Source organism: Mesorhizobium sp. B2-6-1, from assembly GCF_006440475.1.
Taxonomy (GTDB): domain Bacteria; phylum Pseudomonadota; class Alphaproteobacteria; order Rhizobiales; family Rhizobiaceae; genus Mesorhizobium.
Window position 1 is genome coordinate 142,501 of sequence record NZ_VFUH01000007.1, and the last position, 54,292, is coordinate 196,792.

Below are 54,292 nucleotides of genomic sequence, written 5' to 3' on the forward strand. Positions count from 1 at the left end.
CTAAGACGAGGCGGAAACGCGTAGTCGATGGGAACCACGTTAATATTCGTGGGCCTGGAGGTAGTGACGGATCACACAAGTTGTCCAATCTTATCGGATTGAACGGGCAGCGGAGTGGTTCCAGGAAATAGCTCCTCCTTATAGACCGTACCCGAAACCGACACTGGTGGTCTGGTAGAGTATACCAAGGCGCTTGAGAGAACTATGCTGAAGGAACTCGGCAAATTGCACGCGTAACTTCGGAAGAAGCGTGACCCTTTTCTGCGCAAGCAGAGGAGGGTGGCACAGACCAGGGGGTAGCGACTGTTTATCAAAAACACAGGGCTCTGCGAAGCCGCAAGGCGACGTATAGGGTCTGACGCCTGCCCGGTGCTGGAAGGTTAAGAGGAGGGGTGCAAGCTCTGAATCGAAGCCCCAGTAAACGGCGGCCGTAACTATAACGGTCCTAAGGTAGCGAAATTCCTTGTCGGGTAAGTTCCGACCTGCACGAATGGCGTAACGACTTCCCCGCTGTCTCCAGCATAGACTCAGTGAAATTGAATTCCCCGTGAAGATGCGGGGTTCCTGCGGTTAGACGGAAAGACCCCGTGCACCTTTACTATAGCTTTACATTGGCATTCGTAGTGGCATGTGTAGGATAGGTGGTAGGCTTTGAAACCTGGGCGCCAGCTCAGGTGGAGCCACCCTTGAAATACCACCCTTATCACTATGGATGTCTAACCGCGGCCCGTTATCCGGGTCCGGGACAATGTATGGTGGGTAGTTTGACTGGGGCGGTCGCCTCCTAAAGAGTAACGGAGGCGCGCGATGGTGGGCTCAGAACGGTCGGAAATCGTTCGCTGAGTGCAATGGCATAAGCCTGCCTGACTGCGAGACTGACAAGTCGAGCAGAGACGAAAGTCGGTCATAGTGATCCGGTGGTCCCGCGTGGAAGGGCCATCGCTCAACGGATAAAAGGTACGCCGGGGATAACAGGCTGATGACCCCCAAGAGTCCATATCGACGGGGTTGTTTGGCACCTCGATGTCGACTCATCGCATCCTGGGGCTGGAGCAGGTCCCAAGGGTATGGCTGTTCGCCATTTAAAGCGGTACGTGAGTTGGGTTCAGAACGTCGTGAGACAGTTCGGTCCCTATCTGCCGTGGGTGTAGGAATATTGAAAGGATCTGTCCCTAGTACGAGAGGACCGGGATGGACGGATCTCTGGTGGACCTGTTGTGGCGCCAGCCGCATAGCAGGGTAGCTATATCCGGACGGGATAACCGCTGAAGGCATCTAAGCGGGAAACCCACCTTAAAACGAGTATTCCCTGAGAACCGTGGAAGACGACCACGTTGATAGGCCGGGTGTGGAAGAGCGGCAACGCTTGAAGCTTACCGGTACTAATAGTTCGATCGGCTTGATCGTTCTCATTCCTTATGCCCATCGTGAAACACGATGGTCTGGCCAGCGCTCACGCATGAGCGGCCCTTACGGGCCTATGCTCCGCGAGGGCGCCGGACGACCGGCGACGCGCAGTCGCGCTTGCGGGCTTCGCCCGAAAGCAAACTGTGGATGTCGCTCAGGCACAAAAAGACAGGTGAAGAGCAACGAGCCAATAGTGAATAGGCATCCCCTATTCACTATTGCCTTCTGCCCAATCCCTAACCCAGCTTCTCGAATAACGTGCGTTTTGCCGACCTGGTGGTTATGGCGGAGCGGCTGCACCCGATCCCATTCCGAACTCGGCCGTGAAACGCTCCAGCGCTGATGGTACTTCGTCTCAAGACGCGGGAGAGTAGGTCGCTGCCAGGTCTGCCAAACGCACGTTAAACTCACATCCAATCGGATGGATGTGAAATCTTCTCTTCACGAACAAGGCCCGCCAACGGGACAACGGGCCGCGTAAGCGGCCCTTTCAATTTGGCGGCGCGAAGCAGGCAATCGCCCGCTTCCAAACATCGAAGCAGAAACACCTGCTTCCAGAAATCGAAGCAGAAAACACCTGCTTCCAGAGGTCGAAGCAAGCTCACGCTTGCTCATAGGTGGCGCGGGGTGGAGCAGCCCGGTAGCTCGTCAGGCTCATAACCTGAAGGTCACAGGTTCAAATCCTGTCCCCGCAACCAAATCAAAACAGCCCGGCTCACCCCGGGCTGTTCTTGTATCCGACTGATGGCCGCCCGCTGATTTGAGAACCCTCATCACAGGCCCAGCAAACACCCAAAGCCGACGCCCAAGGTCAAAAAGAAATCCAAGCCAAGCCAAGCCAAAGCGTTCAGCGGGCCACCGCACAAAAGGCAGACCTGTCGCCGAAGATAATCCAGCCAGCAAGCGATCGCGTCCGCAGTGTAAGCCGTCAATACTGCCGTCTCGACCAGAACCGGCGGGTGGGTTTGTCCCACCGCCGGCATAGGTGGTTCAACTCTTGATCTCGATCCGCTTTGCCTGCGCTTGCGCTCTCGCGGTCTTCGGCAATGTAACCGTCAGGACGCCGTTCCTGAAGCGCGCTTCGACATTGTCTTGCTCTACCTCGATGCCGAGCGGAATGCGGCGCTCGAAACGACCGTAATAGCGCTCGGAGAACTGGCGCTCCTTGTCCTCGGTCTCGGACCGCTTTTCGCCCTTCAGGGTCAGCACGTCGTCATCGAGCAGGACCTCGATGTCCTTTTCCTCCATGCCGGGCACTTCGGCCGTGACACGGACCTCCTTTCCAGTGTCGGAGATCTCGACGCTTGGCCAGCGTGCGCCGTCGGCGGCAACGGAAGACAAGGACGGCAGCCCCGAACCGAAACCACGGAAAACATCGTCGAAAAGACGGTTGACCTCGCGGTGCAACGACATGAACGGATCACGTTCGCCATCGCGCAAAAGGCTGGGCACCTGTCCGCGTTCCCGGCCAAAAGGAATGAGATCACGTACGCTCATTGTCTTTCTCCTCTTTGCTTGCGTCTCCACCACCGGGCGACCGGCGTCCGGTTGGTGGAAGCCCTGACCCGAATTGCCTCACGCGGCCTGTTTTTCCACTTGCACGGGCTTTGCCGCGGATTTTTCCTTGGCTTTGGCCATGCTGGTGCCGATCTCGATCTTGCGCGGTTTCATCTCTTCGGGAATCTCACGCTGAAGATCGACGGTCAGGAGACCGTTGACGAGGCCGGCGCCGGTCACCTTCACATGGTCGGCAAGTTCGAAGCGTCGCTCAAACGGCCGTCCGGCGATGCCGCGATGCAGGTATTCGCCATTGTCCTCTCCGGCACGCTCGCCGGCGATGACGAGCATGTTGGGTTCATGCACGATGCTCAATTCGTCTTGACCGAAGCCGGCTACCGCCATGGTGATGCGGTAGGCGTCGTCACCGGTCCTGGAGATGTCGTAGGGCGGCCAGTTGTCGACGTTCGCCGTGCGGCTGGCATTCTCCAGCAGGTCGAAAATGCGGTCGAAGCCTATGCTCGACCGATAGAGCGGTGAAAAGTCGAAAGCGGTTCTCATAGCCATATCCTCCTTCGCTGAGCAACATGGGTACGAGGAGTGCCAAGGATGCGGCACTCCTTGACCTGCCGGCCCTTCCGGCGCCGGCGGAATCGATCTGGGAACTGACGGGCGTGGCGTCAAGAGGCCTGATCGAACGTCTCGTCGAGATTCCGGCGGCCCTTGACGCGGCCTGAACGGCTGACCATCTCGATCACGGATGGACGGTCGCCGGTGACGCCATCCGATTGCTTACTCGCAAAAAGACGTCAAAAAACGGAGGAAGTGATGAACGATATTCGGTTTCCCCAGCCGATTACCCTCGAATTGTCGGACGCCCCACGCAAGGTCGCCAGCAGCTTCGAGGCTCTGGAATGCCTGGATCAACAATGGCCGAAATGGGCGCGCGGACCAAGCTGGCGCGCCGCCGGCCGTGCATGCCGTGATGCGCTGGATGGCTGGCGCAGCGGGCGTGCCGCCTACAAGGCCTTCTTGAAGGCGGCCAAGCGAGCCGGCCTGACGAGGGGCCGCTCCGCTTCGCCCCAGCAATTCCGTTCCGCGGCGATGTCAAGGACGGCCCAGCCGATGGCTGTCAGAGCAGGATGACACGAATCCCATCACTCATCCTGCTCGGGAACTCTGATTTTAGGTATGCTCAATCGAGCCTTTGAGCGCGCCGCGTTGCAGGCGACGCGCTTCAGGTTTTTTGATCCGCTCAATGTGATCCGCTCAATGGATGGCAACGATGCCGTCAACGGCGCGCCATTCCGACGGTGTGATTAGACGATGATGTGCGACGCGCACGGAATGCAGCGTGCCGTCCAGTTCGCTTTCCCAATAGCCAAGGAAGCCCTTCAGCTCCGGGAAATCGGGAGCGAGGTCGTATTCCTGCCAGACATAGAGCTGCAGCAGGTTGGGGTAGTCAGGCATATGATAGTGAATCTCGGCCGTGGTCAGGCCGTAGCCATCCATCTGCAGGCGGAATTCTCTGCTGACCGCAGTCACCATATGTTTCTCCTTTCGCTTACGACCTCATGCATTCATCCTGGCGAAGTCGTGCCGGAATTCATCCGGCGTGGACCGCGGCGCCGGCACGTCGATGTCGAGCTTGCACAAGGCCTCCATGACGTGGTCGAAGGAAACCGGCCGCTCGACTCCCGGCGGCAGGCGCAGTTCCGGCATCGACTCCACCGCGCAGGCATCCGAGGCCCAAGACGACAGGATCGCCCGCTTTTCCCAGAGGTCGAGCGCGTCGTCTTCCAATACCTCGTCAGGATGTTTGAAGTGCCTCGCCGGCGAAAGCAGCCGGTCAAGCGAGGTGTCGGGCGTGTCAGTCAGGGAAGGCATGATCGGCGAAAATTTCTGTCGGTCCATCGTTGTCCTCCGTCTGCAAAAACTCCTCGATAGCGTCCAGTTTCCGGCTGTGCTTCGGCAGCGCCGGCCAGGATAATCTTGTTGGCCCTCTACCAAAATTCAAGCGGTGAAATCGTCGACTTGGTGAGAATTCCTGCATGATAACAACGCGTTGGCACTCTCGTGCGACGAGTGCCAAAATTTTTGCGCCAACCTCTTGAAACCGGAAAATTCCAAAACTAGCTCGATATGCGCGCGCGATGCCTGAACAAGGGTCGCGGCACCTCGTGCCGGGCCGATATTGCCGGTCCGGCGCGGAGGAACCTCAAAAACTGTTTGTCCTTGAAGGAGAACGACATGACGTTCCGCCCATTGCACGACCGTATCCTGGTCCGCCGCATCGAAGCCGAGGAGAAAACGGCTGGCGGCATTATCATTCCCGACACAGCCAAGGAAAAGCCGCAGGAAGGCGAGGTGATCGCCGCCGGCCCCGGCGCCCGAAACGAAGCCGGGCAGCTACAGCCGCTCGACGTCAAGGTGGGTGACCGCATTCTGTTCGGCAAATGGTCCGGCACCGAGATCAAGCTCGGCGGCCAAGACCTGATCATCATGAAGGAAAGCGATGTGATGGGCGTGATCGAGCAGACCGCGACCGTGAAGAAGGCCGCCTGACGGCTTCTTGCCAAGTTATCAGTCAACGAAAGCTGCCTAAATTGAAGGAGTGATCCAATGGCTGCCAAGGAAGTGAAATTCCATACCGAAGCCCGCGAGAAGATGCTGCGCGGCGTCGACATTCTGGCCAATGCGGTGAAGGTGACGCTCGGTCCCAAAGGCCGCAACGTCGTTATCGATAAATCCTTCGGCGCGCCGCGCATCACCAAGGATGGTGTGACGGTGGCCAAGGAGATCGAACTGGAAGACAAGTTCGAAAACATGGGCGCGCAGATGGTGCGCGAAGTCGCTTCGAAGACCAACGACATCGCCGGCGACGGCACCACGACCGCGACCGTTCTGGCCCAAGCCATCGTCAAGGAAGGTGCCAAGGCCGTTGCCTCGGGCATGAATCCGATGGATTTGAAACGCGGCATCGACAAGGCCGTGGAGGCGGTCGTCGCCGAACTGAAGGCCAACGCTCGCAAGGTGACGAAAAACGATGAGATCGCCCAGGTCGGCACCATTTCGGCCAATGGCGATCCCGAGATCGGCCGGTTCCTCGCCGAGGCGATGGAGAAGGTCGGCAATGAAGGTGTCATCACGGTGGAGGAGGCCAAGACCGCCGAGACCGAACTGGAGGTGGTCGAAGGCATGCAGTTCGACCGCGGCTATCTCAGCCCGTACTTCATCACCAACCAGGACAAGATGCGCGTCGAGCTCGAAGAGCCCTACGTGCTGATCCACGAGAAGAAACTGTCCAACCTGCAAGCCATGCTCCCCGTCCTCGAGGCAGTCGTGCAGTCGGGCAAGCCGCTGCTGATCATCGCCGAGGATGTCGAGGGCGAGGCGCTCGCCACGCTGGTCGTGAACAAATTGCGCGGCGGCCTGAAGGTCGCGGCAGTCAAGGCGCCCGGCTTCGGCGATCGCCGCAAGGCGATGCTGGAGGATATCGCCATCCTCACCGGCGGCACGGCGATCAGCGAGGATCTCGGCATCAAGCTCGAGAACGTCACGCTGCAGATGCTGGGCCGCGCCAAGAAGGTGGTGATCGAAAAAGAAAACACCACCATCGTCGATGGCGTTGGCCGCAAGGAAGAGATCCAGGGCCGCATCGCCCAGATCAAAGCGCAGATCGAGGAGACTACCTCCGACTACGACCGCGAGAAACTGCAGGAGCGGCTGGCGAAGCTCGCCGGTGGCGTCGCCGTCATCCGTGTCGGCGGTTCGACGGAAGTCGAGGTGAAGGAGCGCAAGGACCGTGTCGACGACGCGCTGCATGCGACCCGTGCGGCGGTCGAGGAAGGCGTACTCCCGGGCGGCGGCGTCGCGTTGCTCCGGGCCGCCAAGGCGCTCGATGCCTTGCCGATCGACAATGCCGACCAGAGGACCGGTGTCGAGATCGTGCGGCGTGCGATCGAGACCCCGGTGCGCCAGATCGCGGAGAACGCCGGCGCCGAGGGCTCGATCATCGTCGGCAAGCTGCGTGAGAAGAGCGAGTTCGGCTGGGGCTGGAACGCCCAGACCAACGAGTTCGGCGATCTCTACGGTCAAGGCGTCATCGATCCGGCAAAGGTCGTGCGCACCGCGCTTCAGGATGCCGCTTCCGTCGCTGGCCTGCTGGTCACCACCGAGGCGATGGTGGCCGAGAAGCCAAAGAAGGAGGCCGCGACCCCTGCCATGCCCGCTGGCGCGGGCATGGACTTCTAGGACGCTGGGAGGCCGCCCGCTCCCACAAGTGGGAGCGGGCGCTTCCCGGGAAAGTTTGGAGAGAGACCACTATGACCGGCATCGGTTCGGTTTCGGCGCCCACGCATCCGGCAAACGAATTTCTCGCCTACGAGGCAGAATGCAGGAGCGTGCTGGGGCCATTGTTGATAAGCGTTCTCGACATGGCCGAGTCCGCAGGCTGGAGCCGCCGTACGGCGGCGTCGACGCTGATGTTCCTGGCCGCGCAGCATGTGTCGGCAGCCTCGGAAGGCTCCGGCGGCTCAACCAGGGATGGGGGACGCGATCATCTGAGCCCCACAGCGAATGATGGACCGATGTCCGGTTGGGAAGAGGACCGACATGATCGTGGGCCAATTGCGTGAATGCCTGAAAACGTTGAGGTGGAAAGCGGCAGATCTCGTCGACGAGCTTGGTTGCCCGCAAAGCCAGGTCGCCGCCTGGCTCGATGGGCGGGCGCGGCCGCCGCTTTCCGTCCTTGCCTGGCTCGAGGCGCTCGCCAAGGCGCATAAGGCGCTACCGGCGCCCGGCCGAGGCTCGCCGGTGCTCAAGCCAAGCCCGGTCGAGCCAGCCGAGATCAGGCTCGCGGCCGCCGGAAATCCGACGACACCGGCGCACCCGCCCTATCCGCGCCGACCTGTCTTCGCGCACCAGGCTGCCCGACATGCTTCGGTTCGTTTGCCATCGAATGGAAGGTTTAAATCATGGCACAGATGCGCTTTGAAGAACCCGTGACCATCTTGGTCGGAATGGGGCTTCCGGTGACGATCGAGACTGCGATGGAAGCATATGCCATGCTGCAGGACTGGCCCGTTGCCAGCCGGAACGGCGCCCATGCCGTCGCCCTCAACGCTTGCAAAGCCGGCATTGCCGGCGAGATCGATGCGGAAACCGTGCGGGCGACCTTGATCGCCTTCGCGCGCCGCAATGACATTCTGGTGCCGAATATGATCTCGCCTGCCAGTATCGCATCCGGTGGCCGCGCCGCGCGAGCGGATTGAGTATCTATTTGCGACCTATCGGTGAGCGCCCCGGCGATCCAAAATGATCGGCCCGTCAGCCTCGAGCTGGCGGGCTGTCTCGTCGCCTCAGGCCGTTTCGACGAGACGCGAGCGTTTCTTCTCGGCGGCCGCCAGCAACTCGACGAAGGCGCGGACCTTGGCTGGCCGGAACCGGGCCGGAGGGAAAACGGCATGGATGCCGCCGGCAGGCAACATCCAGTCGGCAAATACCGGCACGAGACGTCCCTCGGCGATATCGTCGCCGACACTGTAGTCGGGAAATACGCCCAATCCGATACCGGCGAGCACGCAGGCAAGAGCCGCCGGGCTCTTGTCGCACATGATGACCGGGTTGAGTTCGGTCAACACCGTTTCTCCCTCTCTTGAAAACAGCCATTGGCCGACGCCGCGCAGCTGGGCGTTGCCGACCCAGGCAAGCGATCTTGCCTGGCGCGGGGTGACATCGGGCGGCAGGCTTGCGGCGAAGGTCGTGTTCGCCACCACGACCTGCTGTATCGTGCCCAGGCGCCGCGCCTGATTGGACGAATCCGCAAGCCAGCCGACGCGGATGCCGAGGTCGATCTGCTCGTCCACCAGATTGCTGACGGCGTCATCGAAAATCGCCTCGACGCGCATATGCGGATAAGTTCGGAGATAGGCGGCCATGACCGGCGCAACGATCTTCGTGCCATAGTCGAGCGGCGCGGCCAGCCTCAGCATTCCCTTGGGTTCGACTGCCCCGTGCGAGATCTCGCCATAGGCCGCTTCGGCTTCGCGCAGGATGATCATCGCGCGGTCGTAGAAGAGGCGACCCTCCTCGGTCGGCGTGACACGCCGCGTCGTGCGCCGCATGAGCGTCGCGCCCAATTCCTGTTCAAGCCTGCCGACCTGGTGGCTGACCACGGCCTTGGCCACGCCAAGCCGGTCCGCCGCCGTGGTGAACGAGCCTGTCTCCATCACCGTGGTGAAATAGACAAGCCGATTGAGATTGAGGAGTTCGGTCACATGCTTTGTCTGATTAGATCAGACAGTTTGTATTATTGGGCACCATTTATTGCAAGACCATCACCTGCCACATGTAAGCCAAGACATTTGGCGGACGGGGCAGCTAATGCCACCGCAACGGAGACCGGGCGACCGTGGGCAATCCAGAAGTGACCTACCTTTTCGATCCGCTCTGCGGCTGGTGTTATGGCGCAAGCCCGATGCTCGAAAAACTGTCCGCCAGCGGCGTGCGCATCGAGCTCTTGCCGACCGGCCTGTTTTCGGGGGCAGGCGCCCGGCCGATGGATGGCGGTTTTGCCGCCCATGCCTGGGCGAACGACCAGCGCATCGAGCGCTTGACCGGACAGGTTTTCACGCAGGGCTATCGGGACAACGTGCTGAATGTTCGCGGCACGTTGCTGGATTCCCATGCCGCGACCCTCGCGATCACCGCGGCGGGCCTGGAAGATCCCGAGCGCCGGCTCGCCGCGCTGAAGGCGATCCAGAACGCGCGCTATGTCGATGGGCGCGATATCGTCACGGTCGGCGGTGTCGCCGAGGTTCTCGCCGCCGCCGGCATGGCCGATGCCGGTGAACTGGTGGAGGCGCCAACCGAAGGATTGCTGACAACTCACCGCGAACTGGTCGGCCGAGGCCGCCGCGCGCTGTTCCAGCGCCTGCATTCCAACGGCGTGCCTTCGCTCGCCATCATCAGCAACGATGCGCCGCGCCTCATCGGTTCGAACGCGCTGTTCGGCAGTTTCGACAATCTCCTCGCTCATATCGCGGCCGCGTGACCCCCAACCGACCTCCAACAAGGAATGGAAAAAGACATGGCAAAAGTCGCTCTCATCGGCGCATCGGGCGCAGTCGGTTCGCGCCTGCTCAAGGAACTCTCCGGCCGTGGCCACACAGTCACCGGCATCGCCCGCAATCCTGAAAAAATCGCGGCGCTGCCTGGCGTGACGGCCAGGAAGGGCGATGTCTTCGACATGGAAGGCCTGCCCAAGCTGATCCGCGGCCACGATGTGGTGATCAGTTCGGTGCATTTCCTCGACAGCGATGCCGACACGCTGATCGCCGCGGTGCGAGCCTCCGGCGTGAAGCGCTACCTGGTCGTCGGCGGTGCGGGCAGCCTTGAGGTCGCGCCCGGCAAGCGGCTGGTCGACACGCCCGAATTTCCCGACATCTACAAGGCCGAGGCGCAGAAGGGCGCCGACTTCCTCGCCAAGTTGAAGACCATCGATGACCTCGACTGGACGTTCCTGTCGCCGTCCGCCATGTTCATCCCGGGCGAGCGGACCGGCAAATTCCGCCTCGGCAAGGACACGCTTCTGGCTTCGGACAAGGGCAGCAGCATTTCCTTCGAGGATTACGCCATCGCGATGGTCGACGAGATCGAGAAGCCCGCCCACATAAAGCAGCGCTTCACCGTCGGTTATTGACTAGGCAGGCCTGGCCAGCTCGAAAACGAAACGGCTTTTCAATTTGGCGAGCCCAACTGCTTCCTGTCCACCAACGTTCTAAACGTCGCCCGTCATCATCGCTCGCAGCCATGCCGTGATGGCGTCGAAGTCGATCGGTTTCGTCGTGTCGACGTCGAAGAGCGGGCCGCGCCGCAGCGGTTCGGCACGCCTGGCGAGTTCGATCAGTTCGGGGATATAGGCCGCGCCTGGATGGCCGGCGGGACGCTGGCCGAGCCGGGCGCCATAGCGTTCGGCCAAAACCTCGCCCGGCGCGTGGCACCAGATTTCGAAAGTCTGTTCGACACCGGCATTCCTGAGATGATCCTCGAGCAGCTCGCGCGGCTGGAAACCGAACCAGGCGTCGACGATGAATGTGGAGCCCGCCGGGGCTTCGCCGACGACTGACCAGATCGCCTGATAGCTGGCCCGGCCGAGCGTGCGGTTGAAGGCGCGGTCGCCGCCGCCGAGCGCTTCGAGAAATGGATTCTTGATCGTATCGAGCGCAAGCAACGGCCATCCCATGCGGTCGGCGATGCCGCGCGACACCGTGCTCTTGCCGCTGGCCGGGATGCCGTTGACCAGCACGGCGCGCCTGGCCGCGCCGGCTTGCACAAAATGCCGGCCAAGAATCGGCGCTGTCGCCATGTCTGTTCCGGCCAGCGCCTGCAATCCCGCCCCGATCACGCCGGCGTCGTCGCCGAGCTGCGCCGGCTCGACCGGGCACTGGTACCACGGCGCCAGGGCCGGCGCGCGGCCGAGCGCCTTGTGTGCCGCCCAGCCAAGACCGCCGCCGAGCAGGACGACACCGGGGTCGAACATGGCGACGCTGGTATCGATGGCGGCACGCAAAGGCATTGCCCAGGCTTCGAGTGTAGCGCGCGCCTGGACGTCTCCGGCGGCGTCGCGGGCAAAGAGCTGGTCGACCGAAAGGTCGGGACGCAAGCCGGCGCGCGCGATGTGACGGCCAAGCGCGGTGCCTGAACTGGTGGTCTCGACACAACCGCGCCGGCCGCAGGCGCAGATCTCGCCATTGACGTCGACGGTGATGTGGCCAAGCTGCCCTGCCGTTGCCCGGCCACGCACGATCCGCCGATCTTGAGCGACGGCCCCGCCGATGCCGGTGCCGATGGTGAACATGGCGATGTCGTCGTGGCCCCGGCCGGCGCCGAGCGCCATCTCGGCGACCAGTGCCATGTTGCAGTCATTGTCGATGACGACGGGCTTGCCGGCCATGTCCTCCAGGCGCTGCGCCAGCGAGACGGAGGCCAGATTGACGTAGCCGCCGGACAGGACCGCGCGGCGGTGCGCGTCGACGCGACCGGGGACACCGATGCCGATGGCCGAAACCTCCGCTGTGTCAAGCCGGCGCACCATCCCGGCGATCCGCGAGAGCACAGCCTGCGGGTCTGGCGCGCTCTTTTCGGACAGACGTTCGAGGATTTCGCCGGTGCCCGAAATGCGGGCGGCCCGCAGATTGGTGCCGCCTATATCTATACCTATGCTGAGAGGCATGACGTCCTGCACGTGCCGGTGATCCAACGCAGATATCAGGCGGCGACCTTGCGCCGGTGATGCCCGATCACCGCCTGGATCTCATGCAATCGCGGCACCGCGATGGTCTTAAGCCTTTCGCGCTGAATGTCACGATCGAGCGAGATGCAGTCCTTCCACAGCGAGCGGCCGGCGATGACGCCGGAGGCGCCGTTCTGCATGGCAATCTCGACCTGGCCGAGGAAGGTGGCGTGGTTGACGCCGGCCGAAAGCACCGCCCACGGCACCTCGCCGGCCATTCTGGTGATGTTGGCGCAGGCTTCCGGCGTTCCGGGATACGGAAGCTTCAGCACCTTCGCCCCGCACTCCAGCGAGATCCTTGTGCCTTCCTCGACAAGCCACGGCGTCTTCGCCGCATAATCTTCCGAGCTTTCGCCTTCGAGCTGATAGGTCAGGAATTCGACGACGAGCAACAAATCTTCCTGCCCGAAATCGGCGATGCATTGGCGCAGGATGGCAATGTTGTGCTCATTCGCTTCGGGCTTGTCGGCCCGCAGATACACCATGATCTTGCCGCCCGTGCCACCCAGTTCGCGCACGCGGCGCGCATCGATGCCGGGGACAAGGCGCGACAGGCGATAGCCTTCAGGCGAGACGTCGAAACCCGAGGCGTCGAGGCCGATAAGCAGCGCGGTATCGCGGTTCAGCACGCCCTCCTCGACAACCCGCGGCACCGCGCAGAGCGGGTCGAGCAGCACGCAGGACGCAGCACTTGCAAGGTAGCGCGTTATGTCGGCCTTGGTGTCCCCGAGCATGTCGTTGGTGATCCTGGCCTGTTCGGCCGGATCCGACGCCAGCAAGGTGCGCATGCCGCCGCGCTGGTCGCAGGCGATGGCCAGCATGGCCCCGTCCTTGCCGCATATCTGCTGATAGCCGCGCAGCTCCGCGGTGGTCATCTTTGTCATGGTCTCTGTCCGATGTTGGCGCTCTCTGGCCGAGGGCGCGGATCCCGTGGAAACAAGAATGTTCAGTTTTTGCCCGCCTGCCGGCAGGGGAGAATTGCCGTCTTGATGCGCCGTCGATTGCCCGGAAAAGCACACCTTGCCGGCGCCTGGGCAGGACGGCCTCAAGTTGCGAGTTCGCCGGATTTGCGCGATAACTCCCATCGGCGTATACGTGTGTAACACGTTGCTGAAAGGAATTGCAAGCTGGCTGTCCCTCCCATCCAGGATGCGACCGCATCGCGCACGATGCTGCACACGGTCGCCAAACTGCATTACGAGGCGGAGATGTCGCAGGTCGATATCGCGCGGCAGCTTGGCGTCTCCACCGCGACCATATCGCGCCTCTTGCAGCGGGCACGGGCGGAAGGGATCGTCCGTATCGAGGTTCTCGACCTGGCGGGACCTGAGGAGATCACCGGACAGCTGATCGATAGGCTAGGCCTGCGTGACGCAGCGGTGGTCGAGACGCCGGCCGCAGGCGCGCTGACGGCGCTGGCCGGCCCGCTCGGCGGCATTCTCAAGCAGGCGCAATTGGTGGCCGGCTCCGTGGTCGCCATCGGCTGGGGGCGCGCGGTGCGCGAGGTGATCCGCGCCGGCCTGCCGCGCATTCCGGGCGTGCTGACCGTTGCCGCCACCGGCGGCATGCAGCAGCACGCGGCGCATTTTCAGGTCAACGAATTCGTCCGCCTCGCCGCCGAGGAGTTCGGCGGGATACCGCACTTCATTCATGCGCCCTATCTGCCTTCCAGTGAATTGCGTGAAGTCTTCCTTGGTGATGCCGCCATCAGCGATGCCGTCGCGCTGTGGGACAGGACCGATGTGGCGATCGTCGGCATCGGCCTGCCGCATGCCATCAATGCACCCGAGGCGAGCGCCGCCACGCCGAGCGAGCAGGCGCTGGTCCATGCGGCCGGCGATGTCCTTCGGCATTATTTCCATGCCGATGGCGCGCTGATCGCCTGGGAAGGAGAGGGCCGGATGATCGCTATGTCGCCGGCGCAGCTCCGCGCCGTGCCGCTGGTGATCGGTGTCGCGGCGTCGCCGGAAAAGGCGACGGCCATCATCGGCGCCGCTCGCGCTCAGCTGATCAACGCCGTGATAACGGATACGAAGACGGCGCAAGCCATCCTCGCTACCCTGCCGCCGCGATAGTGCCGCCCGCCGCCCCGCCGCCGCATTCCAGTTCGCGAGGGCGATTTTACGAAATCGGTTGTGCCGCCGAGAAGTCGAGGCAATAGTTCGGCGGGACTTTGTGGAGCAGTCGGATGTTGCGTGAAAAATCCGGCGTTGCGACCCGGAAAACCGAGTTGCAATTTATTTCTGCAAAGTGTTACAAGTTTGTGAACTTGGCGTGCAACGCATGCCGGGTGCCGTGGTTCTCTGACCTCGCGGAGGCGAGGACGTGACCGTGGCTATCGTGCCGGTCGGCTGGACCGGCTGACATATCGACTGGAGGGCGCTTGGGAGGAGCTGCCCGCGAAAAGCAAACAGGCGTTCCCGGCCGTCTTGTCCCAAGCGGACGACGGCCATTCGATGTCACTTGCAACGGCAGATCTGCCAACACAATGAGGAGGATGTCATGAAGAAGATCGTTGCCGCGCTTGCGGCTCTCGCCGTCAGCGCGACGGTGCTTATCGCGCCCGCGCAGGCGCAGGACAAGAAATACACCATCGCGCTCGTTCCGGGCCTGACCACCGACGGTTTCTACATCACCATGCGCAAGGGCGCCCAGGCCGCGGCCGACGCCCTTGGCGTGAACCTGGTCTTCCAGGGCGCTCCTGAGTTCAATCCGGTCACCCAGGTGCCGGTGCTCGACGCGGTCATCGCCAAGAAGCCGGACGCGATCCTGATCGCGCCTACCGACAAGGTCCAGCTGGTCGAGCCGCTGCGCAAGGCCAATGACGCAGGCATTCCGGTCATCACCGTGGATACGTTCATCGGCACCGGCGCCTATCAGACCGGAGCGGGTGACGCCGATTTCCCGCTGGCCTACATCGCTTCGGACAATGTGCTGGGCGGCGAAATCGCGGCGCGGGCGCTTGCCAAGGCCGTCGGCGACAAGGGCAAGGTCTACGTCTCCAACGTCAAGCCCGGCATCTCGACCACCGACCAGCGCGAGGAAGGCTTCAAGAAGGAGATGGCCAACCATCCCGGCATCACCGTTCTCGAGACCCAGTTCAATGACGACGACGCCAACAAGGCGGCCTCGCAGCTGCAGGCGGTGTTCGCGCGCAACCCCGACCTCGTCGGCGTGTTCGGCGCCAATCTGTTCTCGGCGCTGGGCGCCGCCAATGGCGTCAAGCAGGCAGGGCAGACGGGCACCGTCAAAGTGGTTGCCTTCGATGCTCCGACCAGCATCGTCGACAACATCAACACCGGCCTTGTGGATGTGGCGATCGCCCAGCATCCCGCAGAGATCGGCTATTTCGGCGTCGTCTCGGCCTATGCCCACCTGACCGGCCAATCCATCCCGGTCACGATCGGCACCGGCTTCACGATCATGGACAAGTCCAACATCGCCGATCCGAACATCTCGAAGTATCTCTACTCCGAGTAAGTCCGGACCAGCTTGGCTCTTCCCGGTGCGCCGGGAGGAGCCTGTGCCGGTCCCGCCAGGGCGGGACCTGTTTGAAGGCAGCCGCGCCGCGGAGTACTCATGACCTCGACATCACCAGCACAGCCAGCCGAGAAGCATGTCGCCCCCCAGGCTGACCACGGCGATCCCGCCAGGAGCTGGATCGCACGCATCGCCGAGGGGCGCGCCTGGCTGTTTCTCGCCGGCCTGATCATCTGTTTCGAGATCTGGTCGCGGAGCGCCTTCGGCGCCACTTTCGTGCTCAATCCGTTCAATCTTCAATCCATCGCGATCTTCGCCGTGGCGCCGCTGCTTTTGGCGACCGGGCAGACCTTCGTCATCATTTCAGGCGGCATCGACCTGTCGCTGGGCTTCATCATGGGCCTTGCGGCGGTCATCGCCGCGCATGCCACCAACATGGCGGGCGCCGCCATTCCGTTGCCGTTGGCCATGCTGGCCGGCATCCTTGCCGCGGTGATCGTGGCCGGCGTGCCCGGCGTCATCAACGGCTTGCTGATCTCGCGGCTCAGGGTCCCGCCCTTCATCGGCACGCTCGGCATGTTCGGCGTCGCCCGCGGTGTCGCCTTCCTGCTTGCCGGCGGCACGACGGTGCCGGTACAGAATTCCTGGTTCGCACTGCTCGGCAACGGCAAGTTCCATGGCGTGCCCTATCTGGTGATGATCGCCGCTGTCTTCGTCGTCGTGATGCACTATCTGCTCAGCCAGACCCGGTTCGGCCAGCACAATTACGCTATCGGCGCCAATGTGCAGGCCGCGCGCCGCGCCGGCATCGACATCAGGGGCCATATCCTGCGGCTTTATGTGCTGTCGGCAATGTGCGCCGGCCTTGGCGGCGCGCTCTATGCCGCGCGCTTCACGGCGGGGGCAGCGCAGGCCGGCGAACCGCTGCTGCTCGACAGCGTCGCGGCGGTGGTGATCGGCGGCGCCAGCCTGTTCGGCGGCTCCGGCACCATCTTCGGCACCGTCGCCGGCGCGCTGGTGATCGCGGTCATCCAATACGGGCTGGTCTTCGTCAATGTGGAGCCGTTCTGGCAGTTCATCGCCGTCGGCGTCGTCATCATCATTTCCGTTCTCATCGACCAGGCGCAGCGCCGGTTCAGTGGAGCCCGTCAGGATGAATAGCACCGAGCCCCTCCTCGAAGTCCGGAACCTTTCCAAGCACTTCGGTGCGGTACGGGCGCTCAACGATTTCTCCATGGCCGTGCGGCCGGGCGAAGTGGTGGCGCTTGCCGGCGACAATGGCGCCGGCAAGACGACCCTGATCAAGGCAATATCGGGCGTGTTCCAGCCGACGGGCGGAGAAATCCTGCTCAGAGGGCAGCCGGTGGCTTTCGCCACGCCGCAGGAGGCGCGCGAAAAGGGCATCGAGACGATCTACCAGGATCTCGCGCTGGCCGACAATCTGTCGATCGGTGCCAACATCTTCCTCGGCCGCGAACCGATGCGCAAGGCGTTCGGCTTCCTGCCGGTGCTCGACCGCAAGGCCATGGCAGAGGCCGCCAGGGAGACGATGAAGCGGCTGGACTTCCACGTCAGCCGGTTGAACGCGCCGGTCAGCAATTTCTCCGGCGGCCAGCGCCAGGCCGTGGCCATCGGCCGCGCCGTCTACTGGGATGCGCAGATCCTGATCATGGATGAACCGACGGCCGCGCTCGGCGTGCCGGAGCAGCGCAAGGTGATTTCGCTCATCCATCAGCTCAAGGCGCAAGGGCGCGGCGTGATCTTCATCTCGCATAATCTGCAGGACATCTTCGCCGTTTCCGATCGCATCGTCGTGCTGCGGCGTGGGATCCAGGCCGGCGAGCGCAAGATTTCCGAGACCAACCATGACGAGGTCGTCAGGCTGATGGTCGGCGGCTAAGGCCGTCAATTGCTAGCCGGCATCGCGGTTGGTCAGCGCGATATGGCAGCAGCCGCTGCCGTGGCCGGGCGTCCAGGTGACATTGTCGAAACGCACGCCGGTCGCTTCGAACAGGCCACGGTCGAAGGCGCCGGCGATGCGGCAGAGCGTGGCGAGCTTTTCCTCGCCGACGCCGGCCTCGACCCAGGCATCCTTGAGGGGGCAGCGTTTCACCTTGAAGGCGATGCGGTCGGGCCCGCGTTCGACATCGGTCGGATACATCCGGCCGTCATCCGGGCTGACCGACAGGAAAGCTTCGCCGATTGAGCGCGCGTCGTTGGGACCGAATGCGGCGAAGGCGGCTGCTGCCACTTCCTTGCCGCGCTGCTCGATGGTCCGGGTCATTATCGCCTCGGCTCTTTCGGCGCCCAGCTCTCCGGTCAACTCATCCAGGAACAGGCGATAGAGGTCGGCCCGGTTGCGGAATGCGGAATCGAGTTCGCGCGACAGTTTCTCGGCTCTGGCTTCGGGGTCGATCATGATGCTTCCTGCGTGGTTCTTCTGAGCTTTGGTGCGGCTGCCACGAGCGCCTTGCCGATAGCCGATCGCGGCGCATCGATGACGGCGCGGGCATCGCCGCTCTCGGCAATCCGCCCGCCGTCGAGAAGGATGACGCGGTGGGCGACGGCCCTGACGACGCCGAGATCATGCGAAATGAAGAGATAAGCGATCCGTTCCTGGCGTTGCAGGTCGAGCAAAAGATCGAGGATCTGTCCGCGCACCGAAACATCGAGTGCCGACACCGCTTCGTCGAGCACGATCAGCGAGGGTTTCGTGGCCATGGCGCGGGCAATCGCCACCCGCTGCCGCTGGCCGCCCGAGATTTCGTGGATGGCGCGAGAGGCGAGCTCCGCCGTAAGCCCGACGCGCTCCAGCAGGGCGGCGATACGGCGCGGGCGCTCGGAACGGGAGGCGAGCCCGTGGATACGCAAGGGATCGTCAAGCACGCGCGCCACCGTGGCGCGCGGATTGAAGGCGGCAAGCGGATCCTGGAACACCATCTGCAAGCGAGCGCGACGCGCACGCAAGCCGGCGCCGCCCAGAGCCAGGAAATCATGGCCTTCGAATTCGATCCGGCCGGCATCCGGCTCGATCAGCCGCAGCACCAGCCGCGCAATCGTCGACTTGCCGCTGCCGGAGGGTCCGGCCAGCGCCAGCGTCTCGCCGGGCCCGATTTCGAAGGAAACGTCGTCGACCGCGGTAACCGTCTTGCCGCCACGGCGGTAATGCCTGGTAAGGTTGGAAACCGCCAGCACAGGGGCGCTCATGCCATCATACCGTGGTGCAGCGGTTCGGCGTCGAGGCCGATAGGGCCTCGAGCAGCGCGCGCGTGTAGGCTTCAGTTGGCGCACCGACGATCTGCTGCGTGGCGCCAAGTTCGATCAATTCGCCATCCCGGAACACGGCAATGCGGTCGGCAAGCTCGGCGGCCAGCGCGATGTCGTGACTGATGAACAGCAGCGTCATGCCGTCTTCTGTCGCCAGCCGCCGGATCAGTGCGACGATCTCGGCCTGCACGATGGTGTCGAGCGCGCTGGTCGCCTCGTCGGCGATCAAAAGTCTCGGGCCGGCTGCGATCGCGGCTGCAATCGCCACACGCTGCTTCTGACCGCCGGACAGCTGATGCGGATAGGCGCGCAGGGCGGAGTCCGGGTCGGGCAGACGGACGCGTTCGAGCAGATCCTTCGCCTTGGCGTATGCCTGAGGCCATGTGAGACCGAGATGGGTTCGGGAGACTTCGGCGATCTGTTTGCCGACGGTCATGACAGGATCGAGGCTGGCGGACGGGTCTTGAAAGATGAAGCCGATATCGCGGCCGAGGAGGGGTGCCTTTTCGAGAAAACGGGAAGGTAGGCGTTCTGCCTTGGCACCCAACATCGACGGTCGCAAAACCCAATCGATACGTCCGTCAATCCTGGCGCTCGCCGGCAACAACCCCGCAATCGCCAAAGCCAGCGTACTTTTGCCCGAACCGCTTTCGCCGATGACGGCCAGCCGCTCGCCAGCCTTGATGTCGAGGCTGATGTCTCTCAGCGCCACCACCTCGCCGTCGTCACGGCGGTAGGTCACCGCGAGGTTGCGGATCGAAGCCAGCGCGGTCACGACAGGCCTCTTCGGACCGCCGTGGTTTCAACGATGCCTTCACCGGCGAGATAGACGCCGAGCACCGTCAGGACCAGTGCTATGCCGGGTACGATCGACAGGAAGGGCGCGGTGCGCAGCACGGCGCGGCCCTCAGCTATCATGCCGCCCCAGGTGACCCGATTGGGGTCGCCAAGGCCGAGGAAGGACAAAGCCGCCTCGGTGAGGATCGCCGCTGCCACGATCACCGAGGACAGCGCCAGCACCGGCGGCAAGGCATTGGGCAGCACCTCGCGAAAGGCGATTTCCAGCGGATGCATGCCGATGACGCGCGCGCCGGCAACGTAGTCGCGCTCGCGGATCGACAGCACTTCCGCGCGGGCCACGCGCGCGGGCCCGGTCCAGGTGCCGAGCGCTATTGCCGCCACGACGACGCCGAGCGAAGGGCCGACCACGCTGACGAAGGCCAGAGCCAGCAAAAAGCCCGGCACGGTCTGGAAGGCATCGGTGACGCGCATCAGCACCTCGTCGGTGAGGCCGCCGGCAAACCCGGCCACCGTGCCCACCACGGAGCCGATGGCCAGTGCGGCGGCCGCTGCCGCAAGGCCGACGGCAAGCGACGTGCGGGCGCCGTGGAAAAGCTCGGCCAGCACGTCGCGGCCGAGGCGATCCGTGCCGAGCGGCAGCGACCAGTCCTGGAAGGGCGGCAGCAGCGCCGGGCCGGCGATGGCTTGCGGGTCGCCCGGAAACAGCAGCGGCGCCGACAGGGCCATGGCGCACAATGCCGCCAGGAGTATGGCGCCGGCGACCGCCTCCGGCGTGCGCAGAAAGCGGCGGAGCGTGCTCATGTGCCGGCCTCGCTGGCGCCGACGCGCGGGTCGAGAAAGGCATAGGCGACATCGACGAGAAGATTGATGACGATGACCAGGACGGCGCTGACGAGAATGATGCCGAGCAGCAAGGGCGTGTCGCGCGCGGCCACTGCCTCCTGCGCCAGCCGACCCAGACCGGGCACGGCAAAAACACTCTCGATGACGACGCTACCGCCCAGCATCTGCGCCGACTGCAGGCCGAGCATCGTGACCAATGGCAGCAGCGCATTGCGGGCGACATGGGCAAGCACGATGCGGCGGCGCGACAAGCCCCTGGCGCGGGCGGCCAGCACAAAATCCTGCCGCCAGACCTCGGTCATGCCGGCACGCATCATCCGCAAATAGAGCGCCAGGTAGATGAAGCCGAGGGCTGAGACCGGCAGGACGAGATGGATGGCGATGTCGGCGGCGCGGTCGAGGCCGGCCTTGCCGGAGGCGATGGTCTCGATGCCGCCGATCGGCAGCCAGCGCAGGTCGACAGCGAAGACGACGATCAGCACCAGGCCGAGCCAGAAACCCGGCACCGCGTAGAGCGCCAGCGAACCGATGGAGAGAAAACGGTCGCGAAAACTGCCCGGCCTGGCGCCGGCATAGATGCCCAGCGCCGAGCCGAGGCCGAAGGAAAGCGCGGTGGCGCTGCCCATCAACCACAGCGTGGTCGGCAGGCGCTCGAGGATCACGTCGCGGATCGGCCGCGAAAAGGTGACGGACTGGCCGAGATCGAGATGCAGCAGCGCCCAGAGATAGTTGGCGAGCCGCGTCAGCTCCGACTGGTCGAGGCCCCAGCGATGGCGCAACAGCTCGATCATGCCGGCATCGCCGCCGGTAGAGACGATATAGGCATCGACCGCGTCGCCCGGGGCGGCCTCGAGCAGCAGGAACGTGCCGATGACGACGATCAAAAGCACGAAGACGCTGCCGACGAGGCGACGGCGGAGGAGCGTGAGGGCGCGGTTCATGCGGCCCTCGATGGGTTGGCGATACGTTGGTTAGGACCGCGCCTGGGCACCCCCCTCTGTCCTGCCGGACATCTCCCCCGCAAGGGGGGAGATTGGCTGTCATTTTTGGCTTCGCCAATCCCCAACATCGGAAAATTCGCGGGACAGACAAGTTGCCAATCTCCCCCCTTGAGGGGGAGATGTCCGGCAGGACAGAGGGGGGCCTCGTAGAACTCAACGCCTACGATGATTTCGCAAACGTTCATCCGCGAAATACTGTCACGATTCCAGATATGTGTCCGCCCAGTTCGATACCGCCCAGCGCGGATTGTTGGCGATGTTGCCGACCGTGTCGCGCGCGACGCTGATGAAGCTCCATTCGGCGACATTGATCAGCGGCAGGTCGGCGGCCACCTCTTTCTGGAACTCCTTGTAAAGATTGGTGCGGGCCGATGTATCGAGCGTCTCGGACGCCTTGGCGATGAGCGCGTCCAGCGCATCGTTCTTGTAGCCGCCCTGGTTGGAGAACGGCACGCCGTCCGGAATGCCGCTCTGCACCAGGATGGTGGTCGAGATCGCCGGGTCGCCGCGGAACACCGGCGGGCCGACGGCGAGGTCGAAAGCGTGGTCGGTGTAGACGGCCTTGATATGCGCGGCGGAATCGTTGTTGACGAGCTGGGCGTCGATGCCGATGGCGGCGAGCGCCTGGCGCAGATAGTCGCCGAACTGCTTGGTTTCGTTGAAATAGGGAGCCGGCAACAGTTTCAGCGAAAAGCGCTTGCCGTCGGCGCCCTTCTTGTAACCCGCCTCGTCGAGCAGCGCATTGGCCTTGGCGACGTCGAAGGCATAGGTCGGGACGTCGGCGGTATAGAACTGCGGGTCGTTCTTCGGCACCGGGCCGGTGGCGGTGGCGGCATAGCCGAGGAACACCGTCTTGACGACGAAATCCTTGTCGATGGCATGCGCGATCGCCTGGCGCACCTTCAGGTCGGCGAGCTCCTTGCGACGATGATTGATCTCGACGACGAGCTGGTAGGTCAGTCCCTCATAGCCCTTGGTGATCACCTTCAGGCCCGGCACTTTCGAGATGCGGTCAAGATCGGCCAGCGGCACGGCGGAGAAGGCGGCGAGCTGGATCTCTCCTGCTTCCAGCGCGCTCGCCGCCGAAGTGCGGTCGGGCAGCACCTGGTAGATGATCTCATCGAGATAGGGCTCGCCCTTGCCCCAATAATCCGTGTTCTTCGTCAGCCGGTAGTATTGGCCGGCCTTGTATTCGGCGAACTTGAACGGGCCGGTGCCGATGGGCGCGTTGTTGGCCGGGTTGTCCTCGATCTTGCCAACTTCGTAAACGTGCTTCGGCACCACGCTGCTCAGCGCCGGCAGAGCGTTGCGGATCAGCTGGAAGGGCGTCGGCTTGGCGAATTTGAACACGGCGGTCAATTCATCAGGGGTATCTACCGCGGCCAGATCCTTGAACACGGTGCGGCCGAGATTCTGCAGCGGCTTCCAGATCTGCAGCGCCGAGAAGGCGACGTCGGCCGAAGTAAACGGCTTGCCGTCATGCCATTTGACCCCTTCGCGCAGTTTGAAGGTCGCCGACAGCCCGTCGGCGGCGCCTTCCCAACTGACCGCCAGGCGTGGTGCAAGCCCGTCCTTGCCATCGAAGGAGGCTTCGGCCAGCGTTTCGACGATCTTGCTGGAGATGAAGAAGACGCCGTTGGAGGCGACGATGGCCGGGTTGAGGTTGCGCGGCTCGGAATCGGCGGCGAGCACCAGGCGGCCACCCTTCTTCGGCGTCTGCGCCGAGCTCAAGGTCGGCATCGCGGTGGAGGCCAGAAGCATGGCAGAGCCCGCAAGCACCGTGCGGCGTGAAATCCTGAACTCCGGCATCATCCTATTCCCCCCTCTATCTCATATCTTGCACGGAGGCCTTTCGGGCGTTTCCATGCACGTTTGATTATGGGCCTTGCCGTGGCTTTCGCCAGAGACGGAATTGGCGCATCGTGGCGTGGCTTTGAAATTTTTGTTCGCTGGACCAGTTACGGGAGAGTGGTCGATAAACCTGACCTGGTAAGACCAGGTCATCCGATGCACCTCACATTGTCGGCACCGGCGACGGCCATTCAGCTGGGCGAGCCTGTTTCTGGCTGGACCAGATGGGCGAAAATGGTGCAGATTTGACCCGAAGTCGGAAGACCTATCGGGATCGGGCATCCGGCGGTCCAGCCGATCCGCGCGGACATTCAGGGAGAGAGACAATGAACATAGCTCCGGGGAAGAGTGCCGTTGGCGACATCCCATTCGACCACGCCAGGGTCGATGGCCTGATGGAAGAGGCTGATATCGAGGTCCTGCTCGCGACATCCAAGCACAACACCCAATATCTGCTCGGCGGCTACAAGTTCATCTTCTTCGCCGCCATGGATGCGATCGGCCACAGCCGGTACCTGCCGATCGTGATCTACGAAAAAGGCGGACCGGACCACGCCGCCTATATCGGCAACCGCATGGAGGGTGGCGAACACCAGAACCACCCGTTCTGGACGCCGACGCTGCATGCCGCCTGCTGGGGCACCCTCGATGCCGCCAATCTCGCCGTCGAGCATGTGCGCAAGATCGGCAAGGGCGACGCTCGCATCGGAATCGAGCCGGGTTTCCTGCCGTCGGACGCCTATGCCCTGATCCGCAAAGCGCTCCCCGACGCCAAGCTGGTCGATGCCACCGACATGCTGGAGCGCATGCGCGCCATCAAGACCGAGGCCGAGCTGGAGAAACTGCGGATCGCCTCCGAACTGATCACCGATTCCATGCTGGCCACCATCCAATGGGCGCGCGAAGGCACGACCAAGAGCGAGATGATCGAACAGCTTCGCCGCGAGGAGACCAATCGCGGCGCGCATTTCGAATATTGCCTGCTGACGCTGGGCTCCAGCCACAACCGCGCGGCGTCGCCGCAGGCGTGGAAAAAGGGTGAAGTGCTGTCGATCGATTCCGGCGGCAATTATCATGGCTATATCGGCGACCTCTGCCGCATGGGGGTTCTCGGAGACCCGGATGCCGAGTTGGAGGACCTGCTGGCGGAGGTCGAGGCGGTGCAGCAGGCGGCGTTCTCGAAGGTAAAGGCGGGTACGCTGGGTGGTGACATGATTTCCCATGCCGAAGGCGTGCTGAAAAAATCCAAGGTCGCGCCCTACACGGATTTCTTCGCTCACGGCATGGGGCTGATCACGCATGAGGCGCCGTTCCTGATGACCAACCATCCGGTGACCTATGAAGGCACCTATGCGGGCAAGCCGCTGGAGAGGAACATGGTGCTATCGGTGGAGACGACCATGCTTCACCCGACGCGCGGCTTCATCAAGCTGGAGGATACGGTGGCGGTTACCGATACCGGCTATGTGATGTTCGGGGATCGGGGTCGGGCATGGAACCGGGGTGGCATGTAACCTGCCACATTACAAATGAGCGTGCCGGTCTCGATTGTCTCTAAGGCGCGTCGCGTCGAAACGAATTCATGCGCGGCGCTTTGCCGTTGCCGCTAAACAGAAGTCACTTTTGTGCGACAGGCACTAAGCCATTCCTGTGCAGACGACTTCCAATCTTCCGTCGATCGTCTGGGTGCAGCATATGGTAAGCCCCTCGGATGCGGAGACGACGGCGCAATCGGATGCAAACGTTGACGCCCACGGACTGCCGGACTTGGCGTTGCGATGGAACCAGGAGAGTTGGCTCTGAAGCCCGGCCATGATCATAAGCAGGGCATTGATGTCACGTTGATCCGGCGAGGGCGGTGTAAAAGCGATCTTGACCAGCGGATGCTTATGGTCTTTGCAGTTGACCGTCCGTACCTGCTCGACCGTCTGGATCAAGCTCAGCGGCACGGGTATCCAGGATTCGCAGGACAAATCGGTCGAAAAGAGAAGCGTTGACGGGTCGGCGTCGTTGGCCTTGACAATACCGCCAACCGTCATGGCCGGGTTGCCATCCGGCAGGCTGCCCGTTGCGAGCTTTTCCACGAATTCCTGGGGACTGAAACGCGTCATCGCTTCTCTCTCAAGGAGGCATGCTGGACGATAGCATATCGGAAGGGCGCCTCAAAGTCGCGAGCGAGGGGAGTTCCCGGCCGGCAGCAACCTGAAATCCGGCAGTTCGCGCAATCCCAGTTCCGGCCCTGCCGGCGAATAGACGACGAACAGCTGCATCGGCCCGTCGCCGGTGTTGAGCGTCGAGTGGAAGCGGCTCTCGGGCACGTAAATGGTGCAGCCGGGGCCGACCTTCTCGACCACCGGATTGCCTTGCTCGTCCTCGACCATCTGCTCGCCATGGCCCGAAATGACAAAGATGATTTCTTCCGCGCCCGGATGGTTATGACGGGTATGGCCCTTGCCGGAAGGCAGGTCGACGACGCCGCCGGAAAAGCGGGTCGCGCCGTTCACTTCCGGAGCGACCGTCAGCGACAATTTTCCCCAGTCGAATCCGAAGGCGCTGACATCCTTCGGGTAGACGAACACCTTGCTCTTGTCGGTCATTCTCATGATCCCTTCTTTTTCTTCGTGGTCGTCTTCAGGCCGCCAAGCGTGACGGCCTTGAAATCGGCGGTCTGCCGGGCGATCGCCGCTTCCGCCGGCAGCCGCTCCATCGAGCTCGCGCCATAGAAGCCGTGCAGCCCCTTGCAGCGTTCGAGGATGTAGCGGGCGTCGTCCGGCATCGAGATCGGCCCGCCATGGCAAAGCAGGATGACATCCTTGCGCACCGAACGGGCCGCTTCGGCGATCGCGTCGATGGCGACCACGCAGTCGTCGAGCGACTTGGCAGAGGTGGCGCCGATCGAGCCCCCCGTCGTCACGCCCATATGAGCCACGACGATATCGGCGCCGGCCCTGGTCATGGCGCGCGCCTCGTCCGGGTTGAAGACATAGGGCGTGGTCAGAAGATCGAGCTTGCGGGCTTCGGCGATCATGTCGACCTCGAGCCCAAAACCCATGCCTGTCTCCTCGAAGCTCTGTCGCATGCTGCCGTCGAACAGGCCGATGGTGGGGAAATTCTGCACCCCGGAAAAACCCATCGTCTTCAGCTCGGAGAGCAGCAGCGGCATGATGACGAACGGATCGGTGCCGTTGACACCAGCCAGCACCGGCGTCTTCCTGACCACCGGCAGCACCTCGTAGGCCATCTCCTTGACGATCTCATTGGCATTGCCATAGGCAAGCAGGCCGGCGGCCGAGCCGCGACCGGCCATGCGGTAGCGGCCGGAATTGTAGATGATGATGAGGTCGATGCCGCCGGCCTCTTCGGCCCTGGCCGACAGGCCGGTGCCAGCGCCGCCGCCGACGATCGGCACGCCCTTGTCGATCATCCCCCTGAATTTCTTCAGTATGTCCTTGCGCGGTATTGCCGGCATGTCTTGGATCTCACTGTCTGGCGATTTCGAGGAAAGCCGCGACCGCGGCCTTGGCGAATCGGGGATCATTGATGTGCAGCGGCAGGCGTGTCAGCCGGCGCGTCGCGTTCGGCTTAATCGTGCGCTCAATGGCTTCGAACAGGGCGGCATCGGCTTGCGGGTCGAAGAAGGCGCCGCCTTCGATGTCGAGCGCGGAGACGCCTTTCTCCGGGATAAGGAAATGCACGGGCCCCTCGCAGCGGGCGAGCCTTGTGCCGATCCACTCGCCGATCTTGCGGCATTCCTGCGCTGTCGTGCGCATCAGCGTGACGTTCGGGTTGTGCTCGTAGAACAGCCGCCCGCGACAAGGGTCCGGAATGGTCGCAGGCGCCCAGAAATTGACCATGTCGAGCGCGCCGACCGAGCCGACATAAGGCAGGCCGGTGCGGGCAACGGCACCGAAACGATCCTCCGTCGCCGGCAGCACGCCGCCGAACAGGAGATCGCAGACCTCAGTGGTGGTGATGTCGATGAGGCCGGACAGCAAGCCGCTGTCGGCCAGTTTTTCCATGCTGCGGCCGCCGGTGCCGGTGGCGTGAAACACCATGCAGTCATAGGTCGAACGGAGCTGATCCGCGATTGCCGTCACGCAGGGCGTGGTGACGCCGAACATGGTGAGGCCGATCGACGGCTTGCCCTCGGGCGGCGGCGGCGGTCCGGCGGCCATGCCCGATATCGCCTGGGCCGCATTGTGCAGAACGACACGCGAGAGCTGGTTCAGCCCGGCCATGTCGGTCACCGACGGCATCATGACGATGTCCGAGATGTCGACATAAGGCGCGGTGTCGCCGGAAGCGAGCGTCGAAACCATGATCTTGGGCAGGCCGAGCGGCAGCGTGCGCATGCCAGCGGTGACGATCGACGTGCCGCCGCCGCCGCCGATGCCGATCATGGCGGCAATGTCGTTTCGCGATTGGGCAAAGCGAGCGAAGGCGATGCCCATGGCGGCGACCGCGGCGCCGCGGTCGTCGCCGGCGAGCACCGCGTCTCGCCCGCTGGGATGGTGGCCTGCCACATCCTCAGCGGCAATGTCGACCGGCACGCTCGCGCCGCGCGTTCCGACGTCGACCCGGCAGACAGCGGCACCCGTGGCGGCGATCGCGTCGGCCAGGAAGGCGAGTTCCTCACCCTTGGTGTCCGCGGTGCCCACCACATAAATGCGCTTCATCGATGCCTCCCTCTGCCGGTCCAAGTCACCCAAAGGCTCAGTGCTCTACAGAGCTTCAACCTAGCCATTCCTAAAACGAGGAGGTCATTGCAATTTTTTGAGACGCGCGTATCATATTGATATGGATGTCTCACGTCAACACGCCGCAACAAGCGACGACACCGCCGGGGGACCCGAACGTGGACCGCGCGCGCGCACGAAACGGCTGATGCTGGAGACGGCGACGAGGCTGATGCAGGCAGGCGCAACACCTTCGGTCAGCGAGGTTGCCGAGGCGGCGCAGGTTTCCCGCGCCACCGCCTATCGCTATTTTCCGAGCCAGGCGGCACTGGTGCAGGCGGTGGTCGACGAGGGGCTCGGACCGATCCTCACGTGGAAATCCACCTCTGCCGATGCCGAGCGCCGCGTCGCCGAGCTCTTCGATACGGCCATGCCGCGCATCGAGGCTTTCGAGGCCACATTCAAGGCGGCGTTGAAACTGTCGCTCGATCAGTGGGCGCGGCGCCAGGCCGGCACTTTGGGCAGCGAACCGACCTTCAAGCGCGGCCACCGCGTCGAGTTGCTTCAGGACGCGCTCGCTCCGCTCAAGGGCCGGCTGCCGCCGCGCGACCTTCAGCGGCTGGCGCAGGCGCTGTCGCTGATCTTCGGCGTCGAGGTGCTTATCGTGCTGAAGGACATCTGGGGACTGGACGGTCGCCGGACGATGTCCGTTGCCCAGTGGGCGGCGGTCGCCCTGGTGCGCGCGGCGATCGCGGAATCAGTGTCCGAAGCACAGGCAAGCCAACCAACAAGGGTCACGAAATAGCAGGTATCTGGTTCTACCAGATTTGCATACTGGTTGCCGATATTAACCGCAATGCTGAAGCATGAACAAGGCCGATGTCTATCAATGAGTAGGAAAATTTAGGAAAAACAGGCAGATAAGGCTGGAATTCGAGACTTCGAGCTGTCACCATTGCTCAAGAAAGGGCTTGACGGAGCTTCAAAATTGGTAATACCAGATCAAAGGAGAAAAGCGGATCGAAAGTGAGGGCTGCGATCCATTTCCGGACGGGCGAGGAGGCTCCAAACCGGAAGGCGCGACCAAGGGAGGAACTACCAGGGCCGGCCCAGTTTGCCGGTTCGCTTGATACGGTAGAATGCGCACAAGGGAGGAAACATCATGCGCAAGATAGTGACCAGCTTGCTTGCTGGTATCGGCTTGACACTTGCCTGCGGAACATCCGTCTACGCCCAGGACAAATCGCTCACCATCTTCTGGGCGGAATGGGATCCTGCCAACTACCTCCAGGAACTCGGCAACGAGTACGAGAAGGAAACCGGCGTCAAGATCACGGTGGAAACCACGCCCTGGGCCGACTTCCAGACCAAGGCCTTCACCGAGTTCAACGCTCATGGCGATGCCTACGACCTGGTCGTCGGCGACTCGCAATGGCTCGGCGCCGGGTCGACCGGTGGCCACTATGTCGACCTCACCGACTTCTTCAACAAGCACAAGCTCGGCGAGGTGATGGCGCCGGCGACGGTGAAGTACTACGCCGAATATCCTGGCAACAGCGGCAAGTACTGGGCCATCCCGCTCGAAGGCGACGCCGTAGGCTGGTCCTATCGCAAGGATTGGTTCGAGGATCCCAAGGAGAAGGAAGCCTTCAAGGCCAAATACGGCTACGACCTCGACGTGCCGAAGGATTTCAAGGCGCTGCGCGACATCGCCGAATTCTTCCACCGGCCGGACCAGAAGAGATACGGCATCGCCATCTACACCGACAATTCCTATGACGCGATGGCGATGGGCTTCGAGAACGCGCTGTTCTCCTATGGCGGCGAACTGGGTGACTATTCGACCTACAAGGTCGACGGTTTCATCAACTCCGACAAGGCTGTCGCCGCGCTCGACGCCTATAAGGAGCTTTACAAGTTCACGCCTCCGGGCTGGGCCAAGTCGTTCTTCGTCGAGGACAACCAGGCGATCACCGAAAACCTGGCCGCGATGAGCATGAACTACTTCGCGTTCTTCCCCTCGCTGATCAACGAGGCGTCGAACCCGAACGCCAAGAACACCGGCTTCTTCGCCAATCCTCCCGGGCCGAACGGCGACCAGTTCGCCGCACTCGGTGGTCAGGGCATCTCCGTCGTCTCCTACTCGCAGAAGCAGGACGAGGCGATGAAGTTCCTCGAATGGTTCATCAAGGACGAGACCCAGAAGAAGTGGGCGGCACTCGGCGGCTACACCTGCAGCGCAGCCGTGCTCAAGTCGGAAGAGTTCCAGAATGCGACGCCCTACAACAAGGCCTTCTACGAGACCATGTTCAAGGTGAAGGATTTCTGGGCGGTGCCGGAATACGCCGAACTGCTCCAGCAGCTCAACCAGCGCGTCTATCCCTACATGATCGGCGGCGAAGGCACCGCCAAGGAAACGCTCGACGCACTGGCCGCCGACTGGAACGCGACCTTTAAGAAATACGGCCGCGGCCAATAATCGTTCATGTCCCACGGAGGGGGCGCTCATGCCTCCTCCGTTTCTTTTTCTTCAAGCGGGAGCAGGGTCTTGGCGACCACGATGATCACCACGCTGGACAGATCTTCACGCGCGGCCGCGCGTGGCCTTAGCGATATTTCGATCCGCAATCTTTTCATCATCCCGACGATCCTGTTCCTGATCGTCTTCAACATCTTTCCGCTGATCTATTCGCTCGGCTATTCCTTCACCGATTTCCGCGCCTCGACCAACGCGCCGGCGAATTTCGTCGGGTTGCAGAACTACCGCGACCTGCTCAGCGACCCCTATGTCTGGTCCAACTTCGCGATCACCGCCAAATACGTGATCATCTCGGTCGCCGGACAGTTGCTGGTCGGCTTCGGCGTGGCGATGCTGCTCAACCGCGATATTCCGCTGAAGGGGCTGCTGACGACCCTGCTGCTGCTGCCGATGATGCTGTCGATGGCCGTCGTCGGCCTGTTCTGGAAACTGCTCTACGATCCGTCATGGGGCGTCATCAACTATGCGCTTGGGCTTGGCAATTTCGAGTGGCTGGCCGACCCCAAGATGGCACTCTACGCGGTGGCGCTGACCGACATCTGGATGTGGTCGCCCTTCGTCATGCTGCTGTCGCTGGCCGGCCTCTCGGCGGTGCCGAAGCACCTCTACGAAGCCGCCGCTATCGACCGCGCCGGTCCGTTCTACACCTTCTTCCGCATCACCTTGCCGCTGGTCGCGCCGATCCTCATGATCGCCGTCATCTTCCGCACCATGGAAGCGTTCAAGACCTTCGATCTGGCCTACATCCTGACCACCCAGCCGACGGCTGAACTGATCTCGATCCGGCTCTACAAGATGGCGTTCCAGGAATGGCAGACCGGGCGCTCCTGCGCGCTCGCCTACATCGTGCTGATCATGGTGCTGGCCATCACCAACATCTACGTCAAATATCTCAACAAAGTGAAGGAGCGCTGAGATGGCCGCCGTCCGCACTTCTTCCGAGATCGCCCTCAACCGCGTCGCAATCGTCGCCGTGCTGGTGGCGACAGTGATCTTCCTGGCGCCGATTTACTGGATCGCCTCGACGGCGTTCAAGCCGCGCAATCTTGCCACCACCATCCCGCCGACGGTCGTGTTCCAGCCGGAGATATCGCCCTTCGTGAAGCTGTTCACCAAGCGCTCGCAATTGCGCAGCCCGCCTTCGCCGGAAGAATATGCGGCGGCGCCCTGGTGGGAACGCGTCGTCTTCGACGGCGGCGAAAAGATCGTGCGCGACGGCAAGGGCCAGGTGCAATGGTCGGGCTATCCGAACCGTTTCATGAATTCGCTGATCGTCGCGATCACTTCGACGGTGCTGGCGGTCGGCATGGGTACGTTCACCGCCTATGGCTTCTCGCGCTTCAGGGTCAAAGGCGAGGCGGACCTTTTGTTCTTCATCCTGTCGACCCGCATGCTGCCGCCCGTGGTGGTGGCGATCCCGATGTTCCTGATGTACCGGGCGGTCGGCCTCAACGATTCCCATATCGGGCTGATCATCCTCTACACCGCCTTCAATCTGTCCTTCTCGGTTTGGCTGATGAAGGGTTTTATGGACGAGATCCCGAAGGAGTACGAGGAAGCGGCGCTCGTCGACGGCTATACGCGCATGGAAGCCTTCTTCAAGATCGTGCTGCCCGAAGCCGCCACCGGCATCGCCGCGACGGCCGTGTTCTGCTTCATCACGGCATGGAACGAATATGCCTTCGCGCTGATCATGACCAATCGCCGCGCCCAGACCGCACCGCCGTTTATCCCGAGCCAGGTCGGCTCCGGGCTGCCGGACTGGACGGTGATCGCCGCCGGCACTTTCCTGTTCCTGCTTCCTGTCGCCATCTTCACCTTCCTGCTTCGTAATCACCTGTTGCGCGGCATGTCCTTCGGAGCGATCCGCAAATGAGCTTTCGCGCCATCAACCAGAAATATCTGGAACCAGGCAGCCAGGTGCTGATGGTGCTCGGCATCGTTGCGCTCTGCCAGCCCTGGAACTTGCTGCTGCACAGCTATGGGCTGACCATCATCCTGATCGGCCTGATCGGCTTCAACATCACCTCCAAGATCGCACCGCAAGAGGAAGCCGGAACCGGCCAGTCAGGCGATCCGCAGCGAAATCCGGGAGCGCAGCATTGACCCAGATCGAGCTTCGCGGCGTCCAGAAGTTCTTCGGCGCCGTCCAGGTCATCAAGGACCTCAACCTCAGGATCGAAGACAACGAGTTCATCGTGCTGCTCGGCCAGTCGGGCTGTGGAAAGACGACGACGCTGCGCGCCATTGCCGGGCTGGAGACGATCGACGAGGGCGACATCCTCATCGACGGCAAGCCCATCCAGCATCTGAAGGCCGCCGATCGCGACATCGCCATGGTCTTCCAGTCGTTCTCGCTGTACCCGCATATGAGCGTCTACGAGAACATCGCCTTTCCCTTGCGCGCCACGCGAAAGAGCAAGAGCGAAATCGACCAGGAAGTTCGCTCGGTCGCCAAGACGCTGCAAATCACGGACCTGCTCGGCAAGAAACCGTCGGCGCTGTCGGGCGGCGACATGCAGCGCGTGGCGATCGGCCGGGCACTGGTGCGGCGGCCGAAGGCGATGCTGATGGACGAGCCGATCGGCGCGCTCGACGCCAAGCTGCGCGAGGAGATGCGGGCCGAGATCAAGCGGCTGCACATCAAGCAAGGCTCGACCACCATCTACGTCACCCATGACCAGATCGAGGCGATGAGCCTCGCCGATCGCATCGTCATCATGCATGAGGGGGTTCTCCAGCAGGTCGGCTCCCCCGACGAGGTCTATTCGCACCCGGCCAACCTGTTCGTCGCGCAATTCGTCGGCAGTCCGGTGATGAACGTGGCCGACGCGGCGGTGGCCGAAAAAGCCTCGTCGGCCTCGGTGACGGTGGGCGATGCGCCAACCGGTTTCGAATTCCCGCGCGCGCTCCTGTCGAAGCTCAACGGCCATGCGGGCGGCCGGCTGGCACTCGGCATCAGGCCGGAAGGCGTCCTCATCAGCCGTGAGGCGGCGGAGGGTTTCATGGCGGTCGAGACGCAGATCGTCGAGCCGCTCGGCTCGTTCGACATCGTCGACCTGAAAGTCGGCTCCAAGATGCTGCGCGCCCGCACCAAGAGCGGCTTCATTTCAGGTCCCGGCGAGAGGGTGTTCGCCAGGATCGATCCGACACAGGCGCATTTCTTCGACGCGGCGAGCGGCAAGTCGCTCGGAGTGAGACTCTGATGGCCCATATCCAGCTCAAGAATATCTCCAAGACGTTCGGCAATCACACGGCCCTGACCGGGCTCGACCTCGACATCGCCGATGGCGAGTTCTTCGTCCTGCTCGGCGAGACGGGCGCGGGCAAGACAACGACGCTGCGGCTGATCGCCGGACTGGAAAAGCCGAGCGAGGGCCAGGTCTTCATCGACGGCATCGACGTTGCCGACTGGGGCGCCGCCGAGCGCGACGTGGCGCTGGTGCTGCAGCAATATTCGCTCTATCCGCGCTATACGGTGCGCGAAAACCTCGAATTCCCGCTGAAGCCGAAGATCCGGCGGCTGCCCGACGCCGAAATCAAGGACCGCGTCGACCGCGCGGCGCGGACGCTCAGGATCGAGCATCTGCTCGACCGCAAGACCGACCGGCTGTCGGGCGGCGAGATGCAGCGCGTCTCGATCGGCCGGGCCATCGTGCGCAAGCCGCGCGTGTTCCTGATGGACGAGCCGCTGTCGGCGCTCGACGCCAAGCTGCGCGAGGCGCTGCGCACGGAACTGAAGAACCTGCAGATGCAGCTCGGCGCCACCTTCCTGTTCGTCACCCACGACCAGATCGAGGCGATGTCCATGGGCGACAAGGTGGGCGTGCTCAACCATGGCCGCATCGTCCAGACCGGCACGCCGCATGAGATCTACAACAATCCGCGCGACACCTATGTGGCGAGCTTCGTGGGCTCGCCGCCGATGAACCTCATCGACGGCAGGGTGGTCAACGATCGTGCGGTCATGGCGCCGCTGAATTTCGAATTGCCGCTTTCAGGGGGAGCCAAGGCGAGTGCGGCGACCGACGGTCGCCCGCTCGTCTTCGGCATCCGCCCCGAGGACGTCTATCTCGAGAGCGGTGCGCCGGTCGAGGCGCGCGTCCACGACGTCGAAAACCATGGCGTGGAAAAGATCCTGACGCTGCGCGTGGGCGAGACCACGCTGCGCGCCACGGTGCCGGCGCGGACTGATGTCGCGATCGAGCAGCCGGTGCGCTTTGCCTGGAATCCGGACAAGGTGGTGCTGTTCGACAAGGGCAGCGGCGTGAGTTTGCGGCACGCCGGATGAGGCGAATATCGCGAATGCGATGTTCCGGACAGCGCCCTAAACAAAAAGCCCGACTTGCGGCAGGGCAAGGAATACGGGCTAACGGGTCCCTCCGGAGCCTTCGTCGGTGCGCTGTTGATGAAGCATTGAACGGAAAAACCCGCCTGTGCGGCGGGTCCCTGGCGCAACTCAGCACCATAACCAAATATCTACCATAGTTGCCTTCACCCAGTCAAGAAAAAATTCCTATCATGGGAAACTGGCACAGCGGGACTGGCTGTGGTCAGGTCTTGTTAACCCGAGTTCTGAGCCCCCGCAGCAATGCCGGCCGGACAGCCGTCCCGCACCTCTACTTCGGCAGATAGGTCTCATAGGGCTCGGTGTTGATCAGCAGGATCACGCATTCCGTCTCCGAGAGGCAGGCGTCGTCATGCATCTCATTGGCCTTCTGGGTCCAGTAGGATCCGGGAGGCAGCTCGACCTTGCTCGCCTCGCCGCCGTCCATCTGCCAGTGCGCCCATAGGCCCTGGATCACCACGGCGCGATAATCGGCGGTGTGCGCATGAACAGGGGCGTGCCAGTTGCCCGGGACTTTCAGCAAGGTACCCGCGGGGCCCTTGGCCCTTTCTCCCCATAGCGGTCCGAGACGCTGCGGTTGGTCCGGCGCCTCAGAAACATAGGGAATCTTGCTGGCCGGCAGATAGCTGTCCTCAAGGGCGAAGGCACGGCCGGGGACAGTGAGCATTGCGGCCAGCGTCAGGATTTTTAAGTGATTTGGCATCGCTTCTCCTCTTCGGGCCGACTTGCCGCCGGCGCTCGTCTGTTGGATGACAAGCTATTGCAAATGGCCAAGCCGGGAATGGCATTCTGTCCGGAACACTTGGCAATTCATCCAGGCCGGAAATCGCCACTGCAAACAGCGTTGATTTAGCCTTTTCCCGAGGCGCCGCCCGCGGCGCGCAAATGGCTGGGCGCGCTGCCGACGATGCGCTTGAAGGCCCGGCTGAACGACGCTTCCGAATCGTAGCCCAATCTGGCGGCGATCACCGACACCCGCATCCCTTCTTCCTCGAGCCACCGTCTTGCCTGATGCATGCGCACCCCGGCGACATATTTTGCCGGCGTCTCTCCGACGACGGCCGTGAAACGTTCGGCAAAAGCCGACCGTGAGGCGCCCATCTCGCGGGCCAGCGCTTCGACGGTCCAGTTCCTGTCAGGCTGCCGATGAATGGCGACCAGCACGCGGCCGATGTCCCGATCCTTGATCGCCGCGATCCAACCCGTGATGTCACCGGCGCTGTTCTCCACCCAGGAGCGGATGATGGCTGCGGCCAATACATCGGCCAGCCGCGCCAGCATCATGCCGGAGCCGGCCCGGTTCCTCGTCGCCTCGTCGGCCATGGCTTCCAGCAAATGCGGGATGCCTGGCTCGCCGGCCATCAGCTCCTTCGCGCGCAGCATATCCGGCATCATGGCCAGCAGTGGATGCGAGCCATCGTGGTTGAAGTGCATGCTGCCGCAGAACAGCAGCGTTTTTGCACCATGGCCGCCGTTCGAGACGGCGTAGACATTGTCCTGCAGGGGCTCGACGCTGTAGCTTTCGAGCGGCTCGGCTTGTACACCGGGTGCGCTGGCAAGGATATGCCCGGCGCCGCGCGGCAACAGCAATGCATCGCCGGCTTTCAGTTCCATCCATTCGCCTGGTGGCGAAAGCAGCCAGCATCCGGCACGGCCGATGAAGTGAAACCGCGCCGCCTTCTGCACCGGAAAGAGCACGGCCCAAGGCGCGCCCAGTTCGCAGCGGCCATAGTCGACGCCCTCGAGGCGCAGCGCGCGCAACATCTCGGTCAACGCACCCCCCGGGGCCGGCACAGTGTCGTTGGGCGAGGTCAAGTCCATGCCGATTCCTACAGCAGTTCAGCGTCCCACGGAAACGCTGAACTGCTGTATCTCTTCGGGCAATTCCGGACGGAATTGCTCCAGCCTGGAGTCACGGCCTGGCGCTTCAGCCGGCCTGGCGGATCTCAGCATGTTCCTCGGCACGCAGGTGGCTGGGAGCCGAGCCGATGACGCGCTTGAAGGCCCGGCTGAAGGCGGCGTCCGACTCATAACCCAGGCGTGTGGCGACGACGGAAATCTTCTGGCGATCGCGCACCAGCCATTGTCGGGCCTGGTGCATGCGCACCTGGGTGACGTACCTGGCCGGCGTCTCGCCGACAATGGTGGCAAAACGCTCGGCAAAGCCCGATCGCGAGGCGCCCATCATCCTGGCGAGCGCCTCGACGGTCCAGTCACGGTCCGGCTCGAGATGGATGGCGGCCAGAACGCGCCCGATGTCCGGGTCCCTGACCGCCGCGATCCAACCGCTGGAATCGCCGCAGCCGCGCTCGACCCATGAGCGGATCACGGTGGCGGCAAGGACGTCGGCGAGCCGCGCCAGAATGCCGCCGGAGCCGACGCGCTCCATCGTCACTTCACGCGCCATCGAGTCCAGGAGATGCGGAATACCCGGCTCATAAGCTTCGAGTTCATGCGCGCGCATGACATCAGGCATCATGCCGAGCAGGGGATGCAGGCCATCGATGTTGAAGTACATGCTGCCGAAAAACAGCAGCGTGCCCGGACAGCGACCATCGGGGCACATGGCTTCATTGGACATGCAATAGACGTTCTTGCAGACTTCTTCGGCCGCGTAGCCCTGGATCGGCCAAGCCTTGGTGCCCGGTTCGCTTGCCAGCACATGCGCTGCGCCACGCGGCAGCAGTGCCGCGTCGCCCGCCTTGAGCTCGACCCACTCGCCCGAGGGCTGCATCAGCCAGCAGCCCTTGCGGCCGATGAAGTGGAATCGCGCCGCTGCCTGGGCCGGAAACTGGATGCCCCAAGGCTCCCGCATTTCGCAACGGGCGTAGTCGACACCGTCGAGACGCAGCCCGCGCAATATGTCTGTCAGCGGATCGCCAGTGGTCGGAATTTTGGACGAACGGTCAAACATAATGGTGTTTCTAGCATGGAAACTCCAGGCCGTCACTCCCTATGTTGCAGTGCAGCCAAATGTTGCGCTGCAACTTCATCGGAGACTGACCATGGCCGAACCCGCGACGGGCGTCGTCGACGCCGCCCTATTGAACACTGTCGATCAGGAGGAACGAACAGAGCCGGCATGGGGCGCCGTCGTCTCGCTGGCGCTTGGTGTTTTCGGTCTCGTTACGGCGGAATTCCTGCCCGCCAGCCTGTTGACGCCGATGGCGAGCGATCTCGGCGTCAGCGAAGGCGTTGCGGGACAGGCGGTCACCGCGACCGCGATCGTAGGCGCCATTGCCGCTCCGACAATGGCGATCATAACACGGCGCATGGACCGCCGGCTGGTGATGTGGATGCTGACGGCATTCCTCATCGCCTCGAACCTTTTGGCCGCCTTTGCCTCGTCGCTGTCCATGCTTCTGCTTGCCCGCGTCGTGCTCGGCGTTGCGCTGGGCGGCTTCTGGGCGATGTCGGCGGCCATGGCGTTGCGGCTGGTGCCGATGCGGCTGATGCCGCGCGCCATGTCGATCATCCTGACCGGCGTTTCGCTGGCCACCGTCACCGCCGCCCCTGTCGGCGCCTATGTCGGCGATATCTGGGGCTGGCGCACGGCTTTCATGATCGCCACGGTCGTCGCCGCGCTGGCGTTGCTGGTGCAGGTGGCCACCATTCCGAAGCTGCCGCCGATGGGCGTGGCAAGTTTCCGCACTTTGCTCGAGGTGCTGGAGCGCCCGTCGATCAGGGTGGCGCTGCTGGTCGTGCTGCTGGTCGCTTCGGGGCACTTTGCCGGCTTCACCTATGTGCGCCCCTTCCTCGAGAAGATCCCGATGCTCGGCATCGAGACAATCTCGCTGGTGCTCCTGGCCTATGGCATAGGCGGCTTCTTCGGCAATATCGCCGGCGGCATCCTGGCCGAACGCAATCTCAAGGCCGCCGTCGCGCTGGCACCCCTGCTGATCGCAGTGGCCGCCGCCTCGATGCTGGTCTTCGGCGCCTCGCCGGCGATCGCCGCCGCCGCCGTGGCGGCCTGGGGCTTTGCCTTCGGCGCGGTGCCGGTCGGGCTGCAGACATGGCTGGTGCGGGCCGCGCCCGATCAAGCCGAGAGCGCCGGCGGCCTGATGGTCTCCACCTTCCAGGTGGCGATTGCGCTCGGCGCCGTCTTTGGCGGCCTGCTGGTCGATCATGCCGGCGTCGCCAGTGCCTTCGCCTATTGCGGCGTGGCGACTTTGCTGGCGGCAGTCGTGGTGTTTCTGCTCGGCCCAAAACGCGCCGAGTAGGCTCTCCCGACAAGCATCCCTGACTTGCGCAACGGCCCGAGAACCATCATGGTTCTCGGGCCGTTGCCTTTGCGATGGCGGCGTCGCTGACAGGCAGACGCGGCAGGCTGCCGGCGAAACTCAGGCTGAACGCCCATCGAAGTCGAAGATCGACAAGGCGGACGGATCGACATCGGTGACACAGTTGACGTTGATGTAGGCGCTGCGTTCACTCCCCTCGCGCACATCCTCGGCGAAAGGATGGATGCCGCAGGTGCGACAGAAGCGGTGCGCGATGGCGCAGTTGCCGAATGTGTAGGTGCCGATCTCGTCGCTCCAGGCCAGCACCCGCAGCGCCTGATGCGGAACGGCGCACAGCAAGGCGCCCTTGCGCGAGCAGATCGAGCAATTGCACCGCACGGCTTCGGTCAGTTCCGCCTCGAACTCGAAGGCGACCTTGCCGCAATGACAGCTGCCTTTGTAGAGCATCGTTCTCTTCCTTGCGTCCGCCAGGGGTGCAAAACCGCCCGCGCCGGGTTAAGTCTCGGCACGCCACGCGCTGGCTGCTAAGCTTAAGACGTCCCAGAGGTCCGGAGTCCGACACCGAAGATGCAATCCGTCCGCGATCACCTGGAAACTATCCTTGCGCGTCTCGCCGCCCGTGCCGGTGAAGAACGTGTGTTCACGAAACTCTATACCGAAGCCGCGCGAGCCGCAGCCGATGCCGCCGACGCGCGGCGGAGGGCCGGCGTGAGGCTCGGACCGCTCGACGGAACGATCATTTCGATCAAGGACCTGTTCGATGTCTGCGGCGAGGCGACCACGGCCGGATCACTGCTGCTCAAGGATGCTGCGCCGGCAATTGGCGACGCCATGATTGTGCGCCGGCTGCGGCAAGCCGGCGCGGTGATCATCGGCAAGACCAACATGACCGAGTTCGCCTTTACCGCCATCGGCGACAACCAGCACTATGGCACGCCTGGCAACGCGACCGATGCCGACCGCATTCCCGGCGGGTCTTCCTCGGGCGCCGGCGTTTCCGTCGGCGAGGGGACGAGCGAAATCTCCATTGGTTCCGACACCGGCGGGTCGATCCGTATTCCGGCGGCACTCAACGGCGTCGTCGGCTTCAAGCCGACGGCGCGGCGGGTGCCGCTCACAGGCGCCTTTCCGCTGTCGGCCACGCTGGACTCGGTCGGCCCGCTCGCCCGCACCGTGGCGCAATGCGCCGCGGCCGATGCGGTGATGGCGGGCGAGGACTTGGCGCTGCCTGCGCCACTCGCCCTTGCGGGGCTGCGCATCGGTCTCCCGCGCGGCGTGCTTTTCGGAGAGACTGAAGGCGCGGTGGCAGCAGCGTTCGAGCGCTGCCTCGGCAAGATCGAGCAGGCCGGCGCACGGGTCGCGGACCTGTCGATCGCCGACCTGATCGCCGACCTTCGCGCGGTCACAAAACGCGGTTCGATCGCCGCGATGGAAGGGGCCGAAGTGCATGCAGACTGGCTGGCGGCGGGCTCTCCGGTGCCGGTTGACCCGCATGTGAGCGGACCCTTGTCGCGGGCGGCAATGCTGCCGACCCCGGTTTACATCAGGGCACTGCGTCGCCGTGCCGTGCTGGCCGCCGCCATGGATGAGCGGCTGACGTCGGTCGATGTGCTGGCCCTGCCAACCACGCCGGTGACAGCGCCGACCATCGTCTCCCTGGCGCAAGATGCCGGTCTGCGCGATCGCACGGAGGGCCTGCTGCTGCGCAACACGCAGGTGGCCAACCAGTTCGATCTCTGCGCGATCTCGCTGCCGATACCAGGCATGGCGCTGCCGGCCGGCTTGATGCTGGTGGCGCGCCACGGCCACGACCGCCGTCTGCTGAGCATCGCCGCTGAAGTGGAGAGATTGCTGGGCGGCTGATCGGGACTGAACCGAATGTCAGTGTGAAGAGCAGTGCTTGCGTTCGCTGTCCTTGGCGGCGCGCTCGACGGCCGTCGCGATCAGCCACGGCAGGCTGTATTGCTTGCCGGTGATGGTCTGGGTGCGTCGCTCGATCGATCCCCTGACGACAATCTTGCCGGCAGAGAGCGCATCCGACGCCTCGACCATCGCCTTGTCCTTCGTCGGCAATCCGCCGGTGTCGATCGACACGCCTTTGATGATCTTGCCGGTGGCGAGGTCGAGCACGCTGTTCGATGGGCAGGGAGCCTTGAAGCAGCGCAGCCCGTTGTCGCAATAGACATAGCTGCTTTCGGCCGCGGCGAGCGAGGGCAGCAGGCCCGCTGAAGTGGTGGCAAGGCACAGGAATGCGAGGCGGAGAACGGACATGGCTCCAGCGTCGCGAAGAATTGGGGCGAAACGGCGATGGTCTAGCTGTCGGCGGGAAACCGTCGCCGATAATGCCCGACCACTTCCGGGTTGCGCAGATTGACCGGCAATTTGCCTGCCAGGACCAGCAGGGCCTCGCCGGCCGCGCCAACGCCCATGCGCATCATCGATTCCTCGGTGATGCCGGCCATGTGCGGGGTGATGACGACATTGTCGAAGCTGAAATAGGGATGATCCGGTGGCAGCGGCTGCGTCGAGAACACGTCGAGCGCGGCACCGCCGATGCGGCGCTCCCGCAAGGCCTCGATCAGCGCGTCGTCATCGACGACGGGCCCGCGCGACACGTTGATCAGCAGCGCGTTGGGTTTCATGCGCGATATGCGTTCGCGGCTGATCAGGCCGCGCGTTTCCGGCGTCAGCGGACAGCACAGGACGATGATGTCGCTCTGCTCGACCAGCGCGTCGATCGACAGGAAGCCGACCTTGTCCGGCGCCGGCTGCATGCTGCGGGTCGTTGCGACCACTTTCAGGTCGAACCCATGCGCGGCGATATGGCCAACGGCCTGTCCGACGGCGCCGAGACCGACGATGCCGATCGTCTTGCCGGCGAGCTCGATGTTGGAATTGGCGTGCTCGCGACCGGCAAGCCAGCCCTTGGCGCGCAGGTCGCGGTCGACGACACGAAACTGCCGAAGCAGGGCGAGGGCTGCAAACATCACATGCTCGGCCACCGAGCGTGCGTTGACCGCCGGCACGTTGGCGACCAGCACACCTGCCGCGGTCGCTGCTTCCATCGGGATCATGTCGAGCCCGGCGCCATGGCGGATCGCTGCCCGCAACCTGGTGGCACCCTCGAACAACAGTGGCGGCAGGGGCGCGCGCACAATGACGATGTCGGCATTCCTCGCCTCGGCGGCCAGCGTGCCCGGATCGATGGCCGAGGCGACGACAAGCTCACCCGCCCCCGCCAGCATGGCCGCGGCGCGCGGATGCAGTCTGTGCGTCGACAGGATGCGCGTCATCCCCGTCAGGCCTGTTCGAGCGTCGGGTTTTGCGGCGCCGCCCCGAGGCCTTCGATCAGCCCCTTCCAGTAGCTTTCCGCGCCCTGCAGGTGGGCGCTCATCAGCGCCTGGGCGAGATTGCCGTCGCGCCGCAGCAGCGCCTCGTATATCTGGATGTGTTCGGCATGCGAGCGCACGCTGCGCTCCGGATCGTTGAAGTAGATCGGTAGGCGCTGCTCGCCCATCAAATAGTAAACGCTGCAGATGTTGTGGAAGACGCCATTCTTGGTGGCGCGCACGATCTCGAGATGGAATTCGCGGTCCTCCTTGGCGAGGCCTTCGCCTGCCGCGATGCGTTCTTCCGAGGCCTTCAGGATCTCGCGCAGCCGTTCGAAATTCTCCTCGGTGGCACGCGAGCATGCAAGTTCGGCCGCCTTGATCTCATGGATCTTGCGCAATTCGACCGTCTCGTAGATCTGCAAGGGATCGAGCGGCAGGCCGGCGCGCGCGAACAGCGCCAGCGCCTCGACGCTGGCCTGCTTGGTGTCGATATAGATGCCGGACTTGGCCCTGCGCTCGACGATGCGCATGGCCTCGAGAATGGCCAGCGCTTCGCGGATCTGGCCGCGGCTGACGCCGAAATGCTCCGCCAGTTCGCGTTCCGACGGGGTTCGGCCCGTCTCCTTGTCGGAATGGGAGAACAGATAGGCGGCAAGCTCCGCGAGAAGGTTGTTTTCTTTCATCGTCAATTGCGTTGCGCGTGCGCCTCCAGGAATCGCTCCGAAATGGTGAATCCCAATCCGGGTTTTTCGGGGATCGCTATCATACCGTCCCTGGCTTCGACAGTCTCTTCGACAAGGTCGTGGATCATCGGATTGGCACCGAGCGAATATTCGACGGTGAAGCTCGACGGCGAGGCGGCGCAGACATGCAGCCCGGCGAAGAAGCAGGGCGCGCCGGCCCATAGATGCGGCGCAAAGCGCAGGTTGAAGGCGCTGGCGATGGTTCCGATCTTCATGGCCTCGCTGATGCCGCCGCAGAAGGCGGGATCGGGCTGGAAGATGTCGGCGGCCTTGAGCACGGCGAGGTCGCGGAAGGCATAGCGGGTCGCATCGCTTTCCCCGGTGGCGATCGGTATGGCGCCGGAGGCACGGACTTCGGCAAGGCCGGACTTGTCGTCGGCGATCACCGGCTCCTCGAACCAGGCAAGGTCGAGATCGCCGGCGAGATGGATGAAACGCTTGGCCTCCGCCACCGTATAGGTGCCATGGGCGTCGACCATCAACTCGACGTCGGGGCCGAGCGCCTCACGGGCGGCGCGAACGCGAGCGGCCGACACATGCGCGGCGCCATCCATGGCGCCGATGCGCATCTTCAGCGCCTTGAAGCCGCCCTTGGCGACATAGGATTTGAGCTGGTCGCCGATCGCGTCGGCGGACGCCCAGCCACCCGAGGCGTAGGCTGGCATGCGATCGAGCTTGCGCCCACCGATCAGCCGCCAGACCGGCTGCCCGAGCGATTTGCCCAGTATGTCCCAGAGCGCGATGTCGACGGCGCTGATGGCGGCCACGCTCATGCCGCGCCGCGCCAGCTGCGGCATGGCATGGCCGGCGCGCGCCGCGCTGTCGTGGCGCACGCCGTTGTAGAGCATTTCCCAGATGATGCCGATATCGGCCGGATCGCGGCCGACGAGCTGCGGCCCGACCTCGCGGTTCAGCATATGGACGAGCGCACCATAGCTGCCGGCGCTGCCGGCGGCGTTCTTGCCTTCGCCCCAGCCGACCAGCCCGTCATCGGTTTCGATGCGCAGGATGGCGGCGTCGAAGGTCGTCACCTGACCGAAATCGCTGCGGTGCTGCTTGGCCGCCTCGATCGGTATGCGAATCCACCAGGCCTGGACGCTTTTGATGCGCATGGTCTTCCCCGGCCCTGCCGCCGGATGGCGGGAGGGCTCATTCCCAATCGGATCGGCTACTTGATCAGCGGCAGCAACGTTTCGGCAGTGATCCGCATCTGGTCGGTGTAGAACTTTTCCGTCAGCACGCTGGAGCCGTGATCCTGGATGAATTTGAGCTGCTCGGGCGAGATGTCGACCGGGTGGCGTTCGACCATGTCGGGGTAGGGCGCGGCCGGGGTGCGGTCGACAGGCGCGACGAACTCGTTGGTCAGCGCCCCGTCATAGCCGACCTCCCGCAAGGTCGCGACGATCTTCGGCCAGTCGATCTGGCCAAGGCCTGCGGCGAAGCGGTTATTATCGGCGACATGGAAGTCGAACAGGCGCTTCCCGACCTTACGGATCGCGTCGTAAACGTTAAATTCCTCCATATGGAGGTGGTAGGCGTCCAGGCAGACGCCACATTCCGGGCTGACAGCGTCGGCCAATGCCAGGGCCTGGGCGCCGCGATTGAACAGGTAGGTCTCGAAACGGTTGAGTGGCTCGACCGCGATCTTGACGCCGACCTTCTTGGCGTGGGTGAAGCACTCCCTGGTGGCATCGACCACCCACTTCCATTCCTCTTCCTCGGTGCCGTCCGGCACGACCTTGCCGACGGTCGCGGGAACCAGCGTGATGATCTCGCCGTCGAGTTCGCTGACCATGGTCAACACGTCCTTGACGTATTGCACGGAGCGCTCGCGCTGGCCCTGGTCCCGGGCGGCAAGGTTGCGTTCGCCAAGCATCAAGGTCACGGCGCCCCAGCAGCGTATGCCGTGCTCCTTCAGGAGCGCGCGCGTCTCCTTGGTCTTGTACTGGTCGGGCTCGCCGGAAATCTCGATCGACTCATAGCCGAATTTCTTGATGCGCTTGAGCGTCGTCTCCAACGGTTCCGCGCGCATCCAGTTGTGCGTCGAAAGATGCATGGTCTGTCCTTCCCGGATCGTCCCTAATGGTTCGCCTGCAACATGCCGTCACCGGATGTGACGGACGGTTCCTCCCCAAGGCGTTCCAGCATTTCTTCGCAAACTGGTTCGACCAATTGGGCCCAAGACGAGGTCTACAGCAATTTCCCACGCGCGGCAAGAACTGTGCGATGGCAACTTGATGTCTGGATTACTCCATTGATTATATTGGACTATGCTGCCCTCCCGTGGCACGGTGGAGGGCTCTGAATGTGAGTGGCAAGGCTTGACCAAATCGCCACGTTTGGTAATACCAGAATGACAATGCACGCAAGTGACCGTTGAGAACAGACCAAAGTGGCTGGCTCTGTCTTCAATCGGCGCTATGCTCGGGCGCGACAACAATGAGGGAGGATGCCGATGCCGAGGACGATGAAGGGCCCTGGACTGTTCCTGGCGCAGTTCGCGGGCGATGCAGCGCCGTTCAATTCGCTTGCATCGATCACAAAATGGGCGGCCGGCCTCGGCTATAAGGGCGTGCAGATCCCGACCTGGGACGCGCGCTTGTTCGACCTCCAAAAGGCTGCGTCTTCCAAGGCCTATTGCGACGAGGTGAAGGGCATCTGTGCCGACGCCGGCGTCGAGATCACCGAACTATCGACGCATCTGCAGGGGCAATTGGTGGCGGTGCATCCGGCCTATGACGCGCAGTTCGACGGCTTTGCGCCGGCTTCGGTGCACAACAACCCCAAAGCGCGGCAACAATGGGCGGTCGAACAGATGCAGTTCGGGGCCAAGGCGTCGCGCAATCTCGGGCTCGACGTCTCGGTGAGCTTCAGCGGCGCGCTGGCTTTCCCCTACCTCTATCCCTGGCCACAGCGGCCGGCCGGATTGATCGAAGAGGCGTTCGCAGAACTAGGCAAGCGCTGGAAGCCGATCCTCGATGTCTACGAGGACAATGGCGTCGACGTCGGCTACGAAATCCATCCCGGCGAGGATGTGTTCGACGGGGCGACGTTCGAGATGTTCCTCGACGCGGTCGGCGGCCACAAGCGCTGCAACATCAATTACGATCCGTCGCACTTCCTGTTGCAGCAGCTCGACTATCTCGAATTCATCGACATCTACCACGAGCGCATCAAGGCCTTCCACGTCAAGGACGCCGAGTTCAATCCGACCGGGCGGCAAGGCGTTTATTCCGGCTACCAGAGCTGGACGAACCGCGCCGGCCGCTTCCGCTCGCTGGGCGACGGACAAGTGGATTTCGGCGGCATCTTCTCCAAGCTGACGCAGTACAACTATGATTCCTGGGCGGTGCTGGAGTGGGAGTGCTGCCTGAAGCATCCGGAGGACGGCGCGGCCGAAGGCGCGCCCTTCATCCAGCACCACATCATCCGGGTGACGGAGAAGGCGTTCGACGATTTCGCCGGCGGTGCCACGGATAAGAAGGTGCTGCGCGCCATGATGGGAATCTAGCGCGGGTTTTCCCTCTCCCTCGAGGGGGAGGTATCTCAGACACGAGGGAGACGACATGGTCGGTGCATCGAAGTCGGAAACGGGAGGCGGCCCGATCCGCTATGGCATGGTCGGTGGCGGGCAAGGCGCTTTCATCGGCGCGGTGCACCGGATCGCGGCGCGCATGGACAATGAGTTCGTGCTGGTCGCCGGCGCGCTGTCGTCCGATCCGGCGCGCGCCAAGGCCTCTGCCGCCGAGCTCGGGCTCGACCCTTCGCGCAGCTACGCGTCCTATGCCGAGATGGCCAAGGCCGAGGCAAAGCGCCCGGATGGCATCGAGGCGGTGGCCATCGTCACTCCGAACAATGTGCATGTGCCGGCGGCCAGGGCGTTTCTTGAAGCCGGCATCCATGTCATCTGCGACAAGCCGCTGGCGACGACGCTGGCCGAGGCAAAGAAGCTCGCGGCGATCGTCGAGAAGACCGGCAAGGTGTTCGTGCTGACCCACAATTACACCGCCTATCCGATGATCCGCCAGGCGCGCGAGATGGTGGCCAAGGGCGTGCTCGGCGACATCCGCATCGTGCAGTCGGAATATCCGCAGGACTGGCTGACGGAGGACCTTGCCGCCACCGGTCAAAAACAGGCGGCGTGGCGTTCCGACCCCAAGCAGGCCGGTGCCGGCGGCGCGCTCGGCGACATCGGCACGCATGCCTACAATCTTGCCCGCTTTGTCTCCGGGCTGGAACTCGACACGCTGTCGGCCGATCTCGACGCCTTCGTGCCGGGACGGCAGCTCGACGACAATGTCAACGTGATGCTGCGCTTCAAGCCGGTCGGCAAGACGCATGCGGCAAAAGGCATGATCTGGGCAAGCCAGGTGGCGCCCGGCCATGAGAACGGGCTGAAGCTGCGCATCTATGGTTCGAAGGGCGGGCTGGAATGGGTGCAGGCCGATCCGAACTATCTCTGGTATACGCCGTTCGGCCAGCCCAAGCAGCTGATCACCCGCAACGGCGCCGGCGCGCTGCCGGTGGCGGGCCGTGTCAGCCGCGTTCCCTCCGGCCATCCCGAAGGCTATCTCGAAGGCTTCGCCAACATCTACCAGGAGGCCGCACGCGCCATCCGCGCCGCGCGGCGCAAGGGCGGCAAACCTGCCAAGGACGTCGTGTTCCCGACCATTCAGGACGGCGTCGAGGGCATGGCCTTCATCGAGGCCTGCGTGAAATCGTCGAAAAAGAATGGAGTGTGGACGAAACTTTAAATTTGATCTCGCGGGGGGATCATTTGGGGGAGGGGCGTCGATGAAAATCGGCATGTGCATGTTCTTGTGGACGACGGCCGTATCGAAGAAGCACGAGCCATTGCTTCGCGACATCAAGGCCACCGGCTTCGACGGCGTCGAGATACCGATCTTTGCCGGCATGCCGGACGACTACAGGAAATTGGGCGAGCTGCTCGATCGCATAGGGCTTGAACGGACCGCCGTTTCAGCGATGGGCGATCCGGCGATGAACCTGATCTCGGCCGATGCGGCAACGCGCAAGGCCGGTGTCGACTACATGAAATGGGCGATCGATTGCGCAGACGCCCTCGGGGCCAGAACGCTGAGCGGCCCCTTGCATTCGACGCTCGGCGCCTTTTCCGGATCCGGCCCGACCGCGGCCGAGAAGAAACGCTCCGTCACCTCGCAGCGCGCCATAGGCGATCATGCCGGCAAGAGGAACGTCACCATCGGGCTCGAGGCGCTCAACCGCTTCGAATGCTACCTCCTCAACACGATGGCCGACCTGTCGGAGCATATCGACGCCATCGACCGGCCGCACATCAAGGCGATGTACGACACCTTCCACGCCAATATCGAGGAGGCCGACCCGATCGGCGCCTATACGAAGCATCGCAGGAATGTCGTGCATATCCATATATCGGAGAACGATCGCGGCGTGCCGGGGCGCGGCAACATCCCCTGGAAGGAAACATTCTCGGCCATCCGCAAGAGCGGCTACGACGACTGGCTGACGATCGAGGCGTTTGGACGTTCGCTGAAGGATCTCGCGGCGGCGACCAAGGTGTGGCGCGATTTTTCCGAGAGCCCGGAAGCGGTTTATCGGGATGGATATAAGCATATCAAGAACGGGTGGAAGAAGGCCGCCTAGGTGCCTTGGTCGGGCGATAGTGACGCGAACAAGACCTGCGTCGGCGACCTTTGGCGGATAGAAAGAAGCCTCGGCCTAGGGCGACAGGCGTCAGCCAGGACGGCCTGGCGCCATTCCTCTCCCCCGTCGATCGGGGGAGAGGTGTCGAGCGCAGCTCGACGGAGTGGGGGTCGACCCTTGGCGCGGCACCATACGATGCCCGCGCTTATGCCTCACAAGGTTAGCCCAGTTCGGCCTGCAACCTGTTGTAGTCGTGAATCGTCCGGCTCAGCCTGCGGCGCAGGAAATTGGAAATGTTGTCGAAGATGAAAACCACAACCAGCGTCAGCAGCACCATGTAGAAGACGTTGGCCCAGTTCGAATTGGTGCGCATCGCTTCCCACAGTTTCAAGCCGATGCCGCCGGCGCCGACGGCGCCGATAATGGTTGCGCCCCTGGTGTTGGATTCCCACTGATAGAGCGTCTGGCTGATGAACACCGGCACCACTTCCGGCAGTACGCCGTAGCGCTGCACCAGAAGACGGTTGGCGCCTGTCGACACAACACCTTCGCGCGGCTTGTCATCGATGTTCTCCAGCGCCTCGGAATAGGTTTTGCCGAGCGTGCCGATCTCGGTGAAGAAGATCGCGGCGCTGCCGGCCAGCGGACCCGGTCCGAAGGCGCGCGTGAAGAACAGTGCCCAGATCAGCATATCGATGGAGCGCATGAAGTCGAAGAAGCGCTTGAGCAGCTGGTTTACCAGCCGGTTGGGGGTGATGTTGCGGGCGGCGAAGAAGGCGAGCGGGAAGGCGACGATGCCGCCGAGCGCGGTGCCGAGAAAGGCCATGACGATGGTCTGCAACAGCTTTGTCCAGACATCGCCATGCTGCCACTGCGCATTGTTCCAGATGTTGTTGCCGGCGAGCGCCAGATTGGAGGTGCCCGCTTTCAGCTCGGGGCCCGACGTGATCAGTGACACCACCTCGCCGGCGGATTTTCCGAAGAAGGGCGAGCGTGTGTCGAAGACGAAGTTCGCCCAGCCGAGAAAGCGCTTGCGGATCCTGACGCGATCGGGGGCGACGCGGACCTCGCCGGCGAAGCCCATGTCGGCGACGACCTCATCCTCATGCACGGTGACCCAGTCGGGAACAGGTCCCGAGACCAGCGGCTTGCCGCTGTCCAGCGCCACCGCCACGCTCGTCCCAGCGGCGACGATCGTTGCTCGTGCCTTGTCGAAGGTGACCGACTTCGCCGTGCCGTCGATGAGGACCGTCACCGAACCGTCGGCGTTGGTCTTGACCCAATCCGGGTGGGGATTGGGGCCGAGTACAGAAAAGCGGGGGTATTTGGCCGTTATCTGCGGCTCGTCGAGGCGGAAGATCGGCTGCACGTCGTAACTGATCCACTGGGTCAGGAACAGCGGCAGCCGCTCCCAATGCGATTCCCGCAGCACTTGCGGCAGATTGAAGAACCACAGCGCGTAGAGCAGGTAGAGCAAGATGCCGCCAAGCAGCAGCAGCGGCCCGAAACGCTTGTGGAACGGCCGGCGGAACACTTGCGGGAAGCGTTCCTCGATCGACTGAATTTCGGCGGCGGTCATGATCAGGCGCTCATCACAAAGGCCTGTTCGCCGACCAGCTTGCGGCGCAGCCAGGCGGAGAACTGGTCGACGATGAAGATGGTCGTGAACAGGAGCAGCACCAAGGCTATCGTCTTGGCGCCGAAGCCGCGCGAGATCGACAGCTTCAGCTCCTCGCCGATGCCGCCGCCGCCGACGGCGCCCATGATGGTGGAGATGCGCACGTTGATCTCGATCCTGAGCAGCGTATAGGACATGAAATTGGGCAGCACCTGCGGCAGGCCGGCAAAGCGTACCCGTTCGAACCAGGTGGCGCCGACGGCCCGCAGGCCTTCCTCGGCGCGCATGTCGATGTTCTCGTTGATCTCATAGAACAGCTTGCCCAACGCGCCGATCGAATGCAGACCGATGGCGATGATGGCGGCGATCGGACCTATCGAAACGATGGCCGCGAACAGGCCGGCGATGACGATCTCGGGAAAGGCCCGCAGCAGTTCCATGAAGCGCTTGACGACAAGCCGCAGCAGCGGATGCGGCGTCAGGTTGCGCGCCGCGATGAAGGAGAACGGCACGGCGAAGACGAAACCGATAGATGTCGAGACCAGCGCCACGTTAAGCGTGGTCAGCATCAGCTCGAAATATTCGGGGATGTAGAAGCCGCCCCAGACATAGGCGCGGCCGAGCGGAAAGTTGAATTCCTGCGTGCCGGTGTCATGCGGGGAGGCGATGTCGAACAGCGCCCGCCAGACATCGTTCCAGTCCTTGGGAACGAGCCAGCTCAGGAAATCCAGTATGTGCGGAAGCCGGTCGAAGAAGTGTCCGGCATTGGCATCGTCGGCGAACCACATGGTGCCGCCGAGTGCGACCAACAGCAGGCCGACGCCGATGGCGGTGTAGAGCCGGCGCAAGGAGGTCTGGCGACGCCAGGCGTCGGCCATCTGGTGCGTGGCGCCGGAAGGAGCTGTCAGGGAAAGGGTCATGGTCGGAGATGCAAGAAGGGCGGCGTTTTCTCGACGCCGCCCTTCCTGACTTCTGCCTTTAGCCGCCGATGGCTGCCTTACGGGCTTCGACGATGACGTTATAGAAATCCGCCTTCACCGGAACGTAGCCGGTAAAATCACCGCCTTCGACGCCTTCGAAGCAAGCCTTGTCCTTCTTGGGCAGGTCGGTGAAGAAGGCCGCCAGCTTGGCCGTCATCTCGTCGCCGAGCGCCGTGCGCACGACCAGCGGACCGTTCGGGATCAGGCCCGAGCGCCAGACCTCGACGAAGTCGTTGGGGTCGACGGCGCCCTTGGCGACTTCCTTGTGGAAGGTGCCGGAGGTGTAGCCGTCCTTGAAGTCGCCGATGCCGGAGGAATCGTCCACCGCCACGTCGACCTTGCCGTCACGCACGGCGAGCACATTGTTCTCATGGCCGCCATTGAACTGGGTCGAGGCGAAGAAGGTCTCGTTCGACGCGCCCGTGTCCTTCGGAATCTGCGTCAGCGGGATCAGGTAGCCGGAGGTCGAATCCGGATCGGCGTAACCGAGCTTCTTGCCCTTGGCCGACTTGATGTCGGTGATGCCGGAGGACTTCAGCGCCAGGCCGATCGAATAGTAGCCGGTCGCGCCGTCGGTCTGCTGGGTGGTGAGAATCGGGGTTACCGCCTTGGGATCCTTGAGGACGACGCTGGCGTAGCCGGAAGCGCCGAGTTCGGCGAAGTCGAGCGTGCCGCCGAGAAGTCCCTGGATGACGCCGTCATAGTCGGCGGCCGGGAACAGCGAGACCTTCTCGAAGCCGAATTCGGCCTTCAGGTGATCGGCCAGGCACTGGTAGTTGCGCAGCCGGTCGGTTTCGTTCTCGCCGCCGAGGATGCCGACGCGGAATTCCTTCATATCGGCGGCATGCGCCGCGCCGGTGGCCATTGCAAGCACCGAAACGGCGCTGAAAACCATTTTCCTGAACATCTGATTTCTCTCCTGTAGGTTCCGGCCCCGCGCCGGCGGCGTTGGTGATTTTGACGGGTGCCCTGACGCGGGCTGGCGATCCAGGTCGCTCTCAGTAACCCGGGAACGCGGGTTCGAGCGGTCCGGCGGATGCGGCGATTTTTTGCTTGAAGGCAACGCTGGTCGAGGTGATGGCCTCGGAGATTTCGCCGCCATTGCTGTCGGCGCCATAGACGAGACGGACGGCCTCGCGGTTAAGCTCCTCCGGCGGCCCGTCGAACACGACCTTGCCCGCGGCCATGCCGATGATGCGGTTGCAATAGGTACGGGCGGTGTCCAGCGTGTGCAGGTTGGTGACCACGGTGATGCCTTCGCGCAAATTGATGTCCTGCAGCGAATCCATCACCACCTTGGCGTTGAGCGGGTCGAGCGAAGCGATCGGTTCGTCGGCCAGGATCACCCGGGGCTGCTGCATCATGGCGCGGGCAATGGCGACACGCTGCTGCTGGCCGCCCGACAAGGTGCCGGCGGGCTGCAGCGCGGTACGGGCGATGTCGAGCCGCTCGAGGGCCGCGACCGCCTGCGCACATTCGGTTCGCGAGAACATGCCGAAAAGGTTCGACAGGGTCGGACGATGGTTCAGCCGGCCGAGCAGCACATTGGTCAGCACGTCGAGGCGCGGCACAAGGTTGAATTGCTGGAAGATCATGGCGCAGTCGCGCTGCCAGCGCCTGAGCGGCGAACCGCGCAATTGCGAGACCTCGGCTCCGTCGAAGAAAATCGATCCATGGCTGGGATCGATGAGGCGGTTGATCATACGCAGAAGGGTCGACTTGCCGGCGCCGGAACGGCCGATGACGCCGACCATCTGACCCTGCGGGATCGAGATGCTGACATCGTTAACGGCGGTGTTCTTGCCAAATCGTCGGGTGACGCCGCGGATTTCGAGCGTGGCTGACATGGTGCGTTCCCGTCCAGTCGCGGTTGAAGGTCCTGTTGACCCTCGCTAGCGCAGCGCCATGAACCTGCGGTGTCGGATTGATGTCAGTTTTGTTACCACCCACAGCCGTGTCGTGCGCGATCAGGCCAGGACCAATCAGTTCCTCGAAGTGCTTCCATGTCCCTGAAGCTGCGGAAGGCAGGCGGCTCGAGAAGACAGCCCCCTGCCCGAACTCTATGTAAGGGATGCGAATAGTGAGCAGCCCTATTCCATTCACCACCGTCATCCACCGTATTTTTCCAGGAAAGCTTCGGCCTCGAGCTGACGGAAATCGTCGAGTGCGGCGCGCAGCCTCGCATGGTCCCAATCCCACCAGGCAAGCGCCTGGTAGCGCTCGGCGGTGCGGCGGTCGAAGCGCTCGCGGACCGGCTTTGCCGGCACGCCGGCGACGATGGTGTAGGGAGCGACATCCTTCGATACCACCGCTCCGGCGCCGACGGCGGCGCCATCGCCGACGGTGATGCCGGGCAGGACTGTCGAGCCATGGCCAAGCCATGTGTCGTGGCCGATTGTGACGCGCCTGGCGCGGCGCTCAGCGAAAAATTCGCTCTCGTGTTCGGCATCGTCCCAATAGTCCGATGCGCGGTAGGTGAAGTGGTGCAGCGTCGGTCGCCAGGTCGGGTGGTTGGTGGCGTTGATGCGCACGCTTGCCGCGATGTTGGAGAATTTGCCGATCGTCGCACACCAGACGGCGCAGTCCTGCATCATGTAGGAATAGTCGCCGAGTTCGCTTTCCGAAACCCGACAGCGGTCGGCGATTTCGGTCCACCGGCCAAGCGTCGAATTCTCCACATCCGCCGTCCGATGGACCAGCGGCGTTTCCGACAGTTTTTTAGTCATG

56 protein-coding genes, 1 tRNA gene, 2 rRNA genes and 1 pseudogene (2 of these 60 running past the window's edge) are annotated in these 54,292 nt (G+C 63.3%); 28 read left to right on the forward strand and 32 right to left on the reverse strand.

From position 1 onward, the window contains the following. From FJ443_RS16455 to FJ443_RS16465, 3 genes are all read left to right on the forward strand, one after another. Window positions 1-1,407, forward strand: a 23S ribosomal RNA gene (locus FJ443_RS16455) (it extends 1,404 nt beyond the left edge of the window). A 272-nt stretch (window positions 1,408-1,679) separates the two neighbouring features. Beyond that, window positions 1,680-1,794 (forward strand): 5S ribosomal RNA (gene rrf, locus FJ443_RS16460). Window positions 1,795-2,028: 234 nt separating this feature from the next. Then, a tRNA-Met gene (locus tag FJ443_RS16465) sits at window positions 2,029-2,105 on the forward strand. Between the two features lie 292 nt (window positions 2,106-2,397). Here the strand turns inward: FJ443_RS16465 and FJ443_RS16470 are convergent. Continuing rightward, the gene (locus FJ443_RS16470) at window positions 2,398-2,904 is read right to left on the reverse strand and encodes an Hsp20/alpha crystallin family protein (RefSeq protein WP_140584074.1); all 507 of its coding nucleotides are present in this window, start codon (window positions 2,902-2,904) and stop codon (window positions 2,398-2,400) included. A 78-nt stretch (window positions 2,905-2,982) separates the two neighbouring features. Then, window positions 2,983-3,465, reverse strand: a complete 483-nt coding sequence (locus FJ443_RS16475; protein WP_140500457.1) for an Hsp20 family protein — start codon at window positions 3,463-3,465, stop codon at window positions 2,983-2,985. Between the two features lie 26 nt (window positions 3,466-3,491). Between FJ443_RS16475 and FJ443_RS31180 the strand changes: the two genes are divergently transcribed. Together FJ443_RS31180 and FJ443_RS16480 are read left to right on the forward strand one after the other, a co-directional pair. Continuing rightward, on the forward strand, window positions 3,492-3,641 hold the full coding sequence (locus FJ443_RS31180; protein WP_181165362.1) for a hypothetical protein: 150 nt from the start codon (window positions 3,492-3,494) through the stop codon (window positions 3,639-3,641). Between the two features lie 91 nt (window positions 3,642-3,732). Further along, window positions 3,733-4,050: a DUF982 domain-containing protein gene (locus tag FJ443_RS16480; RefSeq protein ID WP_140500455.1), complete on the forward strand. Its 318-nt coding sequence runs from the start codon at window positions 3,733-3,735 to the stop codon at window positions 4,048-4,050. Window positions 4,051-4,173: 123 nt separating this feature from the next. On the opposite strand, the gene FJ443_RS16485 is transcribed toward FJ443_RS16480, so the two are convergent. Both FJ443_RS16485 and FJ443_RS16490 read right to left on the reverse strand, forming a co-directional pair. Continuing rightward, window positions 4,174-4,452, reverse strand: coding sequence for an usg protein (locus FJ443_RS16485; protein WP_140500453.1), 279 nt, complete (start codon window positions 4,450-4,452; stop codon window positions 4,174-4,176). Window positions 4,453-4,476: 24 nt separating this feature from the next. Beyond that, the gene (locus tag FJ443_RS16490) at window positions 4,477-4,818 is read right to left on the reverse strand and encodes a hypothetical protein (RefSeq protein ID WP_224518916.1); all 342 of its coding nucleotides are present in this window, start codon (window positions 4,816-4,818) and stop codon (window positions 4,477-4,479) included. Between the two features lie 336 nt (window positions 4,819-5,154). On the opposite strand from FJ443_RS16490, the gene FJ443_RS16495 reads away from it, so the two are divergent. From FJ443_RS16495 to FJ443_RS16510, 4 genes are all read left to right on the forward strand, one after another. After that, the gene (locus FJ443_RS16495; protein ID WP_140513826.1) at window positions 5,155-5,469 is read left to right on the forward strand and encodes a co-chaperone GroES; all 315 of its coding nucleotides are present in this window, start codon (window positions 5,155-5,157) and stop codon (window positions 5,467-5,469) included. Between the two features lie 57 nt (window positions 5,470-5,526). Further along, complete coding sequence (groL, locus tag FJ443_RS16500; RefSeq protein ID WP_140513825.1) at window positions 5,527-7,158, forward strand: chaperonin GroEL; 1,632 nt, start codon at window positions 5,527-5,529, stop codon at window positions 7,156-7,158. Window positions 7,159-7,229: 71 nt separating this feature from the next. After that, a complete protein-coding gene (locus FJ443_RS16505; protein WP_246681221.1) occupies window positions 7,230-7,541 on the forward strand; it encodes a hypothetical protein in 312 nt (103 codons plus the stop codon). A 366-nt stretch (window positions 7,542-7,907) separates the two neighbouring features. Beyond that, window positions 7,908-8,177 (forward strand): DUF982 domain-containing protein, encoded by a 270-nt coding sequence (locus FJ443_RS16510; RefSeq protein WP_348641934.1) that lies wholly within the window; start codon window positions 7,908-7,910, stop codon window positions 8,175-8,177. An 87-nt stretch (window positions 8,178-8,264) separates the two neighbouring features. On the opposite strand, the gene FJ443_RS16515 is transcribed toward FJ443_RS16510, so the two are convergent. Beyond that, window positions 8,265-9,182 (reverse strand): LysR family transcriptional regulator, encoded by a 918-nt coding sequence (locus tag FJ443_RS16515; protein WP_140664889.1) that lies wholly within the window; start codon window positions 9,180-9,182, stop codon window positions 8,265-8,267. A 134-nt stretch (window positions 9,183-9,316) separates the two neighbouring features. Between FJ443_RS16515 and FJ443_RS16520 the strand changes: the two genes are divergently transcribed. After that, window positions 9,317-9,958, forward strand: a complete 642-nt coding sequence (locus FJ443_RS16520; protein WP_140664891.1) for a DsbA family protein — start codon at window positions 9,317-9,319, stop codon at window positions 9,956-9,958. A gap of 36 nt (window positions 9,959-9,994) precedes the next feature. Beyond that, window positions 9,995-10,606 carry an NAD(P)-dependent oxidoreductase gene (locus FJ443_RS16525; protein ID WP_140664894.1) on the forward strand — a complete coding sequence of 204 codons (612 nt, stop codon included), beginning with the start codon at window positions 9,995-9,997 and terminating at the stop codon, window positions 10,604-10,606. 78 nt (window positions 10,607-10,684) lie between these two features. Here FJ443_RS16525 and FJ443_RS16530 read toward each other — a convergent pair whose 3' ends face one another. Together FJ443_RS16530 and FJ443_RS16535 are read right to left on the reverse strand one after the other, a co-directional pair. Beyond that, entirely contained in the window at window positions 10,685-12,139 is a 1,455-nt protein-coding gene (locus tag FJ443_RS16530) for an ROK family protein (RefSeq protein ID WP_140664897.1), read from the reverse strand. Between the two features lie 35 nt (window positions 12,140-12,174). Then, complete coding sequence (locus FJ443_RS16535) at window positions 12,175-13,083, reverse strand: tagatose-bisphosphate aldolase (RefSeq protein WP_140664899.1); 909 nt, start codon at window positions 13,081-13,083, stop codon at window positions 12,175-12,177. A 285-nt stretch (window positions 13,084-13,368) separates the two neighbouring features. Between FJ443_RS16535 and FJ443_RS16540 the strand changes: the two genes are divergently transcribed. The 4 genes from FJ443_RS16540 to FJ443_RS16555 all read left to right on the forward strand — a co-directional run bounded on the left by FJ443_RS16540 (window position 13,369) and on the right by FJ443_RS16555 (window position 17,579). Further along, entirely contained in the window at window positions 13,369-14,274 is a 906-nt protein-coding gene (locus FJ443_RS16540; protein ID WP_140664902.1) for a sugar-binding domain-containing protein, read from the forward strand. 427 nt (window positions 14,275-14,701) lie between these two features. Next, the gene (locus FJ443_RS16545) at window positions 14,702-15,679 is read left to right on the forward strand and encodes an ABC transporter substrate-binding protein (RefSeq protein WP_140500438.1); all 978 of its coding nucleotides are present in this window, start codon (window positions 14,702-14,704) and stop codon (window positions 15,677-15,679) included. 99 nt (window positions 15,680-15,778) lie between these two features. Beyond that, the gene (locus tag FJ443_RS16550; RefSeq protein WP_140500436.1) at window positions 15,779-16,840 is read left to right on the forward strand and encodes a ribose ABC transporter; all 1,062 of its coding nucleotides are present in this window, start codon (window positions 15,779-15,781) and stop codon (window positions 16,838-16,840) included. Next, a complete protein-coding gene (locus FJ443_RS16555) occupies window positions 16,833-17,579 on the forward strand; it encodes an ATP-binding cassette domain-containing protein (protein ID WP_140500435.1) in 747 nt (248 codons plus the stop codon). Before FJ443_RS16550 ends, FJ443_RS16555 begins: the two co-directional genes overlap by 8 nt. Before the next feature lie 12 nt (window positions 17,580-17,591). Here the strand turns inward: FJ443_RS16555 and FJ443_RS16560 are convergent, their stop codons facing one another. The 6 genes and pseudogenes from FJ443_RS16560 to FJ443_RS16590 all read right to left on the reverse strand — a co-directional run bounded on the left by FJ443_RS16560 (window position 17,592) and on the right by FJ443_RS16590 (window position 23,400). Then, the gene (locus FJ443_RS16560; RefSeq protein WP_140500433.1) at window positions 17,592-18,098 is read right to left on the reverse strand and encodes an L-2-amino-thiazoline-4-carboxylic acid hydrolase; all 507 of its coding nucleotides are present in this window, start codon (window positions 18,096-18,098) and stop codon (window positions 17,592-17,594) included. Further along, window positions 18,095-18,886 (reverse strand): ATP-binding cassette domain-containing protein, encoded by a 792-nt coding sequence (locus FJ443_RS16565; protein ID WP_140664905.1) that lies wholly within the window; start codon window positions 18,884-18,886, stop codon window positions 18,095-18,097. Before FJ443_RS16565 ends, FJ443_RS16560 begins: the two co-directional genes overlap by 4 nt. After that, window positions 18,883-19,721: pseudogene (locus FJ443_RS16570) on the reverse strand (ABC transporter ATP-binding protein). The gene FJ443_RS16565 and the pseudogene FJ443_RS16570 overlap by 4 nt, the downstream one beginning before the upstream one ends. After that, a complete protein-coding gene (locus tag FJ443_RS16575; protein WP_140664907.1) occupies window positions 19,718-20,548 on the reverse strand; it encodes an ABC transporter permease in 831 nt (276 codons plus the stop codon). The pseudogene FJ443_RS16570 and the gene FJ443_RS16575 overlap by 4 nt, the downstream one beginning before the upstream one ends. Further along, window positions 20,545-21,531, reverse strand: a complete 987-nt coding sequence (locus FJ443_RS16580) for an ABC transporter permease (RefSeq protein WP_140500427.1) — start codon at window positions 21,529-21,531, stop codon at window positions 20,545-20,547. The genes FJ443_RS16575 and FJ443_RS16580 overlap by 4 nt, the downstream gene beginning before the upstream one ends. Before the next feature lie 258 nt (window positions 21,532-21,789). After that, window positions 21,790-23,400 carry an ABC transporter substrate-binding protein gene (locus FJ443_RS16590; RefSeq protein WP_140664910.1) on the reverse strand — a complete coding sequence of 537 codons (1,611 nt, stop codon included), beginning with the start codon at window positions 23,398-23,400 and terminating at the stop codon, window positions 21,790-21,792. 368 nt (window positions 23,401-23,768) lie between these two features. Here FJ443_RS16590 and FJ443_RS16595 point away from each other — a divergent pair, with 368 nt between their 5' ends. Further along, on the forward strand, window positions 23,769-24,956 hold the full coding sequence (locus FJ443_RS16595) for a Xaa-Pro peptidase family protein (protein ID WP_140664913.1): 1,188 nt from the start codon (window positions 23,769-23,771) through the stop codon (window positions 24,954-24,956). 123 nt (window positions 24,957-25,079) lie between these two features. Here FJ443_RS16595 and FJ443_RS16600 read toward each other — a convergent pair whose 3' ends face one another. From FJ443_RS16600 to FJ443_RS16615, 4 genes are read right to left on the reverse strand one after another with little or no spacing between them, the layout of a single operon-like run. Then, the gene (locus FJ443_RS16600) at window positions 25,080-25,553 is read right to left on the reverse strand and encodes a hypothetical protein (RefSeq protein WP_140664916.1); all 474 of its coding nucleotides are present in this window, start codon (window positions 25,551-25,553) and stop codon (window positions 25,080-25,082) included. Window positions 25,554-25,604: 51 nt separating this feature from the next. Continuing rightward, complete coding sequence (locus tag FJ443_RS16605) at window positions 25,605-26,039, reverse strand: cupin domain-containing protein (protein ID WP_140500417.1); 435 nt, start codon at window positions 26,037-26,039, stop codon at window positions 25,605-25,607. A 2-nt stretch (window positions 26,040-26,041) separates the two neighbouring features. After that, window positions 26,042-26,911 (reverse strand): phosphoenolpyruvate hydrolase family protein, encoded by an 870-nt coding sequence (locus tag FJ443_RS16610; RefSeq protein WP_140664918.1) that lies wholly within the window; start codon window positions 26,909-26,911, stop codon window positions 26,042-26,044. A gap of 10 nt (window positions 26,912-26,921) precedes the next feature. Next, on the reverse strand, window positions 26,922-28,118 hold the full coding sequence (locus FJ443_RS16615) for a Tm-1-like ATP-binding domain-containing protein (RefSeq protein ID WP_140664921.1): 1,197 nt from the start codon (window positions 28,116-28,118) through the stop codon (window positions 26,922-26,924). A 121-nt stretch (window positions 28,119-28,239) separates the two neighbouring features. Here FJ443_RS16615 and FJ443_RS16620 point away from each other — a divergent pair, with 121 nt between their 5' ends. From FJ443_RS16620 to FJ443_RS16650, 7 genes are all read left to right on the forward strand, one after another. Next, a complete protein-coding gene (locus tag FJ443_RS16620; RefSeq protein WP_140664924.1) occupies window positions 28,240-28,923 on the forward strand; it encodes a TetR/AcrR family transcriptional regulator in 684 nt (227 codons plus the stop codon). A gap of 357 nt (window positions 28,924-29,280) precedes the next feature. After that, window positions 29,281-30,597: an ABC transporter substrate-binding protein gene (locus FJ443_RS16625; RefSeq protein WP_140500410.1), complete on the forward strand. Its 1,317-nt coding sequence runs from the start codon at window positions 29,281-29,283 to the stop codon at window positions 30,595-30,597. Between the two features lie 69 nt (window positions 30,598-30,666). Then, on the forward strand, window positions 30,667-31,572 hold the full coding sequence (locus FJ443_RS16630; protein ID WP_140500408.1) for a sugar ABC transporter permease: 906 nt from the start codon (window positions 30,667-30,669) through the stop codon (window positions 31,570-31,572). A 1-nt stretch (window position 31,573) separates the two neighbouring features. Continuing rightward, complete coding sequence (locus tag FJ443_RS16635) at window positions 31,574-32,533, forward strand: carbohydrate ABC transporter permease (RefSeq protein WP_140500406.1); 960 nt, start codon at window positions 31,574-31,576, stop codon at window positions 32,531-32,533. Further along, window positions 32,530-32,763, forward strand: a complete 234-nt coding sequence (locus tag FJ443_RS16640; protein ID WP_140513808.1) for a hypothetical protein — start codon at window positions 32,530-32,532, stop codon at window positions 32,761-32,763. The genes FJ443_RS16635 and FJ443_RS16640 overlap by 4 nt, the downstream gene beginning before the upstream one ends. After that, window positions 32,760-33,863, forward strand: a complete 1,104-nt coding sequence (locus tag FJ443_RS16645; RefSeq protein ID WP_140558332.1) for an ABC transporter ATP-binding protein — start codon at window positions 32,760-32,762, stop codon at window positions 33,861-33,863. Before FJ443_RS16640 ends, FJ443_RS16645 begins: the two co-directional genes overlap by 4 nt. Beyond that, window positions 33,863-34,948: an ABC transporter ATP-binding protein gene (locus FJ443_RS16650; protein WP_140513807.1), complete on the forward strand. Its 1,086-nt coding sequence runs from the start codon at window positions 33,863-33,865 to the stop codon at window positions 34,946-34,948. The genes FJ443_RS16645 and FJ443_RS16650 overlap by 1 nt, the downstream gene beginning before the upstream one ends. A gap of 328 nt (window positions 34,949-35,276) precedes the next feature. On the opposite strand, the gene FJ443_RS16655 is transcribed toward FJ443_RS16650, so the two are convergent. The 3 genes from FJ443_RS16655 to FJ443_RS16665 all read right to left on the reverse strand — a co-directional run bounded on the left by FJ443_RS16655 (window position 35,277) and on the right by FJ443_RS16665 (window position 37,919). Then, complete coding sequence (locus FJ443_RS16655; RefSeq protein WP_140664927.1) at window positions 35,277-35,708, reverse strand: DUF4437 domain-containing protein; 432 nt, start codon at window positions 35,706-35,708, stop codon at window positions 35,277-35,279. Between the two features lie 146 nt (window positions 35,709-35,854). Next, the gene (locus FJ443_RS16660) at window positions 35,855-36,826 is read right to left on the reverse strand and encodes an AraC family transcriptional regulator (RefSeq protein WP_140664929.1); all 972 of its coding nucleotides are present in this window, start codon (window positions 36,824-36,826) and stop codon (window positions 35,855-35,857) included. 106 nt (window positions 36,827-36,932) lie between these two features. After that, the gene (locus tag FJ443_RS16665; protein WP_140500395.1) at window positions 36,933-37,919 is read right to left on the reverse strand and encodes an AraC family transcriptional regulator; all 987 of its coding nucleotides are present in this window, start codon (window positions 37,917-37,919) and stop codon (window positions 36,933-36,935) included. A 91-nt stretch (window positions 37,920-38,010) separates the two neighbouring features. On the opposite strand from FJ443_RS16665, the gene FJ443_RS16670 reads away from it, so the two are divergent. Beyond that, window positions 38,011-39,225, forward strand: a complete 1,215-nt coding sequence (locus FJ443_RS16670) for an MFS transporter (protein ID WP_140664932.1) — start codon at window positions 38,011-38,013, stop codon at window positions 39,223-39,225. A 120-nt stretch (window positions 39,226-39,345) separates the two neighbouring features. On the opposite strand, the gene FJ443_RS16675 is transcribed toward FJ443_RS16670, so the two are convergent. Continuing rightward, window positions 39,346-39,693 (reverse strand): GFA family protein, encoded by a 348-nt coding sequence (locus FJ443_RS16675; protein ID WP_140513804.1) that lies wholly within the window; start codon window positions 39,691-39,693, stop codon window positions 39,346-39,348. A gap of 120 nt (window positions 39,694-39,813) precedes the next feature. Here FJ443_RS16675 and FJ443_RS16680 point away from each other — a divergent pair, with 120 nt between their 5' ends. Further along, window positions 39,814-41,109: an amidase gene (locus tag FJ443_RS16680; RefSeq protein WP_140664935.1), complete on the forward strand. Its 1,296-nt coding sequence runs from the start codon at window positions 39,814-39,816 to the stop codon at window positions 41,107-41,109. A gap of 18 nt (window positions 41,110-41,127) precedes the next feature. Here the strand turns inward: FJ443_RS16680 and FJ443_RS16685 are convergent, their stop codons facing one another. Genes FJ443_RS16685 through FJ443_RS16705 form a run of 5 tightly spaced genes read right to left on the reverse strand, consistent with a single transcriptional unit; the run spans window position 41,128 to window position 45,377 of the window. After that, window positions 41,128-41,517, reverse strand: coding sequence for a hypothetical protein (locus FJ443_RS16685; RefSeq protein WP_140500387.1), 390 nt, complete (start codon window positions 41,515-41,517; stop codon window positions 41,128-41,130). 41 nt (window positions 41,518-41,558) lie between these two features. After that, a complete protein-coding gene (locus FJ443_RS16690; protein ID WP_140500385.1) occupies window positions 41,559-42,539 on the reverse strand; it encodes a hydroxyacid dehydrogenase in 981 nt (326 codons plus the stop codon). A 5-nt stretch (window positions 42,540-42,544) separates the two neighbouring features. Next, the gene (locus FJ443_RS16695; protein ID WP_140513801.1) at window positions 42,545-43,261 is read right to left on the reverse strand and encodes a FadR/GntR family transcriptional regulator; all 717 of its coding nucleotides are present in this window, start codon (window positions 43,259-43,261) and stop codon (window positions 42,545-42,547) included. 2 nt (window positions 43,262-43,263) lie between these two features. Further along, on the reverse strand, window positions 43,264-44,433 hold the full coding sequence (locus FJ443_RS16700) for a mandelate racemase/muconate lactonizing enzyme family protein (protein ID WP_140584110.1): 1,170 nt from the start codon (window positions 44,431-44,433) through the stop codon (window positions 43,264-43,266). Between the two features lie 56 nt (window positions 44,434-44,489). Beyond that, window positions 44,490-45,377 carry a sugar phosphate isomerase/epimerase gene (locus FJ443_RS16705; protein WP_140500380.1) on the reverse strand — a complete coding sequence of 296 codons (888 nt, stop codon included), beginning with the start codon at window positions 45,375-45,377 and terminating at the stop codon, window positions 44,490-44,492. 399 nt (window positions 45,378-45,776) lie between these two features. Between FJ443_RS16705 and FJ443_RS16710 the strand changes: the two genes are divergently transcribed. The 3 genes from FJ443_RS16710 to FJ443_RS16720 are packed head-to-tail and all read left to right on the forward strand — an operon-like array spanning window position 45,777 to window position 48,967. Continuing rightward, a complete protein-coding gene (locus FJ443_RS16710) occupies window positions 45,777-46,832 on the forward strand; it encodes a sugar phosphate isomerase/epimerase (protein WP_140522580.1) in 1,056 nt (351 codons plus the stop codon). Window positions 46,833-46,887: 55 nt separating this feature from the next. After that, window positions 46,888-48,075, forward strand: coding sequence for a Gfo/Idh/MocA family oxidoreductase (locus FJ443_RS16715; RefSeq protein ID WP_140522578.1), 1,188 nt, complete (start codon window positions 46,888-46,890; stop codon window positions 48,073-48,075). Between the two features lie 40 nt (window positions 48,076-48,115). Continuing rightward, window positions 48,116-48,967, forward strand: coding sequence for a sugar phosphate isomerase/epimerase (locus FJ443_RS16720; protein ID WP_140513798.1), 852 nt, complete (start codon window positions 48,116-48,118; stop codon window positions 48,965-48,967). Window positions 48,968-49,187: 220 nt separating this feature from the next. On the opposite strand, the gene phnE (FJ443_RS16725) is transcribed toward FJ443_RS16720, so the two are convergent. The 6 genes from phnE (FJ443_RS16725) to phnL all read right to left on the reverse strand — a co-directional run. Continuing rightward, window positions 49,188-50,546, reverse strand: coding sequence for a phosphonate ABC transporter, permease protein PhnE (gene phnE / locus FJ443_RS16725; protein WP_140664938.1), 1,359 nt, complete (start codon window positions 50,544-50,546; stop codon window positions 49,188-49,190). A gap of 2 nt (window positions 50,547-50,548) precedes the next feature. Next, on the reverse strand, window positions 50,549-51,505 hold the full coding sequence (phnE, locus tag FJ443_RS16730) for a phosphonate ABC transporter, permease protein PhnE (protein ID WP_140664940.1): 957 nt from the start codon (window positions 51,503-51,505) through the stop codon (window positions 50,549-50,551). A gap of 58 nt (window positions 51,506-51,563) precedes the next feature. Next, on the reverse strand, window positions 51,564-52,472 hold the full coding sequence (gene phnD / locus FJ443_RS16735; protein WP_140500369.1) for a phosphonate ABC transporter substrate-binding protein: 909 nt from the start codon (window positions 52,470-52,472) through the stop codon (window positions 51,564-51,566). Window positions 52,473-52,563: 91 nt separating this feature from the next. Then, window positions 52,564-53,412: a phosphonate ABC transporter ATP-binding protein gene (gene phnC / locus FJ443_RS16740; protein WP_140500368.1), complete on the reverse strand. Its 849-nt coding sequence runs from the start codon at window positions 53,410-53,412 to the stop codon at window positions 52,564-52,566. A gap of 261 nt (window positions 53,413-53,673) precedes the next feature. Beyond that, a complete protein-coding gene (locus FJ443_RS16745) occupies window positions 53,674-54,291 on the reverse strand; it encodes a DapH/DapD/GlmU-related protein (protein WP_140664943.1) in 618 nt (205 codons plus the stop codon). Next, window positions 54,288-54,292: the final stretch of a phosphonate C-P lyase system protein PhnL gene (gene phnL / locus FJ443_RS16750; protein WP_140664946.1), read on the reverse strand. The gene runs 703 nt beyond the window's last position; only the last 5 of its 708 coding nucleotides appear in the window; its start codon lies off the right edge, out of view; the stop codon is at window positions 54,288-54,290. Before phnL ends, FJ443_RS16745 begins: the two co-directional genes overlap by 4 nt.

Excerpts from the sequence above, each read along its gene's own strand:
- FJ443_RS16615 (WP_140664921.1), bottom strand. The coding sequence starts at position 28,118 with ATGAAGCGCATTTATGTGGTGGGCACCGCGGACACCAAGGGTGAGGAA.
- FJ443_RS16610 (WP_140664918.1), bottom strand. The coding sequence starts at position 26,911 with ATGCCGGCAATACCGCGCAAGGACATACTGAAGAAATTCAGGGGGATG.
- phnE (WP_140664938.1), bottom strand. The coding sequence starts at position 50,546 with ATGACCGCCGCCGAAATTCAGTCGATCGAGGAACGCTTCCCGCAAGTG.
- FJ443_RS16530 (WP_140664897.1), bottom strand. The coding sequence starts at position 12,139 with ATGCCTCTCAGCATAGGTATAGATATAGGCGGCACCAATCTGCGGGCC.
- FJ443_RS16535 (WP_140664899.1), bottom strand. The coding sequence starts at position 13,083 with ATGACAAAGATGACCACCGCGGAGCTGCGCGGCTATCAGCAGATATGC.
- groL (WP_140513825.1), top strand. The coding sequence starts at position 5,527 with ATGGCTGCCAAGGAAGTGAAATTCCATACCGAAGCCCGCGAGAAGATG.
- FJ443_RS16675 (WP_140513804.1), bottom strand. The coding sequence starts at position 39,693 with ATGCTCTACAAAGGCAGCTGTCATTGCGGCAAGGTCGCCTTCGAGTTC.
- FJ443_RS16705 (WP_140500380.1), bottom strand. The coding sequence starts at position 45,377 with ATGCATCTTTCGACGCACAACTGGATGCGCGCGGAACCGTTGGAGACG.
- FJ443_RS16560 (WP_140500433.1), bottom strand. The coding sequence starts at position 18,098 with ATGATCGACCCCGAAGCCAGAGCCGAGAAACTGTCGCGCGAACTCGAT.
- FJ443_RS16620 (WP_140664924.1), top strand. The coding sequence starts at position 28,240 with ATGGATGTCTCACGTCAACACGCCGCAACAAGCGACGACACCGCCGGG.
- FJ443_RS16580 (WP_140500427.1), bottom strand. The coding sequence starts at position 21,531 with ATGAACCGCGCCCTCACGCTCCTCCGCCGTCGCCTCGTCGGCAGCGTC.
- FJ443_RS16745 (WP_140664943.1), bottom strand. The coding sequence starts at position 54,291 with ATGACTAAAAAACTGTCGGAAACGCCGCTGGTCCATCGGACGGCGGAT.
- FJ443_RS16505 (WP_246681221.1), top strand. The coding sequence starts at position 7,230 with ATGACCGGCATCGGTTCGGTTTCGGCGCCCACGCATCCGGCAAACGAA.
- FJ443_RS16665 (WP_140500395.1), bottom strand. The coding sequence starts at position 37,919 with ATGTTTGACCGTTCGTCCAAAATTCCGACCACTGGCGATCCGCTGACA.
- FJ443_RS16625 (WP_140500410.1), top strand. The coding sequence starts at position 29,281 with ATGCGCAAGATAGTGACCAGCTTGCTTGCTGGTATCGGCTTGACACTT.
- FJ443_RS16575 (WP_140664907.1), bottom strand. The coding sequence starts at position 20,548 with ATGAGCACGCTCCGCCGCTTTCTGCGCACGCCGGAGGCGGTCGCCGGC.
- FJ443_RS16545 (WP_140500438.1), top strand. The coding sequence starts at position 14,702 with ATGAAGAAGATCGTTGCCGCGCTTGCGGCTCTCGCCGTCAGCGCGACG.
- FJ443_RS16565 (WP_140664905.1), bottom strand. The coding sequence starts at position 18,886 with ATGAGCGCCCCTGTGCTGGCGGTTTCCAACCTTACCAGGCATTACCGC.
- FJ443_RS16495 (WP_140513826.1), top strand. The coding sequence starts at position 5,155 with ATGACGTTCCGCCCATTGCACGACCGTATCCTGGTCCGCCGCATCGAA.
- FJ443_RS16480 (WP_140500455.1), top strand. The coding sequence starts at position 3,733 with ATGAACGATATTCGGTTTCCCCAGCCGATTACCCTCGAATTGTCGGAC.
- FJ443_RS16660 (WP_140664929.1), bottom strand. The coding sequence starts at position 36,826 with ATGGACTTGACCTCGCCCAACGACACTGTGCCGGCCCCGGGGGGTGCG.
- FJ443_RS16650 (WP_140513807.1), top strand. The coding sequence starts at position 33,863 with ATGGCCCATATCCAGCTCAAGAATATCTCCAAGACGTTCGGCAATCAC.
- FJ443_RS16490 (WP_224518916.1), bottom strand. The coding sequence starts at position 4,818 with ATGGACCGACAGAAATTTTCGCCGATCATGCCTTCCCTGACTGACACG.
- FJ443_RS16590 (WP_140664910.1), bottom strand. The coding sequence starts at position 23,400 with ATGCCGGAGTTCAGGATTTCACGCCGCACGGTGCTTGCGGGCTCTGCC.
- FJ443_RS16680 (WP_140664935.1), top strand. The coding sequence starts at position 39,814 with ATGCAATCCGTCCGCGATCACCTGGAAACTATCCTTGCGCGTCTCGCC.
- FJ443_RS16635 (WP_140500406.1), top strand. The coding sequence starts at position 31,574 with ATGGCCGCCGTCCGCACTTCTTCCGAGATCGCCCTCAACCGCGTCGCA.
- FJ443_RS16485 (WP_140500453.1), bottom strand. The coding sequence starts at position 4,452 with ATGGTGACTGCGGTCAGCAGAGAATTCCGCCTGCAGATGGATGGCTAC.
- FJ443_RS16600 (WP_140664916.1), bottom strand. The coding sequence starts at position 25,553 with ATGACGCGTTTCAGTCCCCAGGAATTCGTGGAAAAGCTCGCAACGGGC.
- FJ443_RS31180 (WP_181165362.1), top strand. The coding sequence starts at position 3,492 with ATGGGTACGAGGAGTGCCAAGGATGCGGCACTCCTTGACCTGCCGGCC.
- FJ443_RS16555 (WP_140500435.1), top strand. The coding sequence starts at position 16,833 with ATGAATAGCACCGAGCCCCTCCTCGAAGTCCGGAACCTTTCCAAGCAC.
- FJ443_RS16715 (WP_140522578.1), top strand. The coding sequence starts at position 46,888 with ATGGTCGGTGCATCGAAGTCGGAAACGGGAGGCGGCCCGATCCGCTAT.
- FJ443_RS16695 (WP_140513801.1), bottom strand. The coding sequence starts at position 43,261 with ATGAAAGAAAACAACCTTCTCGCGGAGCTTGCCGCCTATCTGTTCTCC.
- phnE (WP_140664940.1), bottom strand. The coding sequence starts at position 51,505 with ATGACCCTTTCCCTGACAGCTCCTTCCGGCGCCACGCACCAGATGGCC.
- FJ443_RS16595 (WP_140664913.1), top strand. The coding sequence starts at position 23,769 with ATGAACATAGCTCCGGGGAAGAGTGCCGTTGGCGACATCCCATTCGAC.
- FJ443_RS16540 (WP_140664902.1), top strand. The coding sequence starts at position 13,369 with ATGCTGCACACGGTCGCCAAACTGCATTACGAGGCGGAGATGTCGCAG.
- phnC (WP_140500368.1), bottom strand. The coding sequence starts at position 53,412 with ATGTCAGCCACGCTCGAAATCCGCGGCGTCACCCGACGATTTGGCAAG.
- FJ443_RS16640 (WP_140513808.1), top strand. The coding sequence starts at position 32,530 with ATGAGCTTTCGCGCCATCAACCAGAAATATCTGGAACCAGGCAGCCAG.
- FJ443_RS16700 (WP_140584110.1), bottom strand. The coding sequence starts at position 44,433 with ATGCGCATCAAAAGCGTCCAGGCCTGGTGGATTCGCATACCGATCGAG.
- FJ443_RS16670 (WP_140664932.1), top strand. The coding sequence starts at position 38,011 with ATGGCCGAACCCGCGACGGGCGTCGTCGACGCCGCCCTATTGAACACT.
- FJ443_RS16605 (WP_140500417.1), bottom strand. The coding sequence starts at position 26,039 with ATGACCGACAAGAGCAAGGTGTTCGTCTACCCGAAGGATGTCAGCGCC.
- FJ443_RS16550 (WP_140500436.1), top strand. The coding sequence starts at position 15,779 with ATGACCTCGACATCACCAGCACAGCCAGCCGAGAAGCATGTCGCCCCC.
- FJ443_RS16525 (WP_140664894.1), top strand. The coding sequence starts at position 9,995 with ATGGCAAAAGTCGCTCTCATCGGCGCATCGGGCGCAGTCGGTTCGCGC.
- FJ443_RS16690 (WP_140500385.1), bottom strand. The coding sequence starts at position 42,539 with ATGACGCGCATCCTGTCGACGCACAGACTGCATCCGCGCGCCGCGGCC.
- FJ443_RS16685 (WP_140500387.1), bottom strand. The coding sequence starts at position 41,517 with ATGTCCGTTCTCCGCCTCGCATTCCTGTGCCTTGCCACCACTTCAGCG.
- FJ443_RS16470 (WP_140584074.1), bottom strand. The coding sequence starts at position 2,904 with ATGAGCGTACGTGATCTCATTCCTTTTGGCCGGGAACGCGGACAGGTG.
- FJ443_RS16475 (WP_140500457.1), bottom strand. The coding sequence starts at position 3,465 with ATGAGAACCGCTTTCGACTTTTCACCGCTCTATCGGTCGAGCATAGGC.
- phnD (WP_140500369.1), bottom strand. The coding sequence starts at position 52,472 with ATGTTCAGGAAAATGGTTTTCAGCGCCGTTTCGGTGCTTGCAATGGCC.
- FJ443_RS16720 (WP_140513798.1), top strand. The coding sequence starts at position 48,116 with ATGAAAATCGGCATGTGCATGTTCTTGTGGACGACGGCCGTATCGAAG.
- FJ443_RS16655 (WP_140664927.1), bottom strand. The coding sequence starts at position 35,708 with ATGCCAAATCACTTAAAAATCCTGACGCTGGCCGCAATGCTCACTGTC.
- FJ443_RS16710 (WP_140522580.1), top strand. The coding sequence starts at position 45,777 with ATGCCGAGGACGATGAAGGGCCCTGGACTGTTCCTGGCGCAGTTCGCG.